Here is a 55455-nt window from a genome sequence, read left to right on the forward strand (position 1 = left end):
GCGCCGCGCGGCGATGGCGTCGCGCACCTTGGCGATGTCGGACGGGTCGGTGTCCGGCCCCTGCAGGAAGCGGCAGTTGCGGCCGATCAGCTCCTCGGCCGAGTAGCCGCACAGGACCTGGAACGCCCGGTTGGCGAACACGATCGGGTTGTCCGGCAGGTTCGGGTCGGTGACGATCTGCGGCATGCGGGTCTTCTCCGCCGCCGTGAACAGCAGGTCGACGTCCGCCCCGGAGGTGCGCTGGCCCTCCTGCGGCAGGCGCACATGCGCGGCGTTGCGCTCGCGCAGGCGCGCGACTTCGGCCTCGAGTCTCCGGTTCTCGCTGCGCAGGCGCTCGATCTCGTCGTCCATGCCGTCCATTTCCAGGGACATGTTCCGGGAGGCTCGCCGCCCCGGAACACCCGTTCGCGAACGGTCCGCGGCGACGGCGGAGCGCCCGTCCGGACGCCCGTGATGCCGCCGGCCTTCATGCGTCAGGCGATCGCCTCCGGTCAACGCGGGGGGCGCAGGGGGCATCGCGGACGGTCGCCGCAGGCCGATCCCGAGCGGTCGGAAACCGATGCCCGGCCTCCACGCCGGACCATCCGAGAAGGAGCAGGAACTCCTGGCACCCGGCGTCGGATTTCCATCGCCGGACGCTGCGACGCAGCGAACGATCATCCCCTGTTGGAACGCGATCGGGCCGAAGGTGTTTTAGGTCCCATACGCATCACGACAGGAGAACTCGAATGCGCAAGCTCGCACTCGCTTCCACCGCGCTGCTCGGCCTCGGCCTGCTGGCGTCGGCGCCCGCCGAGGCCCGCGGCTGGGGTTACGGCGGCGGCTACGGTCACGGCGGCTACGGCTATCGCGGCGTCGGCTTCCGCGGCGGCTACGGCGGATACCGTGGCTACGGCGGATACGGACGCGGCTACGGCTACCGCCGCGGCATCGGCCCGGGCGCGGCCATCGGCCTCGGCATCGCCGGCCTCGCAGCCGGCGCGATCGTCGCGAATTCCTACGGCGGCTATGGTGGTTACGGCGGCTATGGTGGTTACGGCGGATACGGCTACGGCCGCCCGGTCGGCTATTACGGCGGCTACGGCTACGCGCCGGCCTACGGTTACGCCCCGGCCTACGGCTACGGCTACCCGGCCTACGGCTACTGACGAACGGACGCGCGGGCGGGCATCGCCCGTCCGCACAGGTTCATCGTTCGAGGGCGCCCGACGCGAGTCGGGCGCCCTCCTTCGTGTTCGGTCGCGAGGTGAGCGCGGCGCGGCCGCCGGCCCGTCACCGGGCCGGGACCACCATCCGGAAATGCAGCCCGGCGGCGTCGATGGTGCGCTCGAAGCGGCCGGCGAGGCTCCGCTCGATCGTCTGCTTGAGAAGGCGCGAGCCGAACCCGGTGCCGTCGGCCTTGGTGATCCCGGACGCCGCGCCGGCCTCGGTCCAGTCCAGCGTCAGCACGTCGTCGGCGACCCGCGCCACGAGGTCGAGGGTGCCGCCGCCCGCCAGCGCGCCGTACTTGGCGGAGTTGGTGGCGAGCTCGTGGAAGATCATCGCGTAGTCGTTGACCTTGTCGCGCGGCGCCACGACCGCGTCCGCCACGTCCACGGTGATGTCGGCGCCGCGCAGGTACGGCGCCAGGATGCGCTCGGCGAGGTCGCGCAGGCGCACGTCGCCCTGGTCGGCCCCACTGGCGCGCATCGCCAGGGCGGTCGCCTCGTGCAGCACGCCGAAGCGCTGCGACAGGTCCTCGGCGAAGTTCGGCGTCGAGGTCGCCTCCCTTGCGACGATGGCGGTGAGCGCGCGGGCGACCGTGAACATGTTCGAGACGCGGTGGGCGAGCTCGGCGGTCAGCAGCCGCTCGGCCTCCTCGGCCCGCTTGCGGTCGGTGATGTCGAGGAAGATGGCCTGGACCCATTCGCCGACCCGGCCGGCCTCGCCGCCGACGCCGCGCGCCGAGATCCAGCGCGCGTCGGCGCCCTCGCCGATGCGGAAGTCGAAGCTGTAGGCGTGCGGGTCGACGGCGCTCGCCGCCCAGTCCCGCATCATCGCGGGGCGGTCCTCGGCGTTCACCCGCGCGAAGAGGGCGTCGATGCCGACCACCGGCTCCGTCGTCTCCCAGAACGCGCGGCAGAGTTCGTCGAGCTGGGCGAGGCGCCGCTCCGGCGACCACGCCCAGAGGCCGACGCCGCCCCGATGGATCGCCGCGGTGAAGCTCGCGAGCGTCCACGCTTCGCCGGTGAGATCCGTGCCCTGCGCCATGCGTCCTTCCGAATCGAGCTGTTCGCATCCTGCCGGAATTCGGCCCGGATGCAGGCGCGGCGCCGTCTCGACGGAAGGGAACTCGGATCTGGCGCCTTTGCTCCGGTCGCGATGTCGCGATGCGGCACCCGCACGAGACCGTCACGCGCGAGGGATGCAGTCGGGCGTCAGCCTTCGGCCCGCTCCACGAAGCGCCGGCATCCGAACACCTCGCTGTCGCGCGATCGCTGGAGGATTCCTTCGCGCGCAGCTACGCGCCCCCTGATCCCGAGGGGCTTGTGGCCGGACACCCAGTCCCTGTCGGACGCCCGACCTCAGTGGTGCCCGGCCATGTGGCGGCCGATCGTGGCCACCTCGGCGGTGGCGGCCGGCGTCTCGTAGACGAGGCGGCCCTCCGACATCACCACGATGCGGTCGGACAGCTCCAGGATCTCGTCGAGGTCTTCGCTGATCAGCAGCACCGCGGCGCCGGCGTTGCGCGCGGCCACGATCCGGTTGCGGATCTCCGAGACGGCGGAGAAATCGAGGCCGAAGCACGGGTTGACCACGATCAGCAGGTCGACCGGGTCGGTCAGCTCGCGGGCGAGCACCGCCCGCTGCACGTTGCCGCCGGACAGGGTGGCGATCGGCGCCTCCGAGGAGGCGGTCTTCACCTTGAACCGCTCGATCAGGTCGCGTCCGCGCCGGGCCATCGCCCCCCGGTCGAGCCAGAAGGTCGGCTTGGCCGTGGGGTCGTCGCCGCGCCGGTCGAAGGCGCGAAAGCCCAGGTTCTCGACCACCGACATCCGCGGCGCGCAGGCGTTGCGCAGCGGCTCCTCCGGGATGAACCGGACTTTTCGCGCGCGGCTCTCGGCGCGGGTGCCGGCATAGGGCGCGCCGGCCACCACCACCCGGCCGCCGGTGGCGCGGACCTGCCCGCCGAGCACGTCGGCCAGCTCCTTCTGGCCGTTGCCCGAGACGCCGGCGATGCCGACGACCTCGCGGGCGCGAACACTGAGCGCGTCGATCGCGATGTGGCGCAGGCCCGAGGCGTCGGTGGCGGTGACGCCCGCGATGCGCAGGACCTCGCGGGCTTCGTCGGGCGCGCCGACGCGGGCGGCCGGCACGCGCACCTTGCGCTCGCCCATCATCATCGCCGCCATGTCGTCGCGGGAGAGTTCGCCGACCGCGCCGCCGCCCACGAGCTTCCCGCGCCGGAGCACGCTCAGGCTCCGGGCGAAGGTCTCGACCTCGCGGAACTTGTGGCTGATCATCAGCACGGTGAGGTCGCCGCGATCGGTCATCGCGCGGAGCAGCCCCAGCACCTCCTCGGCCTCGGCCGGCGTCAAGACCGAGGTCGGCTCGTCGAGGATCAGGAAGCGGGCTTCGAGATAGAGCTGCTTGACGATCTCGAGCTTCTGCTTCTCGCCCGCCGCCAGCTCCGCCACCGGCCGGTCGAGGTTCAGCCGGAACGGCATGCCGGCCATGAAGGCGGAGAGCCGCGCGCGCTCGCGGCCCCAGGCGATCACGGAGGGCGCGTCGGCGCGGCTGATGACGAGGTTCTCGGCTCCCGTGAGCGAGGGCACCAGCGTGAAGTGCTGGTAGACCATGCCGAGTCCGCGCCCCTGCGCGCCCTTCGGGTTGGTGATCTCGGCCTCGCGGCCGTCGACCAGCACCGTGCCGGCACTCGGGGCGTAGAAGCCCATCACGCACTTCACCAAGGTCGACTTGCCGGCGCCGTTCTCGCCGAGCAGCGCGTGGAAGCCGCCGGCCGCGATCTTCATCGACACGTCGTCGAGGGCGGCGAAGGCGCCGAAGCGCTTCGTCATGCCGACGGTCTCGACGCCGATGGCGCGCGGCGGGACGGGCATCGGGACCGGGGCTGGCGACGTCATGGGCGGCCTCTCACGGCGCGTGGGCGATGATCGCGACGGGGCCGCCGCCATCCGGTCCCTGATGCTCGGCGCCGCCCGAGACGTAGAGTTCGGCGTGGCCGACGAGGCCGGCGAGCACCCCGCCGACGAAGCCGCGGGCGTGGCGGGTCGCGGCGAGGTCGGAATCGGTGAGCATGGTGGTGCGACGCCCGCGCAGGCGCCCGTCCGACGGGGCCTCGGCCTTGGCCAGCAGCGCCACGAGCCGTTCGCGCTGCGCCGGCGCCAGCTGTCCGGCCGCGCCGAGGCCGAGCCGGGCCAGCGCGGCCCGCACCGGCTCGACGTCGAGGGCGTCCGCCATGGTGGCGTGGTCGATCCGCAGCGGGCCGGACCAGCCGGCGCCGCGCCCGAGCACGACGATCTCGTGGCCCATCAGCTCGACGCCGGCCGACGCCGAGGCGCGCGAGGAAGCGAGCGCAAAATCCCGGCCGATCGCGCCCTCCTCCAGCGCGCCGACCTCGCCCAACGCCGTGGCGATGCCCAGCGAGGCGGCGGCGCGCGACAGGCCCATGGATTTCAGCGTGTCGGCGGTGGCGCAATCCGCGCCCCGGCCGCGCGCTGCGGCGATCCGCTCCGAGGTGAGGAGCGGGCACTTCACCTGGACGAACTGCACGTCGGCCGGGTCGGCGATGCCGGCGTCGCGCATCGCCGCGCGCACGCCCTCGGCCACCGACTCGACCTGGGCCAGGCGCCCGACCTCTTCGGGCGCCAGGTCGGCGGTGTGGGCGTGGCCGATGGCGAGGGCGCCGGGCTCGGCGGGTTCGTCCGCCTCGCGCACCTCGAAGACCGTCAGGTGCGGGGACAGACCGCCCTCGGTGCCGCCGGACATCACCAAGCAGACCCGCTCGGCGGCCGCCTCGCCGGCATGCCGTCGGAGCAGGTCGCGGAGCGCGCGGGCGGCGAGCCCACGGGTCCAGTCGTTGACCAGGCCGTTGCCCTCGGTCTTGCCGAAGATGGCGACGACGGCGCCCGGCACGATCCGGCCCTCCGCGATCGCGCGTTCCAGGCCGGAGACGTCGTCGGGGGCGGCGACGGCGATGCGGTGGACGACGGCGCGGCGCGTGCTCATGCGGCCGCCTGCGCGGTCACGGCCGCGATCACGGCGTCGGTGTCGGAGACCGCGCCGAACACGCCGCCCTGCATCGTCACCATGCGGAGCGCCGCCATGTGGTTCTGCGGATCGGTGGCGCCGCAGGCGTCGCCCAGCACCACGCATTCGAAGCCGCGGTCGTTGGCCTCCCGCATGGTGGTGGAGACGCAGACGTCGGTGGTGATGCCGGTGAGCACGAGGTTGCGGATGCCGCGGGTGCGCAGGACCAGCTCGAGGTCGGTGGCGCAGAACGCGCCCTTGCCGGGCTTGTCGATCACCACCTCGCCGGACAGCGGCGCGAGTTCGGGGATGATCTCCCACCCGGGTTCGCCGCGCACCAGGATCTTGCCGCAGGGCCCGGGGTCGCCGATGCCGGCGCCGATCCGGCGCGAGCGCCAGCGCTTGTTCTCCGGCAGGTCGGAGAGGTCGGGCCGATGGCCCTCGCGGGTGTGGACGACCAGGTAGTCGCGGCTGCGCATCGCGGCGAGCAGGCGGGCGATCGGCGCGATCGGCGCCCGGGTCAGCGACAGGTCGTAGCCCATCGCGTCGACGTAGCCGCCCGCCCCGCAGAAATCCGTCTGCATGTCGATGATGACCAGCGCCGTATTCGACGGCCGCAGGTCGCCGTCGTAGGGCCAGGGGTAGGGCTCGGCGGGGATGGTGGTGCCGGGCCGTGCGTCGGCGGAAGGAGGACGATCGAAGCTCATGACGATGCCTCAGGGCACTGGCTTGCCGAACCGCTTTGTCGTGACAATTTCGACGTGACGACGCGCTTCGAATGGGATCCCGACAAGGCCGCGTCCAAGCTGCGCAGGCATGGGGTGCGGTTCGAGACGGCAGCGCGCGTCTTCACGGACCCGTTCGCGATCACCTCGGCGGATCGGATCGAAGATCGGGAGCTGCGGTGGCGGATCGTCGGGATGGCGGACGCGATCCGGGTGCTCGTCGTCGTCCACACGATCCGTGAGGCGACCGAAGCCGGCGAGGAGATCGAGGTCGTCCGCATCATCTCCGCCCGCAAGGCCGATCGTTCGGAAAGGCGAAGCTATGAAGACGAAGCTTGTTAGCTACGAGATCGACCTCGCCAACCCGCCGCCCCTCACCGAGACGCAGAAGACGGAGCTTAAGGCACGCGCGGCGATGCCGGACGAGGCGATCGACGACGGCGACATCCCGCCCCTGACCGAGGCGTTCTGGGCGAACGCCGTGCGCAACCCGTTCTACCGGCCGGTGAAGACCTCCACGACGGTGCGGATCGATGCCGACGTGCTGGCGTGGCTGCGCGCGCCCGGGCGGGGCTACCAGACGCGCATCAACGCGATCCTGCGCCGCGAGATGATGGCGGCGCTGAAGAAGGGCTGAGGCCCTCACTCGGCCGCCTCCCGCGCGGCGGATGCGTTCGGGCTCGTCTGCCCGGCGCCGTAGGAGCGGGTCGGCGCGGGGAAGCCGCAGGCGGTGCCGTCCACGGTCCGGACCTGGTCCTCCCAGGGCACCCTGTACCGGCCGGCCGCGAGGTCGTGCATGTAGGTGTAGGGGCAATCCTGCGCGCCGCCCTTCACCGCCGTGTAGCCGCGGTGGCCGAGCTGGTAGATGTTGTTCTCGACGCCCCAGTGGATGCGGGCCTCGCGCACGAGGTCGGGCCGGACCTCCGCGGTGATGATCTCGTCGACGCGGCCGGTGGTGCCGTGGGCGAGGATCGCCCCGTCGAAGTTGCAGACCATGCCCTCGCCCATCGAGTCGAAGGTGCCGTCCGAGCCGCACAGGCAGACGTTGGCGGTGACCATCAGGTTGCAGAAGGCGTTCGACTGGTTGGTGAAGCGCCAGGATTCGCGGATCGGCGCGGTGTAGCCGGCCGTGCGGATCATGATCTCGGCGCCCTTGTAGGCGCATTCGCGCGCCATCTCCGGGAACATGCCGTCGTGGCAGATGATCAGCGCGAGCTTGGCGCCCTTCGGACCGTCGATCACCGGGATGCCGAGGTCGCCCGGCTCCCACGGCTCCACCGGCACCCAGGGGTGCATCTTGCGGTAGTACAGCTTCACCGCGCCGGTATCGTCGACGACCAGGCCGGTGTTGTAGGGCGCGCCGTGCGGGTTGAACTCCATGATGGAGAAGCAACCCCAGATCCGGTTGTCGACGCAGGCCTTGCGGAAGGCTGCCACCTCCGGCCCGTCCATCCGGCACATCAGCTCGGGCCGCGTGTCCATCGAGAGGCCGTGGAGTGCGTATTCGGGGAACACCACGAGGTCCATCGTCGCGAGGTTCGCCCGCGCCTTGGCCACCATCGCGACGATCCGGTCGGTCTGCGCCGCCAGGTCGGCCGGCGTCTCGATCCGCGGCAGCTTGAGCTGCACCAGGCCGAGGACGACGCCGTTCGGGGATTTGTTCAGGCCGCCGAGACCATTCATGAGAAACCCTATTTCGAGAGGGAGAGCTCGCCCGGCGCGCCGGTCAGCGCCCGGTCGGGCGACGAGGTGGCGATCAGCAGGGCGAGCGTGAGGACGTAGGGGGCTGCGTAGTACAGGTAGTAGCCCTGCGTGACGCCGACCGATTGCAGCGCCGGGCCGAGCGCCCCGGCGCCGCCGAACAGCAGGGCGGCGGCGAAGCACGCGAGCGGGTTCCAGCGGGCGAAGATGACGAGCGCCACCGCCATCAGCCCCTGGCCCGACGAGATCCCCTCGTTCCACGAGCCCGGATAGTACAACGACAGGTAGGCGCCGCCGATCCCGGCGAGCACGCCGCCGGCGGCCGTCGCGTAGAGGCGCACGCGGTCGACGTCGTAGCCCATGGCGCGCGCCGCGTCGGCGCTGTCGCCGACGACGCGCACGATCAGCCCGGCCTTGGTGTTGCGGAACGCCCACCACAGGAACACGGAGAGCGCGGCGCCCGCCAGGAACAGCACGTTGACGCGCAACGCCGCCTGGATCTGCGGCACGTCCGACCAGAACCCGAACGGGATCGCCGGCAGCGGCGGGGCGGAGGGCTGGATGAAGGCCTTGCCGAAGAAGAAGGCCAGCCCGGTGCCGAACAGCATCAGCGCGATGCCGACCGCCACGTCGTTGACCCGCGGTAGGCGGCAGACGAACCCGTGCAGCAGCCCGAAGGCGCCGCCGGCCAGGCCGGCCACCGCGACGCCGGCCCAGGGCGAGCCGGTGAGCACGGCGGTGGCGTAGGCCGACATGGCGCCGAACACGAGGGTGCCTTCAAGCCCGAGGTTGATCCGCCCCGAGCGCTCGGTGATGGTCTCGCCGAGGCTGACGAACAGGAACGGCGTCGAGACGCGGATCGCGCCGCCGACCACCGCGATCAGGACGCTCCAGAGCCCGAGGTCGCCGTTCATCGCATGCTCCCCGCCGTGGTCATGCCGGCGCCCCCGCCGGCAGGGCGGCGACCGCGCGCTTGGTCGCCCACAGGTGCGGGCTGAACAGGTGCAGGCGCCCGTAGAGCGTCTCGCTGGCCAGCACCACGAGGAACAGCAGCCCTTCGAGCACCAGCACGGTGGCGTCGGGCAGCTGCATCCGGCGCTGGATCAGCCCGCTCGACGCCTCGATCCCACCGAGCAGGAACGCGACCGGCATGATCGCGATCGGGTTCTGGCGGGCGAGGAACGCGACGAGGATGCCGGTGTAGCCGTAGCCGGCCGCCAGCGTCCCGTTGGCGGTCCCCTGCACCGCGACCACCTCGAAGAACCCGGCCAACGCCGCGAAGGCGCCACCGAGCGCGGTGAAGCCGACGATCAGGCGCCCGACCGGCAGGCCCTGGATCTGGGCCGCGCGCACGTTCCCGCCGGCGATCCGCGCGGCGAAGCCCAGCGTCGTGCGGTCCATCAGCACGTAGGCGACGAGGCAGGACAGGACGCCGACCCCGAGGCCCCAATGCACCCCGATCCCCGGCATCGGCGCCAGCATGAAGGCGTCGCCGACGGGCAACGTCGAGGGCTTGTTGAGGCTCGCCGGATCGCGCAGCCAGCCTTCGATCAGGTGGTTGGACAGCGCGATGGCGATATAGGACAGGAGCAGGCTCGCGATGGTGGCGTTGACGCCGCGATAGGCCTGAAGGAAGCCGACGGCCCCGATCCAGACCGCGCCGACGAGGGCGGCGGCGAGCGCCATCAGCGGAATCGCGAGCGCGGGCGGCAACGCGGCCAGCGGCTGGGCCGCCGCCGCCGCGCCGAGGCCGCCGAGCACGATCGCCCCCTCCCCGCCGATCACCACGAGCCCGAGGCGGGCGGGCAGCGCGACGCAGAGCGCGGCGAACAGCAGGGGCGCGGCGCGCTGCAGGCTGTTGCCGAGGGCGAAGGGCGAGCCGAAGCCGCCGCGATAGACGATGTCGACGAACTGGAGCGGCGACTTGCCGAGCGCCGCCAGGAACAGGCCGAACAGCACGAAGCCGGCGAGCGCCGCGCCGACCGGGATCAGGAACGCCTCCGAGCGCCGCGCCAGCCAGGCGCGGACCTGGAGGCCCCGGGAAGGGCCCTCGATCACCTCGACCGGTGCCACAGCGGCGTCCGCGACCATCCCGCACCGTCCTTCGGTTCCACGATCCCGCAAACCCTGCGGCAGGAAGCGTGCCAGCTTCTCCGACCCCGTCGGATCGAAGGCCGTCCGCTTCCTCTCACGCAGGGGCTACCCACCTCGCCGATTTCGTCACGGCATCGGATCACGCGCGGGTCCCCCCCTCTCCCCGCGGGCGGGAAGAGGCCCGGCGGCACCCCGTCGTGCAGCCGGGGAGCGAAAGGCGAAGCCGAAGCGGAGGTGAGGGGGGTGCCGACGGAGGAGCCTCCTTCGGCTCGGCCCCCTCACCGTCGGCTGCCGCCTCGCTTTTCCGACGACGAGGTCGGCAAAGCCCTCTCCCCGCGCGGGAAAGGGGATGCGCGCAAAGCGAACCGCCAGACGCGGCGAGGTGTGAATCGTGTCGCCTCCGCGGGCGCGGGAAACGATCCCTCAGACCGAGCCCTTCACGCCCGCGACGAGGTAGTTCGTACTTTCCAGCTCGGGCGCCTTCTCGGGGTAGCCCTGGCCGGCGGCGAGGATCTCCTTGCCGGCATTGTCCTTGAGCGGGCCTTTGATGATCTGGTAGCCGCCCTTCATCATCTCGGCCTTGACCGCGTCCGCGTTCTTTCGCGCCGCATCGCTCACGCCGGGGCCGTAGGGGCTCATCTTGACGTAGCCGTCGGCGAGGCCGCCGCGGACGAAGTTCTCCGGCACCTTCCCGGCCTGCATCGCCTCGACGAAGCCCTTGTAGATCGGCAGCCAGTTCCACTCGGCCCCGGTGAGGTACTTCTGCGGCGCCAGCGGCGACTGGTCGACGTGGTAGCCGCAGACGAAGGCGCCCCGGCGCGCGGCGGTCTCCACCGTCACCTTCGGGCTGTCGACGTGGCAGGTGATGACGTCGGCGCCGCCGTCGATCAGCGCGTTGGTGGCCTCGGCCTCCTTGACCGCGAGCGACCACTCGCCGGTGAAGATCACCTGGCAGGTGATCGAAGGGTCGACGCTCTGCGCACCGAGCAGGAAGGCGTTGATGTTGTTCAGGACCTGCGGGATCGGCTTGGCGGCGACGAAGCCGACCTTCTTCGACTTGGTGGCGTGGCCGGCCACGATCCCGTTGAGATACTGCCCCTGCGCGATGTAGCCGAAGTAGGAGCCGGCGTTCTTCGGGTCCTTGTCGGTCCACAGCCCGCCGCAATGGCGGAACTGGATTTTGGGGTTCTTCTTCGCCTCGGCGACCATGTAGGGGCTGTAATAGCCGAACGAGGTCGGGAGCAGGAGGCTCGCCCCGTCGAGGGCGATCATGCTCTCCATGGTCTTCTCGACGGCGTTGGTCTCGGGGACGCGCTCCTCCTCCGTGACCTCGAGCCCGGGCATGCCCTTCAAGGCCTTGGCGGCGAGAGCGTGGGCCTGGTTGTAGCCGTAATCGTCCTTCGGCCCGACATAGATGAAGCCGGCGGTGAGCGTGCCGGCCGCGCGAGCCCGGGACAGCGGCGCCAGCGCGAGGGCGGCGGCGCCCCCGAGGAGATGCCTGCGCGAAAGCGAATGGTCTGCCGCGTGATCTGCCAAGGCCGCCTGCTCCGTCCCGATTGCGGGGCGAAGTCTAGGCTTGGCCGCAACACCGGCGAAGCCGAGATTTTCGGCATCGCCGCCGTCGCGGCGGCTGAGCGCGACCCGCGATCGGATCGGCCTCGTCGCTCAAAATCAGTCCTGCCGCTGCGACTCTTTTCGGCAAAGGTCGCGGCGGCGTTCGAGGCCGACCTTAGCGGCCGCGATAGGCCCGCGCGTCGCGGGCGTCGCGCAGCGATCCGGTGACGAGGCCGTCGTCGGCGCCGTAGACGTCGCGCCCGTAGCCGCGCGGGGCGTGGCCGGCGGCGTCGAGAGCGTTCGGGACGGCGGCACGGCCTTCGAGGCCGCCGGGCGCGAGGGCGGCCGGGATGCCGGCGGGGGCGGTGAAGCTCTGCGCGAAGGCGGTGGTGGAGAGGGCGAGGCCGAGGGCGGTGCCGAGGATCAGGCGTGCGGTCATGGGAGGCGTCCGAGGTTCGAGTCCGGTCGGCCGCCCACGGCGGCCGATCTTATCGATCCTAGATTTTCACCAGAGCTGCCTTTGGAAAGGGCTGCGAATGCTGAAGTTTTGGTCGTATTTTTCGCCAATACCGCGGGCGGGCGCCTCGCGGTGGGTCGGCGGCAACGAAGATAGCCGAAAAATCCGTTCCCAATCAGGGTCTTAACCGATGATGCAGTGCCGCATGCCCGCAGATTCGGCACTTGGCACGCCTCTTTCCCAGAGCGTGCGGTTCGGCACCCGACGCGCGGAATTCTACCCTCGGGCGATCGTCGCCACGATCTGTCCGTGCGGCTCGTCGGTGGGCAGGAACACCGCGTTGGCGTTCTCCAGGCCGAACGGCGCGAGGTTGATCGGGATGTAATGCTTGTTCGGCATCGCGAAGCCGATCTCGGCGATCTCCGGGATCGCGGCCAGGGCCGCCTCGCCCATCCGGTACATGCTGTCCTGCACGCCGAAGCTGTAGGTGGTGCCGAACACCGCGAGCAGCCGCGCGAGGATTTCGGCGTTGGCGGTGGCGTAGTCGGCCGGCGCCCGCGTCCAGGTCCAGGTCGCGTCCATGGCGGTGGCGGCGATGCGGTCGGTGGTGTCGGGCAGGGTGCGGTAGCCGTCGTCGACGAAGTCGGACCAGCCCGATTGCGTGGTCTTCATGAAGGTGAAGTCGCGCAGGCCCGATTGCAGCACCCTCGCACCGCGGCTCGCCACGAGCCGGACGAATCCGGTGCCGTTGCCGTCGAGCGTGAAGGTGTGGCCGTGCGGCTCGGGCCCGATGGCGTGCCGGAGCCAGCGCGTCTCCTGCCCCTCGATCGTGACCTCCTCGATCTGCGGGTAGGTCTCGAGGAACACGGCGGCGACCGCCTCGACGAAGCCCTCCTTGTCGAGGGACAGGTTCTTGGCCGCGGTGACGTTGACGATGTTCTTGACGCTGTCGGTGGCGACGCAGGCGCGGTTGTCGCCCGCCGTCCAGGCGGCGTCGAAGGCGCCCTTCATCAGCACGGTGAGGGTGAGCTCGCGCGGGGTGTGGTGGTCGCCCGCGCGGGTCAACCGCATGACCCGGACGCGGCCCTTGCCGTAGGTCGAGGCGGTGAGCGGCATGGTGGTCTCCGGTTCGGGTCTGGACGCGTCAGTGCTCGGCGGCGGCGGCCTGGCGCAGGGCGGCGTCGCGGGCGTCGGCGGTGCTGCCGAGCCCGTTGAAGAACAGGTTCAGCGCCACCGCGGCGATCGCGCAGAGCAGGATGCCGGATTCGAGCAGCGGGTGCAGCGCGTGCGGCATCTGCTTGAAGAAGTTCGGCGCCACCAGGGGGATCATCCCGAAGCCGACCGAGACGGCGACGATGAACAGGTTGTTGCGGTTGCGCGCGAAGTCGACCGCGCCGAGGATGCGCGCGCCGGTGGCGCCGACCATGCCGAACATCACGAGGCCGGCGCCGCCGAGCACGCATTGCGGCACCGCCTCGACCAGGGCCGCGAGCTTCGGGATCAACCCGAGCCCGAGCATGATGACGCCGCCGACCACCGCGACGTAGCGGGTGCGCACGCCGGTGACGCCGACGAGGCCGATGTTCTGCGAGAACGACGTGTAGGGGAAGGTGTTGAACACCCCGCCGATCATCGTGCCGAGCCCGTCGGCGCGCAGGCCCTTGGTCAGGCGCGCCTCGTCGACCGGGTCGGCGCAGATCTCGGCGAGCGCCAGGAACATGCCGGTCGACTCGATCATCACCACGACCATGACGATGCACAACGTCACCACCGAGACCGGATCGAAGGTCGGCCACCCGAAGGCGAAGGGCCGCACCACGTCGAACCAGCCGGCGGTCGCCACGTGCGAGAGGTCGACCAGCCCGAAGGCGCCCGCCACCAGCGTGCCGACGACGATGCCGACCAGTACCGACGCGGAGGCGACGAAGCCGGTGCCGTAGCGGGTGATCGCCAGGATCACGCACAGCACGAAGGCGCTGATGCCGAGGAAGACCGGCGCGCCGTAGTTCGGGTTGCCGACGCCGCCCGCCGCCCAGTTCACGCCCACCCGCATCAGCGAGATGCCGATGACGAGGATGATCGTGCCGGTGACCACCGGCGGGAACAGCGGCAGCAGCCGCCCGACGAGCGGCGCCACCAGGAACGCGAACAGCCCGGCGGCGATCACCGCGCCGTAGATGCCGGTGAGCCCGATCTCGGGGCTCGCGCCCATGGCGATCATCGGCGTCACGGCGGCGAAGGTGACGCCCATCATCACCGGCATGCGGATGCCGACACCGGGCAGGCCCCAGCTCTGCACCAGCGTGGCGAGGCCGCCCGCGAACAGGTCGGCGCTCACCAGCATCGCCACCTGCTCCGGCGCCAGCTTGAGGGCGCGCCCGACGATCAACGGCACGGCGACGGCGCCGGCATACATCACCAGCACGTGCTGGAGGCCCAGCAGCGCGAGCGCCAGGGCGCCGACCCGGGCGACCGGCGCGACGGCGGGCGCGAGCGGCACCGGTCCGCTCGCGGGCAGGACATCCGGGTGGGCGGTGCTCGACATCGGCGAACGCTCCGGGGGCCGCCGGATCGGTCCGGCCGCAGGACTTTTTCCCGCGCAAGCCATGTGCCAGGGCCGAGCCAGCGCCTCTGCGGCCGCCGATCGCACCGCGTGGCCCGTTGCCTGCTACCGTCGGCCCGGAAGACCCGATGCGCGCGAGGCCCGATGACGATCCCCCTGGCCGACCTGAACACGATGCAAGAGGCCGACTTCGTGGCGGCCCTCGGCGGGGTGTTCGAGCACGCATCCTGGGTGGCGCGAGAGGCGGCCGGCGCGCGGCCTTTCGCCAGCGTCGCGGCGTTGCATGCCGCCATGCGCGGCGCCGTGGAGACGGCCTCCGACACGACCCGCCTCGCGCTGCTGGCGGGCCATCCCGAGCTCGCCGGACGGGCCGCGCGGGACGGCACCATGGCCCCCGATTCGGTGGCCGAGCAGGCCGCGGCCGGCCTCGACCGGATGTCGGATGCGGAAGTCGCGCGCTTCGCGGCGCTCAACGCGGCCTACCAGGACAAATTCGGGCTGCCCTTCATCCTGTGCGTCAGGCGGCACGGTCGGGCCTCGCTGCTCTCCGCCTTCGCCGCGCGCCTCGAATCCGACGCCGCGACGGAGCGGCGGACGGCGGAAGCCGAAGTGTTCCGCATCGCCGCGATCCGCCTGAACGCGCTGGTCTCCGGCGACGGACCGCTCAGGACCACGGGCCGGATCTCGACGCACGTGCTCGACACCGTCAGCGGGCGGCCGGCGGAAGGCGTCGCGGTGAGCCTGCACGAGGTGGTGTCGGAGACCGAGACGGCCCTGGTGGCGCGGGCGGTGACGAACGCCGACGGACGCACCGACGCGCCGCTCGTGGCCGGGCGCCCGGTGCCGATCGCGGTCTACGAGCTGCGCTTCGCGCTCGGCGATCACCACCGGCGCCAGGGCCTCGCGCTCGCCGAGCCGCCCTTCCTCGACGTCGTGCCGCTGCGCTTCGGCGTCTCGGACCCGGAGGGGCACTATCACGTGCCGCTGGTGGCGACGCCGTGGAGCTACCAGACCTATCGCGGCAGCTGACGGGTCTACCAAATTCGTCCTCCCGGCTGCGCACCGGCGCGGCCCTCGCGCGTTGACGGCGCAGACAGACGAGGAATTCTCCCATGCTGCGTTCGACCCGCGTCCTGATCCTCTCGCTCTGCCTCGGCTGCGGGCTCGCGGGCGCCGCGTCCGCGCAGTCCGTCGGCGCCCCGGCCGGGCGCGAGGCCGCGACGGCGCCCGGCGGCGCGATCGGTCGGGCCGGGCCGGCCAACCGGATGGAGGCGATCCGCAGCGGCGACGCCTACGGCCGGCGCCGGATGCGCCGCCATCGCCATCGACGCTGAGCCGCCGTCCACTTCCCTTCGACCACGGAGACCCCCGACGATGCGCCGCGTCCTGCTCACCGCCCTGACCCTCGCCGCCTTCAGTGGACCCGCCTTCGCCCAATCGACGGGCGCCCCGGCGGGGAGCGACCCGGCGACGGCGCCGGGCGGCACCGAAGGACTCGCCGGCCCCCGCAACGAAATGAACGCCGTCCGCGACGGCGACGCGGTGCCCGTGCCGCCGCGCACGGGCGGGATCGAGGGCGACACGCCGTCGTCAGGCGAACGGATGCCGCCACCGCCGCGCTATTGAGGCGCGTAACGCCGCCGATGAGGACCGCCGGCCTCAAGGCATGACCCACATCTCCCCCCCCCCGGAGAGGGGGGAGGGAAGAGCCGCCGCCTATTGCGGCAGCTTGTCGTCGACGCCCTTCACGTACCAGTTCATGCCCAAAATCATCGTGTCGGGCGCGCTCTCGCCCGCCTTCACGGCCACCGTGCCGTCCTGCTTCGTCACCGGGCCGGCGAAGGGGTGGAGCTTGCCCGATGCGATGTCGGCCTTGGTCGCCTCGGCCATCGCCTTCACGCTGTCGGGCATGTTGGCGAAGGGCGCGAGCACGACCATGCCGTCCTTGATGCCGCCCCAGGTGTCGTGGCTCTTCCAGCTCCCGTCGAGCACCGCCTTGGCCTCGCTGATCACGTAGCCGTCCCAGTCGTCGGTGATGGCGGTCAGCTGCGCCTTCGGGGCGAAGCGGGCCTGGTCGGAGGATTGGCCGAAGGCGAGCTTGCCGGCCTTCTCGGCCTCCTGCAGCGGGGCCGCGGAATCGGTGTGCTGGGTCAGGATGTCGGCCCCTTGCGCCAGCAGGGCCTTGGCCGCCTCCGCCTCCTTGCCCGGATCGAACCAGGTGTTCACCCAGACGATCTTGAGCTTGATGTTCGGGTTCACCGATTGCGCGCCGAGCATGAAGGCGTTGATGCCGCTCACCACCTCGGGGATCGGGAACGAGGCGATGTAGCCGACGGTGCCGGACTTCGAGAGCGTTCCGGCGATCTTCCCGCAGACGTAGCGACCCTCGTAGAAGCGGGCCGAGTAGGTCGAGACGTTGGCGCTGCGCTTGTAGCCGGTGGCGTGCTCGAACTTCACGTTCGGGAACTTCTTGGCGACCTTCAGGGTCGGCTCCATGAAGCCGAACGAGGTGGTGAAGATCAGCTTGGCGCCCGAGCGCGCCAGCTTCTCGATCGAGCGCTCGCTGTCGGCCTCCGGCACGCTCTCGAGATAGGTGGTCTCGACCTTACCGGGCATCGCCGCCTCGAGCGCCTTGCGGCTGAGGTCGTGCTGGTAGGAATAGCCGTAATCGGCCACCGGGCCGACGTAGACGAAGCCGACCTTGAGCTTGTCGTCGGCCTGCGCGGCGGGTGCGAGCAGGAGGGCCGCAAGGATGGCGGCAGTGATCGTCCGCGTGATCGTCCGCATGGTCGTCGGTATCCCCAAGGTCGTTACCCCTACGATGGCCCCCGCCTTCAGCGGTGTGGCGTGAATTCGCGGCCCAGGGCGGCGGGCGCCAGCGAGCCGCCCTGGCGCCGCCCGAGGGACAGCAAGACCAGGGCCAGGATCGTCGCGAGGTAGGGCAGCGCCGACAGCGCCTGCCCCGGCAGGCCCAGGCCCGCGGCCTGGGCATGGAGCTGCAGCACCGTCGCGCCGCCGAACAGCAGCGCGCCGGCCGCCACGCGCAAGGGGCGCCACGAGGCGAAGACCACGAGCGCCAGCGCGATCCAGCCGCGCCCGGCGGTCATGCCCGGCGACCAGAACGGCGTGTAGGCCAGCGACAGGTAAGCCCCGGCGAGCCCGGCGCAGGCGCCGCCGAACAGCACGGCCAGCACCCGGACCCGGCGCACCGGCAGCCCGAGCGCGTGCGTCGCGGTGTGGTCGTCGCCGATGGCGCGCAGCACCAGCCCGGCGCGGGTCCGGCCGAGGAACCACCACACCCCGAGCACCAGCAGGATCGCGGCGTAGACGAAGGCGTCCTGCGAGAACAGCAGGTCGCCGACGACCGGCAGGTCGCTCAGGCCCGCCACGTGCAGATGCGGCGCCGGATCGCGCTTCATCCCGACATAGCCGGTGCCGACGAGGCCCGAGAGCCCGAGGCCGAGGATCGTCAGGGCGAGGCCCGACGCCACCTGGTTGGCCGCCAACCCGACCGTGAGCACCGCGAACAGCGCCGACAGCGCGAGCCCGGCGCCGGCCCCGCCGAGGGCGCCGAGAAGCGTCGAGTTCGTCTCGGTGGCCACCGCGAAGCCGGCGGCGGCGCCGAGCACCATCATCCCCTCGGTGCCGAGGTTGAGCACGCCGGAGCGCTCGGCCACCAGCTCGCCGACCGCGGCCAGGATCAGCGGCGTCGCCGCCGTCAGCACGGTGACGAGCACCATCTGGACGATGTCGAGACTCATCGCCGGACTCCTGTTGCCACCGTGCGGGGGTGCGACACGCGTCCCGCTCGGCGCGCCGCCCTCCCCCTGGAGCGGGGGAGGACGATGGCAGACGGCACCGCGCCGTCATTCCGGGGCGCCGCAGGCGAGCCCGGAATGCAGAGCCGCCGACGGTGCCAAGTCCGGCGCGACCTGCGGTTCTGGATCCCGGTCTCCGCTACGCGGCCCCGGGATGACGCGGTGCTGCCGGCGGGTTTCCGAAGGGCACATCGCCCTCTGCGATCGCCCAGCCCGCAGCGGGGGGACGGAAGGCGCAGTGCGGGCACGGGCTTCGAGAGACGGTCCATCACGCGGTCCGCCGCGGACCGCCCGGCACGAGCCGGATGCGGTAGCGGGCGAGCACGTCGGCCCCGAGCACGAAGGCGAGCAGCAGCCCCTGGAACGCGCGGGTGAGGTCGAGCGGCAGCTTCAGGTCGATCTGCGCCGCCTCGCCGCCGATCGTGGTCAGCGCGATCACCCCGGCGGCGACCAGTATGCCCGGCGGCGACAGCCGCCCGAGGAAGGCGACGATGATCGCGGTGAAGCCGTAGCCCGGCGAGATCGTCGGCTGGAGCTGGCCGATCCGGCCCGCGACCTCGACGATGCCGGCGAGCCCCGCCGCCGCGCCGGAGATCGCGAAGGCGGCGAGCGTCAGCCGCGCATCGCTGAAGCCGGCGAACCGCGCGGCCCGCGGCGCCGCGCCGACGACGCGGACCTCGAAGCCGAACAGGGTGCGGGCGAGCACCACGGTCGCGACGACCACGGCCAGCAGCGCGACTAGCACCCCGGCATGCAGCGTGTCGCCCTCCATCAGGTAGGGCAACCGTGCCGCCGGATCGAACGGCACGCTCTGCGGAAAGTTGAAGCCGGCCGGATCGCGCAGGGGGCCGCGGGCCATGTAGTCGAGCAGCAATTCGGCGACGTAGACCAGCATCAGGCTGGTCAGGATCTCCGAGACGCCGAGCCGGACCTTCAGGATCGCCGGGATCATCGCGTAGGCGAGGCCCGCGAGCGTGCCCGCCGCCAGCATCGCCGGCAGGATCCAAAGGGTGAACCCCTCCGCCCCTTGCGTCGCGACGCCGATCCAGCCCCCGGCCAGGCCGCCGACCACGAACTGGCCCTCGGCGCCGATGTTCCATAGGTTCGCCCGGAAGCAGAAGGCGAGCCCGGTGGCGATGAGCGCCAGCGGGGCGGCCTTCAGCGCCACCTCCTGCAGCGACCAGACCTCGCTTAAGGGAGTGACGAAATAGGTCATGAACGCGGCGCCCGGCGCGACGCCGAGCAGCGCCACCGCGACCCCGCCGACGAGCACGGCCCCCGCGAAGGCGATCACCGGCGACAGCGCCGACAGCACGGCCGAGCGCCGGGCGCGCGGGCTCAGATCGAGGCGCATGGCAGGCTCGGGGTGACCGGAAAGAGGCTGGGTCCAGACATCGCCGCCAGGGATTCGGAGTGCACGGTGCGACCCCCCTCGCCCCGCACGCGGGGAGAGGCCCGGCTGCACCGCGTCGTGCGGCCGGGAAGCGCAGGCGAAGCCGAAGCGGCGGTGAGGGGACGGTGCCGGTTGAGGCTCACCCGTCGAAGCCCCCTCACCGTCGGCTGCCGCCTCGCCGCGACGACGACGAGGTCGTCGCGGCCCTCTCCCCGCAGGCGGGGCAAGGGGATGCGCGGCGGCCGGCTCGCATCGACGAGCCAGGCGTCCGAGGATTCTTGCAGGAATTCGGAGTGGGCAGTGCGACCCCCCTCTCCCCGCGGGCGGGGAGAGGCCCGGCTGCACCTTGTCGTGCAGCCGGGAAGCGCAGGCGAAGCCGAAGCGGCGGTGAGGGGGTGGTGCCGGTTGAGGCTTCTCCGTCGAAGCCCCCTCACCGTCGGCTGCCGCCTCGCCGCGACGACGAGGGCGTCGCGGCCCTCTCCCCGCAGGCGGGGCGAGGGGATGCGCGGGTCCCCTCGCCCGTCCGAGAGAGGGCCAGGGTGAGGGGTGCGACCCATCCGGAAAGACCTGAACCCCTCACCCCGACCCTCTCCCGAACGGGAGTGGGGGCCGCGTCGCGCGTCGAACGACTTCGCGGCGACCGCGGATGAGCGAACGGATGCGGCGCTAGACATGCGCGGCCTCCGATCCGCCCATCAGCAGCCCCACCGCCTCGCGGGTGGTCTCGCCGACGGGCACCGGGGCCGAGAGCGTTCCGGCATGCAGCACCGCGACCCGGCTCGCGATCTCGAACAGCTCGTCGAGGTCCTGGCTGATCACCAGGAGCGCGGCGCCGCGGGCGGCGAGGTCGATCAGCGCCTGGCGGATGCGGGCGGCGGCCGAGGCGTCGACGCCCCAGGTCGGCTGGTTGACCACCAGCACGCCGGGCTCCGCCTGGATCTCCCGCCCGACGACGAACTTCTGCAGGTTGCCGCCCGAGAGCGTCCCGGCGGCGGGGTCGGGGCCAGCCTTGCGCACGTCGAAGGCGGCGATCACCGAGGCCGCCAGCGCGCGCGCCGCCCCGCGCCGGAGCAGGCCGAGGCGCGCGAGCGGCGCGGTGGCGTGGCGCGACAGCACCGCGTTCTCCGACAGGCTCATCTCGGGCGCCGCCGCGTGGCCGTTGCGTTCTTCCGGCACGAAGGCCGCGCCGCGGCGCCGCCTGGCGTTGATGCCGAGCCGCCCGACGGCGGCGCCGTCGACGACCACGGTTTCGGGTCGTGCGGCGGTCGTCTCCCCGGAGAGGGCGGCGAAGAACTCCGCCTGCCCGTTGCCGGCGATGCCGGCGACGCCCAGGATCTCGCCGCCGCGGACCGACAGGCGGATGTCGCGCAACGCCGTCCCGTGCAGACCCGGCGCCGGCAGGGACAACCCGTCGAGGACGAGGCGCTCGGGGCCCGGCGCCGTGCCGGCGCGGCCGGTGACCGCGCCGACCTGCGCCCCGACCATCAGGGCGGCGAGCGAGCGGGCGCTCTCGCCTTGCGGGTCGCAGGCGCCGACGACCTTCCCGTGGCGCAGGATGGTGGCGCGGGCGCAGAGCCGGCGCACCTCGTCGAGGCGGTGCGAGATGTAGAGCAGCGCCCGGCCCTCGTCGCGCAGCCGCTCCAGCACGGAGAACAGCAGCTCGGCCTCGCCCGGCGTCAGCACCGAGGTCGGTTCGTCGAGGATGACGAGGCGCGGGTCCTGCAGCAGGCAGCGCACGATCTCGATGCGCTGGCGCTCGCCGGCCGAGAGCGACCAGACCGGCCGGCCGGGATCGAGATGCAACCCGTAGGTGGCGCCGAGCGCCGCGATCCGCTCGGCCAGCGCCTTGCCCGACAGGCCCTTGGGCATCACCAGCGCGATGTTCTCGGCCACCGTCAGGTTCTCGCACAGCGAGAAGTGCTGGAACACCATGCCGATCCCGATGGCGCGGGCCGCCTCGGGGCTCGCCAGCCGCACGATGTCGCCCCGGTGGGTGACGACGCCCTCGGTCGGCTCCAGCAGCCCGTAGAGGATCTTCATCAGGGTCGACTTGCCGGCGCCGTTCTCGCCGAGCAGCGCGTGGATCTCGCCGGCCCGGATCTCGAGGTCGACGCCGTCGTTGGCGGTGAAGTCGCCGAAGCGCTTGACGACGCCGTAGGCCCCGTAGAGCGGCGCGGTGCCGATGCCTGTGTTGGTGCTGGTGGTTGTGCCGGTGTTTGTGGTTGTGCCGCTGTTTATGCTTGTGCTTGTGCCGATGCTGGTGGTCGTGCCGGTGTCGGTGCTCGTACCGATGCCGACGCCGGTCCCGGCGGCGTTCGACGGCACGCCCGCCATCAGGCGTCGCCGAGGAGGCTGAGGGCGAGCCGGCCGTGCTCCTCGCGGAGCTTCCTCGTGTCCATGCCGACGGGGTGGCCGTCGACCACCCGCCACGACCCCGCGACCATCACCCGGTCGGCGCGGTGCGCCCCGCAGAGGACCAGCGCGGCCAGGGGATCGTGCGCGCCGGAGAAGCGCAACTCGTCCAGGGTGAACAGCGCCAGGTCCGCCTCGCGGCCCGGCGCGATCCGGCCGATGTCGTCGCGCCCGAGGCAGCGGGCCGAGCCCTCGGTGGCCCAGCGCAGGGCGTCGAGATGCGTCACCCGCTCGGCGCCATAGGTGAGGCGGTTGATCATCAGGGCGTGGCGCACGCCCTCCATCAGGTTGGAGCTGTCGTTCGAGGCCGAGCCGTCGACGCCGAGGCCCACCGGCGAGCCCGCCGCCTCCAGCTCGCAGGTGCGGCACTGGCCAGACGCCAGGGTCATGTTCGAGGTCGGGCAGTGGCACACGCCGACGCCGGCCTTGCCGAGACGCCGGACCTCGTCGTCGTTGAAGTGGATGCCGTGCGCGAGCCAGGCCCGCGGGCTCATCCAGCCGACCTCCTCGAGGTAGTCGACCGGGCGCTGGCCGAACATCTCGAGGCAGTAGGCGTCCTCGTCCAGCGTCTCGCCGAGATGGGTGTGGAGCTGGCAATCGTAGCGGTCGGCGAGGCCCGCGCTCTCGCGCATCAGCCGCTTGGTGACGTTGAAGGGCGAGCACGGCGCCAGCCCGATCCGCACCATCGCGCCGGGCTTGGGGTCGTGGAACAGGTTCAGCACCCGCTCGCTGTCGGCGAGGATGGTGTCGTCGTCCTGCGTCAGGCACTCGGGCGGCAGGCCGCCGTCCTTCACCGACAGGCTCATCGAGCCGCGGGTGACGAAGGCGCGGATGCCCAGGGCCTGCGCCTCGTCGACCTGCACGTCGACGGAATCCTCCAGGCCCTTCGGGTAGAGGTAGTGGTGGTCCCCCGCCGTGGTGCAGCCGGAGAGCAGGAGCTCGGTGTAGGCGAGCCGCGTGGCGAGGCGGAACGCGTCGGGGGTGATCTTGTCCCAGACCGTGTAGAGCGCCTTCAGCCACGGAAACAGCGGCTTGTTGATCGCCAGCGGGTGGGCCCGCGTCAGCGTCTGGAAGAAATGGTGGTGGGTGTTGATCAACCCCGGGATCACCACATGCCGCGCCGCGTCGAAAGTCTCGTCCACCGGCGCGGCCGGCCTGGCGCCGGCCGCCACGCACTCGACGACGCGGGTGCCCTCGACCACGACGCCCCCGGCCGCCCCCTCCGCGAGGATCGCCAGCGGATCGCGGACCCACAGGCGCCGGAGCTTCGCGTCGGATCCCGTCATGCCGTCTCCCATTCCGTTGCGGTCGCTCGACCGACGATCCAGCCGCGATCAGAAGATGTGGAATGCGACGCCGGCGAGGAAGCTCTTCTCTTCCGTTCCCTTGAACGTCGCCGTCTCGACGTTGCCGAACTTGTTCAGCCAGTACTGGAAGCCGATGAAGGCATCGACCTTGTTGGGCTGGTCGTAGATGAGCTTGCCAACGTCGAGCACCAGGTTGGTGCGCGAGAGGAATTCGAGGCCGCGCTTCGGGTTGAAGGCGAAGTCGGCGGTGTTCTGAACGCCGCGGCCCTTGGGCAGAACGATGTTGTTGAAGCCGGTGAGGCTCAACGGCAGGTTGGTGAAGCCGAGGGGGAAATTGTAGACCAGCTCGAATTCCGGCACGACGTCGAAGCTCTGGTCGCGGTCGGGCTGCAGGTTGAAGCCGTTGCGGTTCCACTCCTTGTAGGCATGGACCGACAGGTTGAGGAAGCCGGCCGGCACGTCGAACGAGAAGTTGAGGCCGCCGACCACGTCGCGCTTCTTCGAGCCGAACGCGTCGTTCTGCGAGTTGGCGTCGAACCCGAAGGCGAGGGACACGTCCTTCACGATGCCGGGCAGCGTGAACGCCTTGGAGTTCGTGATCGCGTTGAGGCTCAGCGTGCCGCGATACAGGCCGTAGGCTTCGGTGTTGCCGTAGTCGGCGAAGAACGGCGCGCCGACGCTGCCGGGCGGGTTCGTGGTGCCGGCCGGGAACTGCGAGCCCGACTTCAGGATGTCGAGCGAGAAGAAGTTCGTGCCGTAGGCCCAGGCGTCGGCATGCGAGATGTTGTAGATCTGCTTGGGCGCCTCGCGGCTGCGGAAGCTCCCGTCGGCCTTCTGGATCTGCACGCCCGGCGACACGGTCGGGAACTGGTAGCGATAGCTGAACTGCGTGTCGGCGAAGAGGAAGAACGGCGCCTCCTTGGCGGGTGCCTCCACCGCGGCCTTCTTCGCGTCGAGGTCGGCCGCCGCGCCGGCCTGGACAAATCCGAGCGACAGGGCCGCTGCAACGAGGGTTCGAGCGATCATGGCTGCCGTCTCCGTGCCGAAAATCCGTCGAGCAGGCAGCAACCGATATGCCAGCGCGTGCCAACCGGGGCAGACGCGCCGGCCGAGTCATAATTCGGCAACAGATTCGCCGGCCTACCTGTGGCGCCCGCTCTCGCGGGTGTCGTGACGGCTTGGCCGGGAGCCAAGGCGGGACGGCCGCGACCGCGGCCCCGACGGGACCGCGCCCGCCACGTTCCGTGGTCGTCGCCCATCGCGGCGGCAGCGCCCGCACACTATTGAAGCAGCGCCGGACAATCTTTGTGGATGCGTTTCCCGCCGTCGGACGACATCGTCGGGGTCGCGCGCCGCCGAGTCGGCCGCACGACGGGAGACCCTTCGCCATGGTGACCGTGGACGCCGAGCCGGCACCGCTGGCGATCGACCTTGCGACGACGGCGCTGGTCATCATCGACATGCAGCGCGACTTCCTGGAGCCCGGCGGGTTCGGCGAAAGCCTCGGCAACGACGTCTCGCTGCTGGCCGTCGCCGTGCCGCCGGCACAGGCGCTGCTCGCGGCGGCACGGCAGGCCGGACTCCTCGTGGTCCACACCCGCGAGGGGCACCGTCCCGACCTGTCGGACGCGCCAGCTGCCAAGATCGAGCGCGGCGCGCCCTCGGCCCGCATCGGCGCGCCCGGGCCGATGGGCCGCATCCTGATCCGTGGCGAACCCGGACACGACATCGTCGCCGCCCTCGCTCCCCTGCCGGGCGAGCCCGTGATCGACAAGCCGGGCAAGGGCGCGTTCTACGCCACCGACCTCGCGGAGATCCTGACTGCGCGCGCCATCGCCACGCTGATCGTCTGCGGCGTCACCACCGAGGTCTGCGTCCACACCACGGTGCGCGAGGCCAACGACCGCGGCTACCGCTGCCTTGTGGTGTCGGATGCCTGCGGCTCGTATATTCCGGCCTTCCACGCGGCAGGCCTCGCGATGATCGTGGCGCAGGGCGGCATCTTCGGATGGGTCTCGGATTCGGGCCGCGTCGTCGCCGCGCTGGCCGCGGGCGCCCCCTGAACGATCGGCATCGACCCCCGGCCAAGCTTGGCCCGGTTATTGCCCCGCCGGCGCGATCGGCAATCAGGAGTTCGTCGCATGCGTACAGTCTTGGCAAGCAGCTTGGTTCTCGCACTGCTGACGACGGCAGGTCTCGCCCAATCCTACACCGCGCCTGCGCCGACGGACGTGCCGTCGAGCGGCACGAAGAGCCTGAACAAGGCGGACCGCAAGATCGCCTGCACCCAGGAAGCCGACCGCCGGAACCTGCGCGGCCTGCGCCGGCAGCAATATCGCGCCGCCTGCCGCAACCGCCCGATCCCGCGGGGCTGAGCAGCCACGCCTTGCCGAAGCGGCGGCCGGGTTTTATCCGCGGCGGGCCGCGACCCCGGTCACGCCCGCAGCGAGTGGCCCCGTGGACGCCCCGACCCGCTACGCGCTCTACGTGACGCCCGAACCCGGCTCAGCGCTGGCCGCCTTCGGCGACGCGATCCTGGGCGACACGCCCCCGCCGGACTGGGATCCGGCCGACCGCGCAGCGCTCGCCGCCGTCACCGCGGCGCCGCGGGTCTACGGCTTCCACGCGACGCTGAAGGCCCCGATGCGCCTCGCCCCCGGCCGAAGCGAGGACGACCTGGTCGCGGCCTGCACCGACCTGGTGCAGGCCCGTTCTCTCCTGCCGATCGGGCCGCTCGCGGTCGTCCTGCTGGGGGACTTCGTCGCCCTGGTGCCCACCGCGCCGCCGCCGGAACTTGGCCTGTTCGCAGCCGAATGCGTCGCCGCCCTCGACCCGTTCCGGGCGCCTCTGACCCCGACCGAGCGGGCGCGGCGCCGCCCCAAGGACCTCGACCCGCGCCGCCGTGCGCTCTTCGATCGCTGGGGCTATGCGCACGTCTTCGAGGCGTTCCGTTTCCACATGACCCTGACCGGCCGCCTCGCGGACGACGCCCGCGAGGCCTGGCGCGCCCGCTTGGCGGCAAGCTGCCCGCCGCTCTCCCTGACGATCGACGCGATCACGCTGCTGCGCCAGCACGGCGCGGCGCCGTTCCGCATCGTGCGGCGGTTTCCGTTCGAACTGTAGACGGGCGCCGAGACACGGCCACGCGCCTACGGACGCGTGAGGCAGGTCTCCCGGCGCGTCGCTTGCGGCGGGCGGGACGCATGCTCATCGTCGAGGATCTGATGCACCGCTACGGATTGCGGCTTCCGGCGAACCGCTTCGCGATGCCGTCGAACGTCGGCTCCCGCTGATCGGCAGGAAGGTGCGGAGCGGCCCGGTACGTTCTTCCCTCCCCCCTCTGCGCGGGAGGGAAACGCGTGTGCGGTGTACCGCCGCCTTACAGGAAGCGCCGGGGATCGAACGGCGCCAGCGGGATCTCCGGGGCCTCTCCGCCGACGAGCTGCGCGACGAGGCGCCCGGTGCGTGCCGAGCCGACGAGGCCGACATGCCCGTGGCCGAAGGCGTAGACCACGTCCGCGGTCCGCCGGGCGCGGCCGATACAGGGCCGCCCGTCCGGCATGCTCGGGCGATGGCCGAGCCACATCCGGATGCGCTTGGCCGGCACGGTCTCGGGCAGGTCCGGGAACATGCTGGTCAGGTGGTCGCGCAGGATCTCGGCGCGCTTCCAGTTCGGTGCCGCGTCGAGCCCGGCGAACTCGACCTGCCCCGCCGCGCGTAGGCCGCCCGCCATGGCGTTGACCACCATCTTGGCGTCCGAGGCCATCACCGGGGTGCGCGGCCCGGCCTCGGCGTCGGCGATCATCACGTGGTAGCCGCGCTCGCTCTCCAGCGGCAGCCGGTCGCCGAGGGATGCGGTTAGCGCGCCCGACCGGGCGCCAGCGGCGACCACCGCCCGGTCGCACGGGATCGCGCCGGCTTCGGTCTCAACGGCCACGAGCCGGCCCTCGTCGAGGCGGAACCCAGTGGCGCGGGTGCGGGCGTGGGTGGCGCCGCGGGCACGCGCGAGGTCGGCAAGCCCCGCGACGTAGCTGCCCGGATCGCGGCAATGGCCCGCCTCCTCGACCATGACTCCGAAGGTGTAGCGGCGGTGCAGGGTCGGCTCGCGCTGGCGCAGCTCGTCGGCCGAAAGCTCGAGCCACCGCACGCCGACCGCATGGCGGATCGCCCAGGCGGCCGCGTCGGCCGCAAAGGCGGCGCGGTCGGGGTAGACGTGGAGCAGGCCGCGCCGCTCGATCAGGTGGCCGAGGCCGGCCTCCTCGGCGAGGCCGGCATGGAGGCGCGGCGCGTCCACGAGCAGAGTGCGCAACGCCCGCGCCGTGTCCGCGATCTGGCGTCCGCTCCGCGCCGCCCAGATGTAGCGCACCAGCCAGGGCAGCACCCGCGGCAGGTAGCGCCAGCGGATCGCCAGCGGTCCGAGCGGGTCGGCGAGGTAGGACGGGACGCGCTTCCAGATGCCAGGCTCCGCCGGCGGGATCACCGAGTGCGACGAGAGCCAGCCGGCGTTGCCGTAGCTCGACGCCTGCTCCCCGCCGGGCTCGCCCGGATCGACCACCGTGACCCGGTGGCCGGCGCGCAGGCATTCGAGCGCGCTCACGCTCCCGACCGCGCCGGCACCGATGATCACCACGTGGCGGGCCGAGGGTGCCGTCATCCGTCCGGTCTCCTGTCTCAGGCGCTCGCAGCCCGCGCCGAGGGTCCGTAGCGAGCGCGGGGCGCCGCAGGCAATGCCGCCGGGCGACGGGATTCGTTCCCGGGACACGAAGACCGACGTCTATGCCATGTTCGAGCGAACGCTCGACAACGGCCACCCCCCCGACGATCAGGCGACGCCGCTCGCGGAGGGCTAGGTCCTGTTCTACCAAGTGCTGATCCCGGAGACATGCACAAGGCGGCGGCGACGCGGATCGTGGACGTAGCGGGTTTTCGCGCGGCGGTGAAATAAACAGGCGCGATATCAGCGGAGACGGCGGAGCGATGGCGGACCGAGTCGAAATCCTCGAAAACGCGCATCTTGTCCTGCCCGATCGGGTGGTCGCCGGCTGGCTCGCGATGGCCGGCGGACGCATCGCCGAGTTCGGCGAGGGCCGGGCACCCGGGCGCGGCGTCGATCTCTCCGGCGACCACCTCGTCCCCGGCCTGGTCGAGTTGCACACCGATCACCTGGAAAGCCACTACGCGCCGCGCCCCCGCGTGCGCTGGCACCAGCTGGGCGCCGTGCTCGCCTACGATGCGCAGATCGCGGCGTCCGGCATCACCACCGTGTTCGATTCGCTGCGCGCCGGCACCGACCCGGACGGCGGCGGCCTCGGCTCCGAGTTCGACACCCTGGCGCAGGCCATCGCCGACGCCCGCGCCGCCGGCCTGTTCCGGGCCGAGCACCTGACGCCCCTACGCTGCGAGATTCCTTCCGCCGATGTGATCGACACCGTGCGCGATTTCGTCGCCCGCCACCCCGTCGGCCTGATCTCGCTGATGGACCACACGCCGGGCCAGCGGCAGTTCCGCGACATGGCGAAGTACGACCAGTATGCCGGACGCGGCGGCCGGCCGATCGAGGCGATCCGGGCCGGCACCGCGGGCAAGATCCGCGACGGCGCCGCCCGGAACGCCCGGAACCGCCCGATCCTTCTGGCGCTGGCGCGCGCGCACGGCATTCCGCTGGCGAGCCACGACGACACGACGCTCGCCGACGTGGCGATGTCGAAGGCCGAGTCGGTGGCGCTCGCCGAGTTCCCGACCACCCGCGCGGCGGCCGAGGCCTCGCACGCGGCCGGCATCACTGTGATGATGGGGGCGCCCAACCTGATCCGCGGCGGCTCCCATTCCGGCAACGTGGCGGCGCAGGAACTGGCCGAGGCCGGCCTACTCGGCATCCTGTCCTCCGACTACGTGCCGGCGAGCCTGCTGATGGCGGCGTTCCAGCTGCCCGGGCGCGTGCCCGGCATCGACCTGGCCGCCGCCATCGCCACGGTGACGGCCAACCCGGCCCGCGCCACCGGCCTCGACGACCGCGGCCGGATCGCCCCGGGCCTGCGCGCCGACCTCGTCCGCATGCGGATGGCGCAAGGGGTGCCCGTCGTCCGCGAGGTCTGGCGCGCCGGCACACGGGTTATGTGATGGCAGAGCGTCCGATCGGCGGCTTCGTCCTCGTGGTCGGCCCGAGCGGGGCCGGCAAGGATACGGTGATCGCCGCCGCCCGCGCGCGGCTGGCCGGCGACCCGCCCTTCGTGTTCCCGCGCCGCCTCGTGACCCGGCCGCCCTCCGCCCACGAGGACAACGCCGAGATCGCCGAAGCAGATTTTTCGCGTGCCGCCGCGGCCGGCGCGTTCCCCCTGCATTGGCGCGTCCACGGCCTCGGCTACGCGATCCCGCCCGAAGCGCTGGAAGAAGCCGCGCGCGGGCGCATTGTGGTGTGCAACATCTCGCGCCGGGTGATCGAGGCGGCGCGCCGCATGCTCCCCGGCGTCCACGTCGTCGCGATCACGGCAGCCCCTGAGACCCTGGCCGCACGGCTCGCCGCCCGCGACCGCCCCGAGGACGGCGATCTCGGCGCGCGGCTGGCACGCGCGGTGCCGGCGGAGGCCGACGCCACCGTCGTCAACGACAGCGAGCGCAGCATCGCGACGGCCAACTTCGTCGCGATCCTTCTCGATCGCGCCGGACGGCGCTGACCGATGGCTGCGAACGCGCGCAGGCTTACGGCACGACCGCCGTGTACGTCTTTCCAGGCGGAGGCAACCAAGGCGGCGATCGGCCTGTTGTTCGGGCCACCGACCGAATTGGGCAGAAAGCCAAAGCCATGTCGAACCGTCTCCCGCTTACCGCCGGCCTGATCGCAGCGGGCCTCCTCGCAACCCCGCTCGGCCTGACGGCAGCCTTGGCCCAGGCGCCCGCCGCGAATGCCCAGTCCGAAATGAAGGAGTTCCAGATCGCTAAGACCAGCAAGGTCGGCCTCGCCCAGGCGCTGACTACGGCCGAGGCCCAAGGCGAGAAAGGCCGCGCGATCGACGCGGACTTCGAGAAGGCGGACGGCAAGAACCCGACCCATTACAGCATCAAGGTCGTCTACCCGGACGGCAAGCTCGTCGAGTACGGTATCGATGCCGAGACCGGCGCGCTCTACAAGACCGAGAACCAGCCGATCGAGCGGTACTTCACCCGGCTCAAGCCCGCCGACTTCCAGAACGCCACCACCTCGCTGAAGGACGCCCTCGCCATCGCCGAGCGCAAGGCCGGCGGCGGCAAGGCCTACGAGGCGGAGGTCGAGCGCGAGGGCAAGTCGGTGCAGTACGAGATCAAGGTGGCGCTGGCCGACCACGAGCAGACCGTGAAGGTCGGCCCGGACGGCAAGGTCGTCGGCGACTGATCGAACGGGTGTGCGACGCGGCATCGATCGGGTGCCGCGTCGCCCCGTCGATCGTGGTACGGGGTCCGCCGGAAACGGAGTCGGGACCCCGAAGTGCGAGCCCTGTTGCCATGAACCCGACTGCCGTCGCCGTCATGCTGGCCATCGCCACCGGCGCGATCTCGCTGTTCCTGTTCGCCCTCGTCGAGGGCTATCCGCTGCTGCTGGCGAGCATGGTCGCCGTCTTCGTCGCGATGTTCGTGCGCTGGGGCTGAAGCGCCCCGTCGACGCAGCGGACGACTCCGAAAGCCGTCGATCCACGCGGGCTGTGGGTGCGGCGCGGGCCGCGACAGGGCGGAGCTTCACAAGGCTGTCACGCTGCTATTAGACTAAGCCCCAATGGAGAGGGCCTTTTCGTCATTTCGCGAAGGGCTGGGATCGACCGGGTTGGCATCCGGACCCCGCCGCGAGCCGGATGTATCCGCCCCAGCCGGTCGCCGATCGCGCCCGGCAAGCCACGCGTTTTCCATGCGCCCGGCCGAGACGGCGCCGCCCGCCGGGCCCCGCCTTCGACGCAGCGGCACACGATCTCCCCATCACCCCCTCGACCTTGTCCTCGGGACGGCGCGCAAACCCGAACTCGCGCGTTGTCCCGTATGGCTTTCGTTCGAAGAGTCGCGCCGATGATGGATCTCCAGACCCTCGTCCTCAACGCGGATTACAGGCCGCTCTCCTACAACCCGCTGTCGTTGTGGAACTGGAAGGACGCCTTCACCGCCCTGTTCCTCGACCGCGTGACCCTGGTCGCGAGCTACGACGTCGAGGCGCGCAGCCCGAGCCGGGCGCTTCGGGTGCCGAGCGTGGTGGCCCTGAAGAATTACGTGACACTGGCCCGCAGCCCGGCCTTCACCCGCTACAACATCTACCTGCGCGACAGCTTCTCCTGCCAATATTGCGGCCTGCGCCTGCCTTCGGGCGGCCTGACCTTCGACCACGTCAACCCGCGCTCCCGCGGCGGGCTCTCCACCTGGGAGAACGTCGTCGCGGCCTGCAGCCCGTGCAACCTGCGCAAGGCCAACCGCACACCCTACGAGGCGGAGATGCCGCTGCTCACCGAGCCGCGCCGCCCGACCCGCTACGAGCTGCACCACCGACAACCCGAATTCGACCACCGCGACTACCACCACACCTGGCTCGACTACCTGTACTGGGACAGCGAGCTGGAGAGCTGAGCGGCCGCGAGTTGGCTTCCGATTTGGGAATTCCCCGTCTCGGGGTGTCGCCTTGATGACCGAGAGTTCGGGATCATCAATCCCGATGGTGGGCGGTGAGGGACTCGAACCCCCGACCCTCTCCGTGTAAAGGAGACGCTCTACCAACTGAGCTAACCGCCCGCGCCCGCGTGGTACGGCATGCTGCGGCTTCGAGGCAAGCGCAGGTTCTTTTAGCATGCGCCTATGGGCCGGCGAGCAGGCGTGCAAGAGCAGGGGATAGGCCGGTGGCGTCGGTCAGCGGGTGGCGGCTCGGCGTGGGTCTCGGTAGAGCTGCCGCCGCCAGCACCGCGCGGGTACCGGCCTCCACCGAGCACAGCACGGGAACGGGGACGTCCGGCTGGATCCGTTCGGCGAGGCCCGCGAGGCCGGCACCGCCGAGGATCACCGTCTGGGCGCCGTCCGCCTCCGCGCAGGCGCGGCAGGCGGCGACGAGGTCGGCGAGCGCCGCGTCCGGATCGTGGTGGATCTCGCCGCCGGTGGCGTTCGTCGCGCGGATGCCGGCGAGCCGGTCAGAGAGGCCGAGGAGCGTGACGAACTCGCTCAGCATCGGCCGCCACGCCGTCCCGCCGGTGACGATCGAGAAGCGCCCCGCGGCCGCCGCCTCGCGGCAGGCGGCTTCGGCCATGCCGACCACCGGCACGGGTGCGATCTCGCGGAGCGCCAGCAGACCGGGATCGCCGAAGCAGGCGAGGTAGACCGCGTCGCACTCCGCGCCGAACGCCGCATAGGCGTCGAGGGCGGCGTGAGCGGCGATCGCCGCCGAGGCCCGGCTGGCGATGTAGCGCGCGCCGAAGCGGCCGGTAGCCGGCACGATCGTCGCCGATGGAGCGATGCGGCGGACATGCTCGACGACCCGTTCGGTCACCGCTTCCGTCGTGTTGGGATTGATCACCAAGATGCGCATGGAGGCCCTTTCGACAAGCGGACCATGCAAGCGAAAGGCCCCGGAGCAGCGCTCCGGGGCCTCGTCGTCCTTGCTCGGGCTTTAGTGGGCGACGAAGGCGGCGCCGTCCTCGGTCGTCTTCTTGACCGGGATGACCTCTTCCCATTCGATCGCTACCGGCTGGCGCACGAGGGCGTGCTTCAGCACTTGGTCCATCATCGCGACGGGGATGATCTCCATCCCGTTCTTCACACTGTCGGGCACCTCGGCGATGTCCTTGGCGTTCTCCTCGGGGATCAACACCGTTTTGATGCCGCCGCGGAGTGCGGCGAGCAGCTTCTCCTTCAGACCGCCGATCGGCAGCACTCGACCGCGGAGCGTGACTTCGCCGGTCATGGCGATGTCGCGGCGCACCGGGATCCCGGTGAAGGTCGAGACGATGGCGGTCGCCATGGCGATGCCGGCCGACGGCCCGTCCTTCGGGGTCGCCCCCTCCGGAACGTGGACGTGGATGTCCCGGCGCTCGAACAGCGGCGGCTCGATGCCGAAATCGAGGGCCCGGGAGCGAACGTAGCTCGCCGCCGCCGAGATCGACTCCTTCATCACGTCCTTCAGGTTGCCCGTGACCGTCATCTTGCCCTTGCCCGGCATCATGACGCCCTCGATTGTCAGCAGCTCGCCGCCGACCTCGGTCCAGGCCAAGCCGGTGACGACGCCGACCTGATCGTCCGCATCGATCTCGCCGTAGCGGAACTTCGGCGGGCCGAGGAAGACCTGCAGGCGCTCCACGTCGACCTCGACGCTCTTTACCTTCGTGATCAGGATCTCCTTGACCGCCTTGCGGATCAGGTTCGACAGCTCGCGCTCGAGGTTGCGGACGCCCGCCTCCCGCGTGTAGCGGCGAACCAGCATCAGCAGGGCCTCATCGTCGATCGACCATTCCTTGCTGTCCAAGCCATGCTTCTTCAGCGCATTCTGGATCAGGTGCTTGCGTGCGATCTCGACCTTCTCCTCCTCGGTGTACCCGGCGATGCGGATCACTTCCATGCGGTCCATCAGCGGGCCGGGGATATTGAGGGTGTTGGCCGTGGTCACGAACATCACGTTCGACAGGTCGTAATCGACTTCGAGATAGTGGTCGTTGAAAGTCGAGTTCTGCTCGGGATCCAGCACCTCGAGGAGCGCCGCGGAGGGATCGCCGCGGAAGTCCATGCCCATCTTGTCGATCTCGTCGAGCAGGATGAGCGGGTTCGAGGTCTTGGCCTTACGCATCGACTGAACGATCTTGCCCGGCATCGAGCCGATATAGGTCCGGCGGTGACCGCGGATCTCGGCCTCGTCACGCACGCCACCGAGCGACATCCGCACGAACTCGCGGCCAGTCGCCTTGGCGATCGACTTGCCGAGCGAGGTCTTGCCGACGCCGGGAGGCCCGACGAGGCACAGGATCGGCCCGGTGAGCTTGTTCGCCCGCTGCTGCACGGCGAGGTACTCGACGATCCGCTCCTTGACCTTCTCCAGGCCGAAATGGTCGCCGTCGAGGAGGACCTGGGCGCCGAGGAGATCCTTCTTGATCTTCGAGCGCTTGTTCCACGGGATGCCGAGCATCCAATCGAGGTAATTGCGCACCACCGTCGCCTCGGCCGACATCGGCGACATCTGGCGCAGCTTCTTCAGCTCCGCCGAGGCCTTCTCGCGGGCTTCCTTGGTGAACTTGGTCTTCTCGATCTTGTCCTCGAGCTCGGCCAGCTCGTCGCGGCCATCCTCGTCGCCGAGCTCCTTCTGGATCGCCTTCATCTGCTCGTTGAGGTAGTACTCGCGCTGGGTCTTCTCCATCTGCCGCTTCACGCGGGTCCGGATGCGCTTCTCCACCTGCAGCACGGAGATCTCGCTCTCCATCAGCGACAGCACGCGCTCGAGGCGGGCGGCCACGGTCGGCGTCTCCAGAATCGCCTGCTTGTCGGCGATCTTGACGAGGAGGTGCGAGCCGATCGTGTCAGCGAGCTTCGAGGGCTCCTCGATCTGCGTGACCGCCGAGACGACTTCGGGCGAAATCTTCTTGTTGAGCTTGACGTAGTTCTCGAACTCCGAGAGCACCGAGCGGGCCAGCGCCTCGGCCTCGACTTTGTCGCCGAGCTCATCGACCAGGGCCTCAGCCTCGGCCTCATAATACTCGTCCGAGCGGGTGAAGCCGGTGATCTTGGCACGGCCACCGCCTTCGACCAGCACCTTCACGGTGCCGTCGGGCAGCTTCAGCAACTGCAGCACGGAGGCGAGCGTGCCGATCGTGTAGATCGCGTCGGTGGCCGGGTCGTCGTCGCCGGCGTTGATCTGTGTGGCGAGCAGGATGTGGCGGTCGGTCCGCACCGCTTCTTCGAGCGCGCGGATCGACTTCTCGCGCCCGACGAACAGCGGCACGATCATGTGCGGGAAGACGACGATGTCGCGCAACGGCAAGACGGCGTAGGCGCCGGTCGAGCCCGGGACGACCGGCTGGCGGGATTTCGATTGGGTCATCGTTGACTTCCTCATGAGGGACGCCCGACGGTCGCTCCTCCGAATTGGAGCAAGCTTCCTGCCAGGGGCCGACCGGGCCGCGAGGGTCGGAAAGGTCTCTGGAGACTTTGCGGCTGGTGGCGCGGCACCGCCCCTCGAAGGAGGCAGCGGCCACTGCGCTGAGCCTCAGATGGCTCCCCCCGCACCTCGTTTCAAGGTGACCACCCGTCGCGGGTCGACCGAGGATCGACCCGCGACATCAAGGACTTAGCGCGCGTGCGCCGGCGCACGTCAGGCGCTGACGCTGGCCGGCGCTTCCTTGTTACGGTCGCCGTGGATGAAGAGCGGGCGCGACTTGCCCTCGACCACCTCCGGCCCGATCACGACCTGCTCGACCGAGTCGAGACCCGGCAGGTCGTACATCGTGTCTAGCAGGATCGTCTCCAGGATGGAGCGCAGGCCGCGGGCGCCGGTCTTGCGCTCGATCGCCTTGCGGGCGACGAGCGACAGCGCCTCGTCCTGGAACGTCAGGTCGACGTTCTCCATCTCGAACAGCCGCTGGTACTGCTTCACTAGGGCGTTCTTCGGCTCCTGCAGGATCTTCTTGAGGGCGTCCTCGTCGAGATCCTCCAGCGTCGCCAGCACGGGCAGGCGGCCGACGAACTCGGGGATGAGGCCGAACTTCAGGAGGTCCTCAGGCTCGACCGAGCGGAACACCTCGCCGGTGCGCCGGTCGTCGGGAGCCTGCACGGTCGCGCCGAAGCCGATCGAGGTGCCCTTGCCGCGCGCCGAAATGATCCGCTCCAGCCCGGCGAAGGCGCCGCCGCAGATGAACAGGATGTTGGTCGTGTCGACCTGCAGGAACTCCTGCTGCGGGTGCTTGCGTCCGCCCTGCGGAGGCACGGAGGCGACGGTGCCTTCCATGATCTTCAGAAGCGCCTGCTGCACGCCCTCGCCCGAGACGTCGCGGGTGATGGACGGGTTGTCGGACTTGCGGGAGATCTTGTCGATCTCGTCGATGTAGACGATGCCGCGCTGCGCCCGCTCGACGTTGTAGTCGGAGGCCTGGAGCAGCTTGAGGATGATGTTCTCGACGTCCTCGCCGACGTAGCCGGCTTCCGTCAGGGTGGTCGCGTCCGCCATGGTGAACGGCACGTCGAGGATGCGGGCGAGCGTCTGCGCGAGCAGAGTCTTGCCCGAGCCCGTCGGCCCGATCAGCATGATGTTGGACTTGGCCAGCTCGACGTCGTTGTGCTTCGTCGCGTGGGCGAGGCGCTTGTAGTGGTTGTGCACCGCGACCGAGAGGACCTTCTTGGCGAAGTCCTGGCCGATGACGTAGTCGTCGAGGACGCGCCGGATCTCCTTCGGCGTGGGGACGCCGTCGCGGCTCTTCACCAGCGAGGACTTCGATTCCTCGCGAATGATGTCCATGCACAGCTCGACGCACTCGTCGCAGATGAACACCGTCGGGCCCGCGATCAGCTTGCGGACCTCGTGCTGGCTCTTACCGCAAAACGAGCAGTACAGCGTGCTCTTGGAGTCGGTGCCGCCAGTCTTGCTCATATCGGTCTCCGATTCGTGCGTGCGCTGCCAGCCGGGGCACACGCGCATCGTTCACAGTTAAGGGGATCCGCTTAAAGAAAAAGTCACCTGCGCGTCTTTGCCTTGGGGTCCGGCCCGAACCAGTCGTTGCGAACCCCGATGCAAACACGCGGCCGCGGCCGGATCAAGGCCGCGATCGCCACACCCCTCCCGCGGCGGCGCGGTGCCGCCGGGGACGGGTGCGGGGTTCCTCAGGCGGCGGCCGGCTCGGGCCGCTTCTGGATGACCTCGTCGATCAGGCCGAACTCGCGCGCCGCGTCGGCGGTCATGAAGTTGTCGCGCTCCAGCGCCTGGACGATGGAATCGTAGTCGCGCCCGGTATGCTTCACGTAGATCTCGTTGAGGCGCTTCTTGAGAGCCTCAATCTCGCGGGCGTGGATCAGGATGTCGGTGGCCTGGCCCTGGAACCCGCCGGACGGCTGGTGGACCATGATGCGGGCGTTCGGCAGGGCGAAGCGGTGGCCCGGCTCGCCGGCGGTGAGGAGCAGGGAGCCCATTGAGGCGGCCTGGCCGACGCAGAGCGTCGTCACCGGGCAACGGATGAACTGCATCGTGTCGTAGATCGACAGGCCCGAGGTCACCACGCCGCCGGGCGAGTTGATGTAGAAGGAAATTTCCTTCTTCGGGTTCTCGGCCTCGAGGAACAGGAGCTGCGCGACGATCAGCGACGCGCCGTAATCCTCCACCGGTCCGGTGAGGAAGATGATCCGCTCGCGCAGCAGCCGCGAGTAGATGTCGAACGCCCGCTCGCCGCGGCTCGACTGCTCGACCACCATCGGCACGAGCGCGCTGTTATAATAGTCGACCGGATCTCTCATCATGGCCTTTAGGGCTCCAAGGGGCCCGGCCCTCCGCGAATCACGGAGAGGCCGGGCGCGTCAGCGAACGACGGCATTCCTTAACGCCGCCTAACCATAAGCCCGCCGCCTCGAGACGAGCGCGGGCTCAGTCGGCCTTCGAGCCGGCCGACGCGGCCTCCGTGGACTCGGCGTCGGCCGATTTGGCGTCGGCCTTCTCGTTCCCGGCGTCGTCGGCTTCCTCGTCGGCGAAGAGCGTCTCCTTCGAGACGGGCTCCTCCACCAGCTTGACCTGACCGAGGACGTGGTCGACGACCTTTTCCTCGAACAGCGGCGCGCGAAGCTCGGCGAGCGCCTGTGCATTCTTCCGGTAGAAATCCCAGACCTGCTGCTCCTGGCCCGGGAACTGCCGGACCCGGGCGATGAGGGCCTGGTTCACCTCTTCGTCGGAGACCTTGATATCGGCGCTCTCGCCGACCTGCGCAAGCACCAAGCCGAGGCGCACGCGACGCTCGGCGATCTTGCGGTACTCGGCCTGCGCCTTCTCCTCGGTGGTGTCCTCGTCCTCGAAGGTCTTGCCGCGGGACTTCAGGTCCTGCTCGACCTGCGCCCAGACGCTGGCGAATTCCTGCGCCACGAGCGAGGGCGGCAGGTCGAAGGCGTAGCGGCCGTCGAGCGCATCGAGGAGGTCCTTCTTGAGCTTGCGGCGCGAGGCCGCCTCGAAGTCGGTGCCGATCGCCTTGGCCACGGCCTCCTTGAGCGCGTCGAGGGAGTCGAGGCCCATGCCCTTGGCGAATTCGTCGTCGATCTTGGCCTCGCCCGGGGCCTGGATCTTGGTGACGGTCACGTCGAACTCGGCGTCCTTGCCGGCGAGCTGCTCGGCGCCGTAGGCCTCCGGGAAGGTCGCCTTGACCAGGCGCTGCTCGCCAACTTTGGCGCCGACGAGAGCCTCCTCGAAGCCGGGGATGAAGGAATTCGAGCCGAGCTCCAGGTCGATGCCCTCGCCCTTGCCGCCCTCGAACTCTGTGCCGTCGATGCGGCCGACGAAGTCGATGGTGAGGCGGTCGCCGGTCTCGGCCGCCGCGCCTTCGTCACGCTCCGCGAACGGACGGCTCTGGCCGGCCATGCGCTCCAGCGCCTCGGTCACCTCCGTGTCCGAGGGTGTGGCGACCTGCTTGGTCAGGCTGACGTCGGAAAGGTCGGCGAGTTCGAAGCTCGGCAGGACCTCGAGGGCGACCTTGAACGAGAGGTCGGCCTTGGCGTCGAGCGCCTTCTCGACGATCGACTGGTCGGAGGGGAACTCGATCTGCGGCTCGAGGGCGAGCTTGAGGCCGTTGTCGGCGACGATCTTCTGGTTCGCCTCGTTGACGGCGTTCTGCACCACGTCGGCCATCACCGAGCGGCCGTAGACCTTGCGCAGGTGCGCCACTGGCACCTTGCCCGGACGGAAGCCCTTTAGCTGGACCTTGTCCTTCATGCCCGACAGCTCGGTGTTCAGGCGATCCTCGAGCTCGCTCGCGGCGAGGGACACCTGAAACGTGCGCTTCAGCCCCTCGGAGTGTGTCTCGGTCACCTGCATCGTCGTCGCTCTCAAAGTCCGTGTGATCGTGTGCGCGAGAATCCGGGCGCGGCCTCATCGGAGGCCTGACGGAGCCGCGGGTTTGGTACGGGGAAGCGGGACCCGCGCGCAAGGCGAACGGCATCCGCTGGAGGAGCCGGCCGACCGCGTCCGCGCAGGGATCGGCCGTTACCGTTTCCGAAGGCGGTGCTGGTGCGGGCGGAGGGGCTCGAACCCCCACGTCTTGCGACACTGGTACCTAAAACCAGCGCGTCTACCAGTTCCGCCACGCCCGCGAGCGCCGATGCCCGGCGCGTGTCCGGCCACCGGAGGGCGGGTCTATAGCATGCGGGGCACAGGCCGCAGCAAAAAACTTGCGGGCCCGAAACGGTGGCGCCGCGCGAGGGCGGCGGCTACAACCGGCGGCCCTGAATTCCCGCGTGGATGCCGCGCGATCGCCCCGTCGTCACGAGGTTCCATGCCGCCAGCCCGATCCGCGCCGCCGACCGAATTGCGATCCGGCGCGTCGCGTCGAGCGCTCTTTCTGGGAAGTGCCGCGTTCCTTCTGCTTCCCCGGTCCGTTCGGGCGCAGGGCAAGCCTGCCCCCGCCGCGCCGGCGCCCGCCCCGCCGTTGCCGGAACCCCGCGTGCTGACGGCGGCGCCCGGCAAGACGCGCTTCAAGCCGGAACCCGCCCCCGAGACCCCGATCTGGTCGTTCGACGGCACGTCGGCGCCCCCGGCCCTGCGCGTGAAGCTCGGCGAGGCCGTTCGCGTGCGCGTCGAGAACAAGACCGACAAGCCGCTCTCCCTGCACTGGCATGGGGTGCGCAACAAGAATTCCATGGACGGCGTCGGCGGGGTGACGCAGACGCCGATCGCGCCCGGCGCCGACTTCACCTACGATTTCGTGCCGCCGGACGCCGGCACCTTCCTGGTCCGCCCGCTGGTGGTCGGCGGATCGAGCGAGCCGTCCGGGCGGGGCCTCGCCGGCTTCCTCGTGGTGGAGGAGAAGGCGCCGCCCGCCGTCGAGGCCGACGTGTCGCTGCTGATGCAGGACTGGCGCCTGCAGGACGACGGCACGCTGCTGCCCTTCGGCCAAACCGCGTTCGCGGCGAGCAACGGGCGGCTCGGCAACCTCGTGACCATCAACGGCGCCAACGTGCCGGCGACCTTCGAGGCGCGGCCGGGCAGCCGCATCCGGGTGCGGCTCGGCAACGCCTGCAACGCGCGGGCGACCCGCATCCGCTTCGAGGGCCTGAAGGTCTACGTCGCGGCCGTCGACGGCCAGCCGACCGACACCTTCGAGCCCCTGCGCGCGACGCTGCCGTTCCCGCCCGGCACCCGCTACGACCTGCTGATCGACCTGCCGGCCGAGGCCGACGCCAAGGGCGCCATCACCGCGCTCGTCGGCCAGGGCCTGCAGCTCGCCACCGTCGTCACCAAGGGTGCGCCGGTCACCGAGAAGCGACCGCCGATCGGGCCGATCGGCGAGAACCCTCTGCTGCCGCGCGAGGTCAAGCTCCAGAACGCGTTGCGGCGCGACGTGGTGATCACCGGGGGCGCCACCCTTCAGAAGGACAAGCCGGAGGCCGAGCCGGTCTATTCTGGCGACGCCAAGCGGATCTGGTCGGTCAACGGCACCAGCGCGACCGCGGGCCTCGCGCCGATCTTCACGGTGAAGCGCGGCCAGGTGGTGGTGCTGGCGTTGCGAAACGAGACCGCCTTCCCGCAGGCGCTGCACCTGCATGGCCACGTCTTCCGCCTGCTCCACCCCCTCGACGACGGCTGGGAGCCCTACTGGCTCGACACCTTCCAGCTGCTCGAAGGCCGCACCGCGCGCATCGCCTTCCAGGCCGACAACCCTGGCCGCTGGTTGATCAGCGCGACGGTGCTGGAGCGGTTCGACACAGGGCTGTGGACCTGCTTCGAGGTGACGTGAGGGACGCGTTCCTACCTCCTCCTGCGGGAGGGAAAGAGACCGTCGTCAGCCTCTGAGCCGTTCCAAAACATCCGCCAGCACCGCGGGCATCAGTTCCGGAATGTCCTCGGCGATCAGCCCGGGGCCGTGGCGCAGGCCGGCGTCGCCGTGGAGCCAGGCCGCGGCGCAGGCGGCCTCGAACGGTGGCATGCCCTGCGCCAGGAGGCCGGCGATCAGGCCGGCGAGCACGTCGCCGGAGCCCGCGGTGCCGAGCCAGGGCGTGGCATGCTCGTTGATCGCGGCGCGGCCGTCGGGGGCGGCCACCACCGTGTCGGGGCCCTTGAACACCACCACGGCGCCGGATTGCGCGGCGGCGCGGCGGGCCTGCTCCAGCTTGCCGACTTCGGCGACGGCGTCGGTGTCTGCGAACAGCTTGGCGAACTCGCCCGCATGCGGCGTCAACACCGCCTTCGCGTCGCCGTCGGCGATGTGGGCCGCGAGGAGGGCCGCCTGCTTGGAAAAGCTCGTCAGCGCGTCGGCGTCGAGCACGAGGCCGCGGCCGGCGGCGGCCGCCACCGCGACGAGGTCGCGGGTCGCCTCGCCGACGCCGAGGCCGGGACCGGCCAGGATCGCGTTGATGCGCTCGTCGGTGAGCAGGTCGTCGAGGTCGTCGGCGGAGTCGCAACCGCGCAGCATGATCGCGGTGAGGTGGGCGGCGTTCTCGGCCAGCGCCCGCTCCGGCGAGGCGACCGTGACGAGCCCGGCCCCGATCCGCAGCGCGCCGCGGGCGGCAAGGCGCGCCGCGCCGGTGCGGGTGGCAGGACCCGACAGCACGAGGGCGTGGCCGCGGGTGTACTTGTGGCTCGCCTCGGTGAGTCGTGGGAAGAACGCATTCCAGAGTGCAGGACCGTTGCGGAAGGCGGGCGAGTCCAGCGCGAGCCCGGCCGCGAACGCCGCCGGGCCGGTGCCGATGTCGGCGACGTGCACGCATCCGCAAAGGCCACGGCCGGGCTGTAGCAGGTGGCCGGGCTTCTCCGCGACGAAGGTCACGGTTTCGACGGCGGGAAGCGCGAAGCCCCGCACCATGCCGGTGTCGCCGTCGATCCCGCTCGGCACGTCGACCGCAAGCACCGGCCGCCCGGAATCCCGGACCCCTTCGAGGGCGAGGCGGGCGGGCCCGTCGAGGTCGCGCGACAGGCCGGCGCCGAACAGCGCGTCGATCACGAGGTCGGCCCGCGTCGGGTCAGCTTCGGCGAGGCCGAGCACCGCCCCGGCCCACTCCACGGCGGCGAGCGCCGCATCGCCGGACAGGGCCTCGCGCGGGCCGAGGAGGGCGAGGTCGACGCCGTACCCGGCTTCAGCGAGGAGGCGCGCGGCGACGAACCCGTCACCGCCGTTGTTGCCGGGTCCGCACAGGACGAGCACGCGTCCGCCCATGGGAAGGTGTGTGCGGGCGCGCTCGGCCACCGCGGCGCCGGCCGCACGCATCAGCGCGATGCCCGGGGTGCCGCCGGCGATGGCCGCCGCGTCCACGGCCGCCATCGCCGCGACCGTCATCAGCCGTGCCCCATCCATCGTATCGATCCCCAAAAGTTCGAACGTTTGCTGCCCGCGCGCCACCCAGACACTGCTCAAACAATCGGCCGCCAGTCGAAAAATGCACAAACGATTTGCAGTTCATGCAAGTCGAAGAGGCAGTTTCGACCGATGCCGGTTGAAAACGGCGTGGCGGCCGGACCGGGGGAGTGGTAGAAATTCAGCATCGTCAAGCGCAGGTTGGGCCGTCCGGCATGAAGAAGATCGAAGCGATCATCAAGCCCTTCAAGCTCGACGAGGTGAAGGAGGCCCTCCAGGAGGTCGGCCTCCAGGGCATCACCGTGATCGAGGCGAAGGGCTTCGGCCGCCAGAAGGGCCACACCGAGCTGTATCGCGGCGCGGAATACGTCGTCGACTTCCTGCCCAAGGTGAAGCTCGAGATCGTGCTCTCCGACGCGCTCGTGGAGGGTGCCGTCGAGGCGATCCGCAAGTCGGCCCAGACCGGCCGCATTGGCGACGGCAAGATCTTCGTCTCGACCATTGAGGAGGCGATCCGAATCCGCACCGGCGAGACCGGCCCGGACGCGATCTGACGGCGGCCCCGGCGAGCGAGCGTGAGCCTCGCCCCGCACCTGCGCAGCGTGGTCGAGGAGATCGCCTACGAGATGCGGCAGCGCTCTGACCGGGGCACGGTCGCGCGCTACATCCCCGAGCTCGCCCGCGTCGACCCGCAGGGCTTCGGCCTGGTGGTGATCGATGCCGACGGCACCATCGCGGCGGCCGGCGACAGCGAGACGCCGTTCTCGATCCAGAGCGTGTCGAAGGTCTTCACCCTGACGCTGGCGCTCGGCATGGTCGGCGACGCCCTGTGGAAGCGGGTCGGGCGCGAGCCATCCGGCAGCCCGTTCAACTCCATCGTCCAGCTCGAACGCGAGCAGGGTGTGCCCCGCAACCCCTTCATCAACGCCGGCGCCATCGCGGTGACCGACGTGATCCTCTCCGGCCACCAGCCGCGCGAAGCCCTGGGCGAAATCCTGCGCTTCATGCAGGCGCTTGCCAACGACCCGACCATCGCCATCGACGAGGCGGTGGCGGCCTCCGAGAAGCGCACCGGCTTCCGAAACGTGGCGCTCGCCAACTACATGAAGTCGTTCGGCGTGGTCGAGAACCCGGTCGACTACACCCTCGGCGTCTACTTCCATCACTGCGCGATCAGCATGTCGTGCCGGCAGCTCGCCACCGCCGGGCGGTTCCTCGCCCATTCCGGGCGGAACCCCGCCACCGGCCTGTCCGTGATCCCACCGGAGCGCGCCCGCCGCATCAACGCGGTGATGCTGACCTGCGGCCACTACGATGGCTCGGGCGAGTTCGCCTACCGGGTCGGCCTGCCGGGCAAGAGCGGCGTCGGCGGCGGCATCCTGGCGATCGCCCCGGGGCGCGCCTCGATCGCGGTCTGGTCGCCGGGCCTCGATGAATCCGGCAACTCCCATCTCGGCCGCATCGCCCTGGAGAGCCTGACCAAGCGCATGGGCTGGTCGATCTTCGGAGCCTGATCCCCTTCCTTCCCCCCCTTTGAGGGAGAGGGTGGGAAGGACAAGAAACAAAAAAACGGCGCGGACCCGAAGGTCCGCGCCGCTGACGATCCGAAATCCTCGCGATGCCGATCAGGTGGTCGGAACCGACTCGACCGTCTTCAGGATCTGCGAGGCGATCTGGTAGGGGTCCCCCTGGCTGTTGGGGCGGCGGTCTTCCAGGTAACCCTTGTAGTCGTTGTTCACGAAGGAGTGCGGCACGCGGATCGAGGCGCCGCGGTCGGCCACGCCGTAGGAGAACTTGTTCCAGGGCGCCGTCTCATGCTTGCCGGTGAGGCGCAGGTGGTTGTCGGGACCGTAGACCGCGATGTGATCCTCGATCGCGCCGCCGAACGCCGCCATCAGCTTCTCGAAGTAGTCCTTGCCGCCGGTCTCCCGGAGGTAGGTGGTCGAGAAGTTGGCGTGCATGCCCGAGCCGTTCCAGTCGGTGTCGCCGAGCGGCTTGCAATGGTACTCGACGTCGATGCCGTAGGTCTCGCACAGGCGCTCGAGCAGGTAGCGGGCGACCCACATCTCGTCGGCGGCCTTCTTCGAGCCCTTCCCGAAAATCTGGAACTCCCACTGGCCCTTGGCCACCTCGGCGTTGATGCCCTCGTGGTTGATGCCGGCATCGAGGCAGAGGTCGAGATGCTCGTCGACGATCTTGCGCGCGACGTCGCCGACCGCCGAATAGCCGGCGCCGCAATAGTACGGGCCCTGGGGCGCCGGGTAGCCGGCGGCGGGGAAGCCGAGCGGGCGGCCGTCCTTGTAGAAGAAGTATTCCTGCTCGAAGCCGAACCAGGCGCCCGGGTCGTCGTGGATGGTGGCGCGCTTGTTCGACGGGTGCGGGGTCTTGCCGTCCGGCATCATCACTTCGCACATCACCAGCACGCCGTTCTTGCGCGTGGAATCGGGGAAGTGGCGCACGGGCTTGAGCATGCAGTCGGACGAGCCGCCCTCAGCCTGCATGGTCGACGAGCCATCGAAGCCCCAGAGCGGAAGCTGCTCGAGGGTCGGGAAGCCGTCGAAGTCCTTGACCTGGGTCTTGCCGCGAAGGTTCGGGACCGGCGTGTACCCGTCGAGCCACAAATACTCGAGTTTGTATTTCGTCATTCCGAGTCTCTCGTCCGTTTAACGATGCGAAGTCCGGGGAAACGCAGCCGCTCCGTGGCCTCCGACGACCGAGACCCCGCTAGCAGGGACCGTGCCAGCGAAATGCCACTTCACCGCCGGTTCCCGCTCACGCGCTACCCTGGCGATCAACTCCGTGTGAACATCCCTTTCCAGGGGAACCGAACCGCTCGGTCCGATGACGCACGAGGCGCTGATGGCGCCCAGTCGACCAGGAACGCGCAGGCCGGCGCGCGGAGAAGATTTCCGGTCGCTTCGGTTGGCACGGGCGCGTCCCGGGCTGTATGCAGCGCACGTCCGGCGCGCGGCTCAAGTGCGGCGGCCCACGAATCTGAGGAGGACGCCCAAGATGACGACAGCGGCCGAGGTGCTGAAGACCATCCGGGACAACGACGTGAAGTACGTGGACTTCCGGTTCACGGACCCGCGCGGCAAGTGGCAGCACGTCACCTTCGACGTCAGCCTGATCGACGACGAGATCTTCGAGGAAGGCACGATGTTCGACGGCTCGTCGATCGCCGGCTGGAAGGCGATCAACGAGTCCGACATGCTGCTGATGCCGGACCCCTCGACCGCCACGATGGACCCGTTCTTCTCGGCGGCGACCATGGTCATCGTCTGCGACGTGCTCGAGCCCTCGACCGGCGCGCCCTACGCCCGCGACCCGCGCGGCACCGCCAAGCTCGCCGAGGCCTACCTCAAGTCCACCGGCATCGGCGACACGATCTACGTCGGCCCCGAAGCCGAGTTCTTCGTGTTCGACGACGTGAAGTTCGGCGCCGACCCGTACCACACCGGCTTCCAGCTCGATTCGACCGAGTTGCCGACCAACGGTTTCACCGACTACGAGGGCGGCAACCTCGGCCACCGCGTCGCCACCAAGGGCGGCTACTTCCCGGTGCCGCCGCAGGATTCGGCCCAGGACATGCGCGGCGAGATGCTGGCTGCGATGCAGGGCATGGGCGTGAAGGTGGAGAAGCACCACCACGAGGTGGCGAGCGCCCAGCACGAGCTCGGCATGAAGTTCGATACGCTGACGTTGTTGGCCGACCACATGCAGATCTACAAGTACTGCATCCACAACGTGGCGCAGAGCTTCGGCAAGACCGCGACGTTCATGCCAAAACCCGTCTTCGGCGACAACGGCTCGGGCATGCACGTGCACCAGTCGATCTGGAAGGACGGCAAGCCGGTCTTCGCCGGCGACAAGTACGCGGGCCTCAGCCAGGAATGCCTCTGGTACATCGGCGGCATCATCAAGCACGCGAAGGCCTTGAACGCCTTCACCAACCCGTCCACCAACTCCTACAAGCGTCTGGTGCCGGGCTACGAGGCCCCCGTGCTGCTCGCCTACTCGGCGCGCAACCGCTCGGCCTCCTGCCGCATCCCGTGGACGAAGAGCCCGAAGGCCAAGCGCGTCGAGGTCCGCTTCCCCGACCCGATGGCCAACCCCTACCTCGCCTTCTCGGCGCTGCTGATGGCGGGGCTCGACGGCATCCTCAACAAGATCGATCCGGGCGCGGCGATGGACAAGGACCTCTACGACCTGCCGCCGCGCGAGCTGAAGAAGATCCCCACCGTCTGCGGCTCCTTGCGCGAGGCGCTGCAGAACCTCGACCGCGACCGCGCCTTCCTCAAGGCCGGCGACGTCTTCACCGACGACCAGATCGATTCGTTCATCGCGCTGAAGATGGAGGAGGTCATGCGCTACGAGATGACCCCGCACCCGGTCGAGTTCACGATGTACTACTCGCTCTGAGGCCGGGGCGGGCGCGACGCCCGCTCCCCCGACGACCCACCACCCAGCGCCGGAGCCTCGCCGAGGTTCCGGCGCTTCGCGTTTGAAGGCCGCGATGACACCCTTGTTTTACGGATAAAATTCCTTTATAGGACTGTAGGCAGATCCGAGGGGTGCATTCCATGGCGTCAGGCGCGACGGGCCTTTTGCGGGCGAGGTGGCTGATCGCCTCGTACCGCGTGGAGGTCGCCTTCCTGCGGTTGCGTCTGTCGCTGCGTGCGTATCACGCCGACCAACCCCGCGTGCCGGCCGGGAACCCGAACGGCGGCCAATGGACGGATGGCGATGCCGGCAACGGGCATGGTTCCGACGACGATGCGCGGATCGTCCATGTCTCGGATGATGCCGACCGCCGGTACACGGTCGTGCTCTCCGAAGAAGAGGCGCGCGGCGGACATACGCTTCGCGAGCATGTCGGCAAGACGGATGCGGAGATGATGGGTCGCGTCCTGGCCAGCAGAAGGACGTTCCCGGTCGTCGACTATGGCATGCGCCGAGATGGCTCGTTCGAATCCGTGGAGTCTGCGAACGATTACGTCAATCGGACCCTGGAACAGAATGCTGCGGAGGTCGATGATGTCGCATCCGGTTAAAAGAGCCGTGCATTCCTGACCTCTCGCTTCGGATACAGAACCGGGCGGGAAGCCTACACGGCGGGGCAAATCGAGCCGTATCTGCGCACGACCTACGGTGTCGGAATGTATATCGTCCACGATCCGGGCAGTTCCCGTGGGTATCGCATCCATACCGCCTATCCACGCAATGACGGAGATTGACATGCAGGCGTCCCCGGAATTCCTCACCTTTGCCCGTTGGTACATCCAGGACATCGATCGCATCGCGCCGACGCTCGACGAGATGTACGATTTCGGTCTCAGAGATTTTCGTGGTGAGGAGCGCGTCCGGTTGCGGCAGTTCCTCGACCGCGCCCTCCGCGAGGCGTCGGACGCGTCGCTGGAGCGGCTGTGGAAGGAGACGGACGCCGACATCTACTTCTTCACCGCGCAGGGCCTGCGCGCGTTCCTGGCCGGCGCACGCGACCGGATCTGACGGATCGGGGGCGGACGCCGCAAACGGTAAGGGGGGAGACGCCATGGCGAAACCGCGCCTCGAACCGACGCCCGAATTCTACCAGTTCGGCCTGGGTTTCCACCAGGACCTCGACGTGAGGGGTAAGACGGAGGACGAGATCTGGGCCATCGTGCTCGATCCGTTCACCGGCCAGGACCGGATCCGCCTGCGCGAGTTCCTCGACAGGATCACGCGCGACGACGTCTCCGACGCCGAACTGCTGCGCCTGTGGAACGCGACGCCGACCGATGACTGGTTTTCCGATGGCGGCCTGCGCATCATCCTGAAGCAGGCGCGCAACCGGCTGCTTCAGCCGCGGAGCCGGCCGTCCTGGCGCGGGCACGACCGGTCCGGTCGGCGCAGAGGCTGACCGGGCGACGACGCCGCGCCGACGGGACGGTCGCACGCGCCACGCATCCGACGCGAAGGCGGGGCGGCTGTTGACGCAGGCGGATGCCGACATCGACCTCCCCATCGCGCAGGATCGGTTTTCGCCGACCGAGGCTTCCGTCGCCGATCGCAGTTCGCGTGCATTCCGGGCCGGCGCCGGCGGCCGACTCTGAACGTCGCCACCGATGATGGTATTTTTAACCCACGATTGCTTTTCAACCCGACGGTTCAACCGACCAACGGACGAGTCCCTTGGCTGATTATCCAATCTTTAGCATTTGTTGATGTCTATCTCCGTTGCAGATGCAACAGAACCGAGCCACGGCGCTGGCGATGACAGTCTCAAACAGCGTGCGCCGGCTCTTCAGGGTCCCCGACGACGAGCCGAACGTGCTCGTCGCGCAGGCGCGGGCCCTGTCGCGCCAGGTGCCGATCCTGCATACGATCCTGAGCCTGGACGCCATGGGGGTGGCCTACACCCATTACGGCGTGGCGCCGGACGGGCTGACGATCCTGCCGCTGGCGGTCCTGCTGTCGGTCTGCGCCGGCCGCGTCCTGATCTGGAGCCGCACGAACCATCACGCCATCGGCCCCGAGGAGGCGTTGCGCCGTCTCAGGGGCACCAACCGGCTCGCGGCGATCCTCGGCTCCGGGTTTGCGATCTGGGCCATCCTGCTGACCCGGTACGGCGACGCCGCCACCAACCTGCACGTGCTGTACTTCCTCAGCATCACGATGATCGCGTGCATCTCCTGCCTGACGCACCTGCGCACGGCGACGCTGATCGTCTCGGCGCTCGCGGTGCCGGCTTCGGCGTACTTCCTGGTGATCGGCGCGCCCGTGGTCCGGGCGGCCGCGCTCAACTACGTCGGCGTCGTCGTGGTGTTGCTGTTCATGCAGTCGGTCTACTACCGCGACTTCCGCCGCCTCACCCGGCTGACCGGGGAGAACCACGCGCTCGCCCACACCGACCCGCTGACCGGCCTGCCGAACCGGCGCTCCTTCTTCGCCGAGCTCGAGCAGGCCATCGCGGCCGCCGGCACGGCGGAGACGCGCTTCGCGATCGGCCTGATCGACCTCGACGGGTTCAAGCCGGTCAACGACACCCTCGGCCACCTAGCCGGCGACGCGGTGCTGTGCGAGGTCGGCCGCCGGCTCCAGGACGCCGTCGGCGCGGCGGGCGTGGTGGCGCGCCTCGGCGGCGACGAGTTCGGCCTGATCCTGCACGGCTGGCCGGACCTCGACACCCTCGGCCGGACCCTGTGCACGATCCTGAAGCAGCCCTATGCCCTGCGCGACACCACCGCGCGGATCGGCGCCTCGATCGGCTTCGCGTGCTTCCCCGAAACCGCGCGGACCGCGGAGATGCTCGTCGAGCGGGCCGACCACACGCTCTACCATGCCAAGACCCACGCGCCGGGCACCGCGGCCTGCTTCGCGTTCGAGCACGAGAACCGGATGCACCGGCAGGCTCAGGTCGAGCAGGCGCTGCGCCGGGCCGACCTCGCGGCCGAGTTCCACCTGCTGTTCCAGCCGATCGTCGACGTCGTCGCCGGGCGGGTCCAGGCCTACGAGGCGCTGGCGCGCTGGAACAGCCCGACCCTCGGCTCGGTGTCGCCGGTCGACTTCATCGTGGTGGCCGAGCGCACCGGGCTGATCCACGACCTCAGCCTGGCGCTGCTCCGCAAGGCGCTTGCGGCGATGGCGTCCTGGCCCGAGCACGTGGCCCTGTCCTTCAACCTCTCGGCCTACGACCTCGCCGCCGCCGAGGGCATCGCGACGATCACCGCCCTGATCGCGGAAAGCGGCATCGTGCCCGAGCGCATCGTGTTCGAGGTCACCGAGACCGGCCTGATGCGCGACCTCGTCGACGCCGGCCGCTCGCTCGGCGCCCTGCGGGCGCTCGGCGTCGGCATCGCGCTCGACGATTTCGGCACCGGCTATTCCAGCCTCGGCTACGTCCACCGCCTGCCGATCAGCGAATTGAAGATCGACCGCAGCTTCGTCACCGACATCTGCAGCGACGCCGCCTCGCGCAACATCATCCACTCGATCCTCGACCTCGCGCGCAACCTCCGCCTGCTCTGCGTGGTCGAGGGCGTCGAGACCGAGGCGCAGATGCTCCATCTGCGCGCCGCCGGCTGCCGCTACATGCAGGGCTACCTGTTCCAGAAGCCGATGCCGGCGGCCGCGATCGCCGCGTTCGAGGCCGGCTTTGCGCTGCCGCAGCCGCAAGGCGAAGACCGGATCGCCGCAGCCGCCTGAGCGCCGCCGGGCCCGAGGAGGGGCCGTGCTCGCGTTCGACCACAGGGCGATCGTCGCGCCGATCCTCGCGGAGGGCGTCGCCCCTGTCCGCGCCCTCCTCGAAGCCGGAGGCGTCTTGATGGACGACCGGATCGATTCGGTCATCGCGTCGACGACGGCCGAGGTGCTGCGCGACGGGATGCCCCCGCACCCGGTCGCGTTCGGGCACGACGAATCGCCGGGACGTGGGCGGGGCCGGGCACGGCGCCCGGCCGCGCGTGGTGGGAAGCGAAGGGAAACGCTTGTCGCCCGGGCTTGACTGCGCCACGAACAAATCAAGAACATTCCTGACATATTAAGACTATTAGCCTATTACGCCCCGTCCACGAGCGGAGTGATCCATGGTCGCGCATGAGATCGTCGTCACGCGGTCGCGGTGGCTTTTGGCGGCTTTGCGCGTCGAGGCGAAGCTGCTTCGGCTCGGCCTCGTTCTTCACGCCTACAACCCGGGCCAATTGCGGGTGCCGGCCGGCCGACCGGACGGTGGCCGGTGGACGCGTGAGGACGGCGCCGAAGGCTTTACGACGGGTGACGATGCACGTCTCATCCTCGTCGGCAGCGAAGATGATCAACGGTACAAAGGCGATCTCAGAGCGGAGGAGGGGCGCGGCGGCCACACGCTTGGCAGGCATATCGGCAAGTCCGATGACGAATTGTTCGAGCGCGTGCGAAAATCTCAGTGGCGCTCATTGCTCGCAAACGGAGGGATGAGGCGAGACGGGAGCTTCGAGTCGATCGAATCCGCAAATAATTTTGTCAATCAAACAATAGAATCAAATAAGGAAGCCGTCGATCGCGTCGCTTCCGGTATCGACGATCGCAAGTTCATAGAAAAATCATTCGATCGCAACACTGGGAGAGAGGCCTATAGCACAAACGAGGGCGTCGTTTATATGCGCGACACGCGTAGCGTCGGCGTTGAGTTGAGACATGACCCTACTTCCCCTCGCGGATTTCGTATCCGGACAGCATACCTTTTAACAGAAGGTGATTGAAATGAAATTATCTGCGGAATTTCGTGAGCTTATCCTGCAATTCTATCAGGATATTCTTGATGACGTATCGAGCCAAGAGGAATTAATCAGTACTGTTTTATCGCCCTTGAAAGATGAGGCAAAACGCGCAAGGCTGAGAGATTATCTCAGTCTGGTTACCTCAGATAATTTTTCAAATGATGAACTAAAGAATTTATGGTGGTCTTCGTCCGCCGATATTGTATTTTACGACGGTGCCGAGCTGAGAATTTTTCTCAAACGGGTGCGGGATAGGCTGTAACCCCTACTTTGGAACCCGCCAGAGCGGTCGGGAGTCAGCGAACGCTGAGGCTTATAGCAACAGATGAGGCTCTGTTTATGTCAGGCATAATTGAAGCTCTGGTTTTTATATAATTCACACCCCAAATTCGGCGCGTGGATTCCGCGTCCGAACATCACATTCACGAAGTGATGGAGATTGACATACAACAACCCCCTGAATTTAAAAAATTCTCACTTCAGTTTTACTCTGGCATATTAGATGATGTTGAAACGGAAGAAGAATTAATTGACTCGGTCTTGTCCCCATTTTCAGACACGCAACAACGCGCATGCTTGCGTTCGTATCTCGATGCGATCACGCAGGATCATGTCGACGACAAGGAGCTACAGAAAATCTGGTGGTCGTCTTCCGCAGACACTGTGTTTCATGATAGCGCAGGGCTACGCGAGTTACTGAGAAGAGCGCGCGATCGGCTCTGATTTTGGCTCAGCTTTTATCATATGCAAGCCGCTCGAAATGAAATTCCCATTAGAATTCCTTGAATTCAGCCTACAGTTCTATCAATATCTTCTTGATGACGTATCGAGCGAAGATGAACTGATCAGAACCGTCTTATCGCCCTTCAAAGACAAGGAAAAACGCGCAAGACTGAAGGAGCAGCTCGAATTTTTTATCGGGAATGAATTTTCAGATGAAGAACTGAGAAAACTATGGTGGTCTTCGTCCGCCGATTTTGTGTTTTATGACGGCGCCGAGCTGAGAGCTTTCCTCAAACGGGTGCGGGACAGACTGTGACGCCCGGCTCGGGAACCGACAGGGCCGTTCGGAACCAGCGAACGCCGTTGGTGATAGGGATCGATCCATGCTCACCCTCGACCACCTTGCCATCGTCGCACCGGATCTCGCCGCGGGCGTGGCGTATGTTCGCGACGGCCTCGGGATCGACATGCCGGAGGGCGGGCGCCACCGCGAGATGGGCACCCGAAACCACCTCCTGCGGCTCGGCGAGGCCCTGTTCCTGGAAGTGATCGCCATCGATCCCGAGGCGGCGGCCCCGCCCCACGCCCGCTGGTTCGGCCTGAGCGACCCGGGGCGGGTGCGAGCGGACTGGGAGTCCGGCCGGCGGCTGCGCGGCTTCGTCGCCCGCACGGACGATCTCGATCGCCTGCTCGGCGCCCACGGCGAACGGTTCGGGAAGGCCGCCAGGATGACCCGTTGCGCCCTGACCTGGCGCTTCGCCGTCCGCCCCGACGGCGCCTGGCCCGAGGACGGCGCCCTGCCCTGCCCGATGACGTGGGGCGACGGGCCGCACCCGGCCGCCGCGATGCCCGACCTCGGCTGCCGGCTCGCCGGCCTGACGCTCACGCACCCCGACCCCGACCGGATCGCCGCGCTGTACCGGACGCTCGACCTCGCGGACGCGCCGGCGGTCCGGGCCGGGGCCTTCGGCTACCGCGCCGAGATCGCGACGCCCGGCGGCCTGCGCGTGCTATCCTGAGGCTTCGGCGGCGGCTGCTAGCCGGCGCATCCAGCAGGAGACCGTCCCGATGGCCCTCGTCTGCCCCGTGATCCTCGGCTCGGTCCGCTCCGACCGGCAGGGCCTTCGCGTCGCGCGCTTCCTGATCGTGCAGCTGGAGGCGCGCGGCTGGGAGGCGCCACTGGTCGACCCCGCCGCGCTGCAGCTGCCGCTGCTCGACCGGATGTACAAGGAGCACCCGAAGGGCGAGGCGCCGCCGAAGCTCGAGGCGCTGGCGGAGCTCTACCGCCGTGCCGACGCCTTCGTGGTGGTCTCGGCCGAGTACAACCATTCGGTGCCGCCGGCCCTGTCGAACACCCTCGACCACTTCCTGGAGGAGTATTTCTGGCGGCCCTCGGCGATCTGCTGCTACTCGGCCGGGCAGTACGGCGGCGTCCGCGCGGCGATGCAGCTCCGGGCGATGCTGGCCGAGCTCGGCATGCCGAGCATCCCCTCGCTGCTGCCGGTGCCGCGGGTCGGCAAGGCGCTCGACGAGGCCGGCACGGCCGCCGAGCCCTGGCTCCCCAAGGCCGCGGGCCGGTTCCTCGACGAGCTGACCTGGTACGCCGAGGCGCTGAAGGCCCAGCGGCAGAAGGGCACGCCGTACTGAGCCCCGGCTGGCACCGCGATTGCCATGGCTCCAGCCGAGTGGCGGTCGCGAGGTGGGCAAAGGCATGAACGAGAGCGTGGAGCGGGTCCGGGACGCCCTGGCCGAGCTGATCAAGGCGGCGCTGATCTCCGACGACCGCACGAGCCTCGCCTGCCGCGACGCGGCGCGGGCCAAGCTCGCGGCGCTGGCGGCCGACCCGCCCGACGCCGCCTCGGTGCGCGTGGACGGCGCCTGGACGCTGGCGATCCAGGCGGCCGAGGCGCCGGAGTTCCGCGACGCCGAGGGCCAGGTCAACCTGACCCTGCCGCGCGCCGCGCCGTTCGCCCTCGACGACCTCACCGCCCCCGGCTTCGACGTGGATTCCGCCGTCGAGACGATCCGCAAGTCGGCCTCGACCGGCTGAGGGCCGGCGTCGGCGGCCGACGCCTGTTGAGGGCGGGCCGCGCCGATGTTGCTCCGGATCGGGCGCAGCACCATGTTGGGGATGACAAGCGCGGTCCTCGATCGCGATCCCCGAACAGAACCGTCGCCGCGCGCGGCGCGAGCGAGCCCAAAGCCTTTGGCCAGACGCATCGACACCCAGGCGGGTGAACCCTCCCTGCCCTCGCGCGAGCAGATCGTCGCGTTCATCGCGCAGGCGACGGACACGGTCGGCAAACGCGAGATCGCGCAGGCCTTCGGCATCAAGGGCGCCGACAAGATCGGGCTGAAGCGCATCCTCAAGGAGATCGAGGAGGACGGCGACATCGCCCGCGGGCGCGGCGGCCTGTCGAAGGCCGGGCGCCTGCCGCCGGTGGTGCTGGCCGACATCCGCTCGCGCGACCGCAACGGCGACTTCCTGGCCTTCCCCGCCGAGTGGGATGCGGGCAAGGGCAAGCCGCCGACCATCGTGCTCCACGCCCCGCGCGGCGGCCGCAAGCCGAGGGGGCTGACCGCCGGCATCGGCGACCGCGCCCTGCTGAAGGTCGAGCCGGACGGCGCCGACGGGCGCTACACCGGCCGCGTCGTCAAGGTGATCGGCAAGAACAAGGCCGAGATCATCGGCGTGTTCCGCGAGGGCGCCCAGGGCGGCCGCATCGTGCCCGTGGAGAAGCGCGCGCAGGGGCGCGAGATCCTGATCC

The 55455-nt window shown here is 69.8% G+C and carries 56 protein-coding genes and 2 tRNA genes (2 of these 58 running past the window's edge); 30 read left to right on the forward strand and 28 right to left on the reverse strand.

All coding sequences use genetic code 11. The features are described 5' to 3' along the window. Positions 1-351 carry the start of a PAS domain S-box protein gene (locus MFF13_RS17735; RefSeq protein ID WP_147763534.1) on the reverse strand. 2070 nt of this gene lie to the left of the window's left edge, so the window shows 351 of its 2421 coding nt (coding positions 1-351); the start codon lies at positions 349-351; its stop codon lies off the left edge, out of view. Between the two features lie 377 nt (positions 352-728). Here MFF13_RS17735 and MFF13_RS17740 point away from each other — a divergent pair, with 377 nt between their 5' ends. Next, on the forward strand, positions 729-1148 hold the full coding sequence (locus MFF13_RS17740) for a hypothetical protein (protein ID WP_238272638.1): 420 nt from the start codon (positions 729-731) through the stop codon (positions 1146-1148). A 124-nt stretch (positions 1149-1272) separates the two neighbouring features. Here MFF13_RS17740 and MFF13_RS17745 read toward each other — a convergent pair whose 3' ends face one another. From MFF13_RS17745 to biuH, 4 genes are all read right to left on the reverse strand, one after another. Then, positions 1273-2250 (reverse strand): sensor histidine kinase, encoded by a 978-nt coding sequence (locus MFF13_RS17745; protein ID WP_147763529.1) that lies wholly within the window; start codon positions 2248-2250, stop codon positions 1273-1275. A 314-nt stretch (positions 2251-2564) separates the two neighbouring features. Further along, the gene (locus tag MFF13_RS17750; RefSeq protein ID WP_147763528.1) at positions 2565-4124 is read right to left on the reverse strand and encodes an ABC transporter ATP-binding protein; all 1560 of its coding nucleotides are present in this window, start codon (positions 4122-4124) and stop codon (positions 2565-2567) included. A 10-nt stretch (positions 4125-4134) separates the two neighbouring features. Next, positions 4135-5229 (reverse strand): cyanuric acid amidohydrolase, encoded by a 1095-nt coding sequence (atzD, locus tag MFF13_RS17755; RefSeq protein ID WP_147763527.1) that lies wholly within the window; start codon positions 5227-5229, stop codon positions 4135-4137. Beyond that, complete coding sequence (biuH, locus tag MFF13_RS17760; protein WP_147830393.1) at positions 5226-5957, reverse strand: biuret amidohydrolase; 732 nt, start codon at positions 5955-5957, stop codon at positions 5226-5228. The genes atzD and biuH overlap by 4 nt, the downstream gene beginning before the upstream one ends. Before the next feature lie 54 nt (positions 5958-6011). Here biuH and MFF13_RS17765 point away from each other — a divergent pair, with 54 nt between their 5' ends. Beyond that, positions 6012-6317 (forward strand): BrnT family toxin, encoded by a 306-nt coding sequence (locus tag MFF13_RS17765; protein WP_147763525.1) that lies wholly within the window; start codon positions 6012-6014, stop codon positions 6315-6317. Continuing rightward, complete coding sequence (locus MFF13_RS17770) at positions 6298-6612, forward strand: BrnA antitoxin family protein (RefSeq protein WP_147763524.1); 315 nt, start codon at positions 6298-6300, stop codon at positions 6610-6612. The genes MFF13_RS17765 and MFF13_RS17770 overlap by 20 nt, the downstream gene beginning before the upstream one ends. 5 nt (positions 6613-6617) lie before the next feature. On the opposite strand, the gene MFF13_RS17775 is transcribed toward MFF13_RS17770, so the two are convergent. The 7 genes from MFF13_RS17775 to MFF13_RS17805 all read right to left on the reverse strand — a co-directional run bounded on the left by MFF13_RS17775 (position 6618) and on the right by MFF13_RS17805 (position 14326). Further along, positions 6618-7658 carry a formamidase gene (locus tag MFF13_RS17775; protein WP_147763523.1) on the reverse strand — a complete coding sequence of 347 codons (1041 nt, stop codon included), beginning with the start codon at positions 7656-7658 and terminating at the stop codon, positions 6618-6620. An 8-nt stretch (positions 7659-7666) separates the two neighbouring features. Continuing rightward, a complete protein-coding gene (locus MFF13_RS17780; RefSeq protein WP_147763522.1) occupies positions 7667-8590 on the reverse strand; it encodes an ABC transporter permease in 924 nt (307 codons plus the stop codon). A gap of 19 nt (positions 8591-8609) precedes the next feature. Then, the gene (locus tag MFF13_RS17785) at positions 8610-9767 is read right to left on the reverse strand and encodes an ABC transporter permease (RefSeq protein WP_147763521.1); all 1158 of its coding nucleotides are present in this window, start codon (positions 9765-9767) and stop codon (positions 8610-8612) included. A 426-nt stretch (positions 9768-10193) separates the two neighbouring features. After that, complete coding sequence (locus MFF13_RS17790; protein WP_147763520.1) at positions 10194-11306, reverse strand: BMP family ABC transporter substrate-binding protein; 1113 nt, start codon at positions 11304-11306, stop codon at positions 10194-10196. A 193-nt stretch (positions 11307-11499) separates the two neighbouring features. Continuing rightward, positions 11500-11763, reverse strand: coding sequence for a hypothetical protein (locus MFF13_RS17795; RefSeq protein WP_187275275.1), 264 nt, complete (start codon positions 11761-11763; stop codon positions 11500-11502). Between the two features lie 294 nt (positions 11764-12057). Then, a complete protein-coding gene (gene pucL, locus MFF13_RS17800; RefSeq protein ID WP_147763519.1) occupies positions 12058-12897 on the reverse strand; it encodes a factor-independent urate hydroxylase in 840 nt (279 codons plus the stop codon). A gap of 28 nt (positions 12898-12925) precedes the next feature. Next, entirely contained in the window at positions 12926-14326 is a 1401-nt protein-coding gene (locus MFF13_RS17805) for a nucleobase:cation symporter-2 family protein (RefSeq protein ID WP_147763518.1), read from the reverse strand. Positions 14327-14488: 162 nt separating this feature from the next. Here MFF13_RS17805 and uraD point away from each other — a divergent pair, with 162 nt between their 5' ends. From uraD to MFF13_RS17820, 3 genes are all read left to right on the forward strand, one after another. After that, complete coding sequence (uraD, locus tag MFF13_RS17810; RefSeq protein WP_147763517.1) at positions 14489-15373, forward strand: 2-oxo-4-hydroxy-4-carboxy-5-ureidoimidazoline decarboxylase; 885 nt, start codon at positions 14489-14491, stop codon at positions 15371-15373. Between the two features lie 83 nt (positions 15374-15456). Next, positions 15457-15678: a hypothetical protein gene (locus tag MFF13_RS17815; RefSeq protein ID WP_147763516.1), complete on the forward strand. Its 222-nt coding sequence runs from the start codon at positions 15457-15459 to the stop codon at positions 15676-15678. A 40-nt stretch (positions 15679-15718) separates the two neighbouring features. Continuing rightward, a complete protein-coding gene (locus tag MFF13_RS17820) occupies positions 15719-15970 on the forward strand; it encodes a hypothetical protein (RefSeq protein ID WP_147763515.1) in 252 nt (83 codons plus the stop codon). 90 nt (positions 15971-16060) lie between these two features. On the opposite strand, the gene MFF13_RS17825 is transcribed toward MFF13_RS17820, so the two are convergent. The 6 genes from MFF13_RS17825 to MFF13_RS17850 form a co-directional block, all read right to left on the reverse strand. Then, positions 16061-17131 carry a BMP family ABC transporter substrate-binding protein gene (locus MFF13_RS17825; RefSeq protein ID WP_147763514.1) on the reverse strand — a complete coding sequence of 357 codons (1071 nt, stop codon included), beginning with the start codon at positions 17129-17131 and terminating at the stop codon, positions 16061-16063. Positions 17132-17178: 47 nt separating this feature from the next. After that, complete coding sequence (locus MFF13_RS17830) at positions 17179-18105, reverse strand: ABC transporter permease (RefSeq protein WP_147815570.1); 927 nt, start codon at positions 18103-18105, stop codon at positions 17179-17181. 325 nt (positions 18106-18430) lie between these two features. After that, positions 18431-19516, reverse strand: coding sequence for an ABC transporter permease (locus MFF13_RS17835; protein WP_147763512.1), 1086 nt, complete (start codon positions 19514-19516; stop codon positions 18431-18433). A gap of 705 nt (positions 19517-20221) precedes the next feature. Further along, the gene (locus tag MFF13_RS17840; protein WP_187273706.1) at positions 20222-21889 is read right to left on the reverse strand and encodes an ABC transporter ATP-binding protein; all 1668 of its coding nucleotides are present in this window, start codon (positions 21887-21889) and stop codon (positions 20222-20224) included. Beyond that, positions 21889-23253 (reverse strand): 8-oxoguanine deaminase, encoded by a 1365-nt coding sequence (locus MFF13_RS17845; RefSeq protein ID WP_147763510.1) that lies wholly within the window; start codon positions 23251-23253, stop codon positions 21889-21891. The genes MFF13_RS17840 and MFF13_RS17845 overlap by 1 nt, the downstream gene beginning before the upstream one ends. 48 nt (positions 23254-23301) lie before the next feature. Continuing rightward, positions 23302-24300 (reverse strand): hypothetical protein, encoded by a 999-nt coding sequence (locus MFF13_RS17850; RefSeq protein ID WP_147763509.1) that lies wholly within the window; start codon positions 24298-24300, stop codon positions 23302-23304. 362 nt (positions 24301-24662) lie between these two features. Here MFF13_RS17850 and MFF13_RS17855 point away from each other — a divergent pair, with 362 nt between their 5' ends. The 3 genes from MFF13_RS17855 to MFF13_RS17865 all read left to right on the forward strand — a co-directional run bounded on the left by MFF13_RS17855 (position 24663) and on the right by MFF13_RS17865 (position 26397). Beyond that, positions 24663-25337 (forward strand): cysteine hydrolase family protein, encoded by a 675-nt coding sequence (locus MFF13_RS17855; RefSeq protein WP_147763508.1) that lies wholly within the window; start codon positions 24663-24665, stop codon positions 25335-25337. A gap of 78 nt (positions 25338-25415) precedes the next feature. Then, positions 25416-25649 carry a hypothetical protein gene (locus MFF13_RS17860; RefSeq protein ID WP_147752645.1) on the forward strand — a complete coding sequence of 78 codons (234 nt, stop codon included), beginning with the start codon at positions 25416-25418 and terminating at the stop codon, positions 25647-25649. Between the two features lie 82 nt (positions 25650-25731). After that, positions 25732-26397, forward strand: a complete 666-nt coding sequence (locus MFF13_RS17865) for a DUF1045 domain-containing protein (RefSeq protein ID WP_147763507.1) — start codon at positions 25732-25734, stop codon at positions 26395-26397. Positions 26398-26653: 256 nt separating this feature from the next. On the opposite strand, the gene MFF13_RS17870 is transcribed toward MFF13_RS17865, so the two are convergent. Then, positions 26654-27928, reverse strand: a complete 1275-nt coding sequence (locus MFF13_RS17870; protein WP_147830401.1) for an NAD(P)/FAD-dependent oxidoreductase — start codon at positions 27926-27928, stop codon at positions 26654-26656. 323 nt (positions 27929-28251) lie between these two features. Between MFF13_RS17870 and MFF13_RS17875 the strand changes: the two genes are divergently transcribed. The 5 genes from MFF13_RS17875 to MFF13_RS17895 all read left to right on the forward strand — a co-directional run bounded on the left by MFF13_RS17875 (position 28252) and on the right by MFF13_RS17895 (position 31854). Continuing rightward, a complete protein-coding gene (locus tag MFF13_RS17875) occupies positions 28252-29394 on the forward strand; it encodes an alpha-D-ribose 1-methylphosphonate 5-triphosphate diphosphatase (RefSeq protein WP_147830403.1) in 1143 nt (380 codons plus the stop codon). Then, positions 29394-29948, forward strand: a complete 555-nt coding sequence (gene phnN / locus MFF13_RS17880; protein ID WP_238272639.1) for a phosphonate metabolism protein/1,5-bisphosphokinase (PRPP-forming) PhnN — start codon at positions 29394-29396, stop codon at positions 29946-29948. The genes MFF13_RS17875 and phnN overlap by 1 nt, the downstream gene beginning before the upstream one ends. A 128-nt stretch (positions 29949-30076) precedes the next feature. Beyond that, complete coding sequence (locus MFF13_RS17885) at positions 30077-30643, forward strand: PepSY domain-containing protein (RefSeq protein ID WP_147763503.1); 567 nt, start codon at positions 30077-30079, stop codon at positions 30641-30643. 110 nt (positions 30644-30753) lie between these two features. Then, on the forward strand, positions 30754-30897 hold the full coding sequence (locus MFF13_RS17890; RefSeq protein ID WP_187273707.1) for a hypothetical protein: 144 nt from the start codon (positions 30754-30756) through the stop codon (positions 30895-30897). Between the two features lie 408 nt (positions 30898-31305). Further along, positions 31306-31854: an HNH endonuclease gene (locus MFF13_RS17895; RefSeq protein WP_147763502.1), complete on the forward strand. Its 549-nt coding sequence runs from the start codon at positions 31306-31308 to the stop codon at positions 31852-31854. Between the two features lie 86 nt (positions 31855-31940). Here the strand turns inward: MFF13_RS17895 and MFF13_RS17900 are convergent. The 7 genes from MFF13_RS17900 to MFF13_RS17930 form a co-directional block, all read right to left on the reverse strand. Beyond that, positions 31941-32016, reverse strand: a tRNA-Val gene (locus MFF13_RS17900). Between the two features lie 61 nt (positions 32017-32077). After that, positions 32078-32800 (reverse strand): aspartate/glutamate racemase family protein, encoded by a 723-nt coding sequence (locus tag MFF13_RS17905; protein WP_147763501.1) that lies wholly within the window; start codon positions 32798-32800, stop codon positions 32078-32080. Between the two features lie 81 nt (positions 32801-32881). Beyond that, positions 32882-35296, reverse strand: coding sequence for an endopeptidase La (lon, locus tag MFF13_RS17910; protein ID WP_147763500.1), 2415 nt, complete (start codon positions 35294-35296; stop codon positions 32882-32884). Between the two features lie 270 nt (positions 35297-35566). Next, the gene (gene clpX / locus MFF13_RS17915; RefSeq protein ID WP_147727615.1) at positions 35567-36838 is read right to left on the reverse strand and encodes an ATP-dependent Clp protease ATP-binding subunit ClpX; all 1272 of its coding nucleotides are present in this window, start codon (positions 36836-36838) and stop codon (positions 35567-35569) included. A gap of 230 nt (positions 36839-37068) precedes the next feature. Further along, positions 37069-37695, reverse strand: coding sequence for an ATP-dependent Clp protease proteolytic subunit (locus MFF13_RS17920; RefSeq protein ID WP_147752831.1), 627 nt, complete (start codon positions 37693-37695; stop codon positions 37069-37071). A 127-nt stretch (positions 37696-37822) separates the two neighbouring features. After that, entirely contained in the window at positions 37823-39253 is a 1431-nt protein-coding gene (tig, locus tag MFF13_RS17925) for a trigger factor (protein WP_147831426.1), read from the reverse strand. A 190-nt stretch (positions 39254-39443) separates the two neighbouring features. Beyond that, a tRNA-Leu gene (locus tag MFF13_RS17930) sits at positions 39444-39528 on the reverse strand. Between the two features lie 182 nt (positions 39529-39710). On the opposite strand from MFF13_RS17930, the gene MFF13_RS17935 reads away from it, so the two are divergent. Next, positions 39711-41171 carry a multicopper oxidase family protein gene (locus MFF13_RS17935; RefSeq protein WP_238272640.1) on the forward strand — a complete coding sequence of 487 codons (1461 nt, stop codon included), beginning with the start codon at positions 39711-39713 and terminating at the stop codon, positions 41169-41171. A 45-nt stretch (positions 41172-41216) separates the two neighbouring features. Here the strand turns inward: MFF13_RS17935 and MFF13_RS17940 are convergent, their stop codons facing one another. Beyond that, entirely contained in the window at positions 41217-42725 is a 1509-nt protein-coding gene (locus MFF13_RS17940) for an NAD(P)H-hydrate dehydratase (RefSeq protein ID WP_147764545.1), read from the reverse strand. 215 nt (positions 42726-42940) lie between these two features. Here MFF13_RS17940 and MFF13_RS17945 point away from each other — a divergent pair, with 215 nt between their 5' ends. Then, the gene (locus MFF13_RS17945) at positions 42941-43279 is read left to right on the forward strand and encodes a P-II family nitrogen regulator (RefSeq protein WP_147727910.1); all 339 of its coding nucleotides are present in this window, start codon (positions 42941-42943) and stop codon (positions 43277-43279) included. Between the two features lie 21 nt (positions 43280-43300). Beyond that, complete coding sequence (locus tag MFF13_RS17950) at positions 43301-44239, forward strand: glutaminase (protein ID WP_147751645.1); 939 nt, start codon at positions 43301-43303, stop codon at positions 44237-44239. Positions 44240-44350: 111 nt separating this feature from the next. On the opposite strand, the gene MFF13_RS17955 is transcribed toward MFF13_RS17950, so the two are convergent. Beyond that, a complete protein-coding gene (locus tag MFF13_RS17955) occupies positions 44351-45370 on the reverse strand; it encodes a glutamine synthetase beta-grasp domain-containing protein (RefSeq protein WP_147764546.1) in 1020 nt (339 codons plus the stop codon). Between the two features lie 367 nt (positions 45371-45737). On the opposite strand from MFF13_RS17955, the gene glnA reads away from it, so the two are divergent. From glnA to rnr, 13 genes are all read left to right on the forward strand, one after another. Next, positions 45738-47147 (forward strand): type I glutamate--ammonia ligase, encoded by a 1410-nt coding sequence (glnA, locus tag MFF13_RS17960; protein ID WP_147751643.1) that lies wholly within the window; start codon positions 45738-45740, stop codon positions 47145-47147. Between the two features lie 161 nt (positions 47148-47308). Beyond that, a complete protein-coding gene (locus tag MFF13_RS17965; RefSeq protein WP_238272641.1) occupies positions 47309-47779 on the forward strand; it encodes an RNase A-like domain-containing protein in 471 nt (156 codons plus the stop codon). A 184-nt stretch (positions 47780-47963) separates the two neighbouring features. Continuing rightward, positions 47964-48236 (forward strand): hypothetical protein, encoded by a 273-nt coding sequence (locus tag MFF13_RS17970; protein WP_147751642.1) that lies wholly within the window; start codon positions 47964-47966, stop codon positions 48234-48236. Positions 48237-48279: 43 nt separating this feature from the next. Next, positions 48280-48627: a hypothetical protein gene (locus MFF13_RS17975; protein WP_238272642.1), complete on the forward strand. Its 348-nt coding sequence runs from the start codon at positions 48280-48282 to the stop codon at positions 48625-48627. A gap of 353 nt (positions 48628-48980) precedes the next feature. Continuing rightward, on the forward strand, positions 48981-50912 hold the full coding sequence (locus MFF13_RS17980; RefSeq protein ID WP_187278816.1) for a putative bifunctional diguanylate cyclase/phosphodiesterase: 1932 nt from the start codon (positions 48981-48983) through the stop codon (positions 50910-50912). Between the two features lie 25 nt (positions 50913-50937). Next, positions 50938-51210: a hypothetical protein gene (locus tag MFF13_RS17985; protein ID WP_147751639.1), complete on the forward strand. Its 273-nt coding sequence runs from the start codon at positions 50938-50940 to the stop codon at positions 51208-51210. Between the two features lie 82 nt (positions 51211-51292). Then, positions 51293-51946 (forward strand): RNase A-like domain-containing protein, encoded by a 654-nt coding sequence (locus MFF13_RS17990; protein WP_238272643.1) that lies wholly within the window; start codon positions 51293-51295, stop codon positions 51944-51946. A gap of 1 nt (position 51947) precedes the next feature. Continuing rightward, positions 51948-52226 carry a hypothetical protein gene (locus MFF13_RS17995; protein ID WP_238272644.1) on the forward strand — a complete coding sequence of 93 codons (279 nt, stop codon included), beginning with the start codon at positions 51948-51950 and terminating at the stop codon, positions 52224-52226. A 498-nt stretch (positions 52227-52724) separates the two neighbouring features. Then, positions 52725-53003, forward strand: coding sequence for a hypothetical protein (locus MFF13_RS18000; protein ID WP_147764549.1), 279 nt, complete (start codon positions 52725-52727; stop codon positions 53001-53003). Between the two features lie 67 nt (positions 53004-53070). Beyond that, on the forward strand, positions 53071-53706 hold the full coding sequence (locus tag MFF13_RS18005; protein ID WP_147764550.1) for a VOC family protein: 636 nt from the start codon (positions 53071-53073) through the stop codon (positions 53704-53706). Positions 53707-53755: 49 nt separating this feature from the next. Further along, positions 53756-54334, forward strand: coding sequence for an NADPH-dependent FMN reductase (locus tag MFF13_RS18010; RefSeq protein WP_147764551.1), 579 nt, complete (start codon positions 53756-53758; stop codon positions 54332-54334). Positions 54335-54398: 64 nt separating this feature from the next. Beyond that, complete coding sequence (locus MFF13_RS18015; RefSeq protein ID WP_147764552.1) at positions 54399-54737, forward strand: hypothetical protein; 339 nt, start codon at positions 54399-54401, stop codon at positions 54735-54737. Positions 54738-54893: 156 nt separating this feature from the next. Next, positions 54894-55455 carry the 5' end (the start) of a ribonuclease R gene (gene rnr / locus MFF13_RS18020; RefSeq protein ID WP_147764553.1) on the forward strand. It continues 1751 nt past the right edge of the window, so 562 of the gene's 2313 nt are visible here — the first part of the coding sequence; the start codon lies at positions 54894-54896; the stop codon falls past the right edge of the window.

Origin of the sequence: Methylobacterium cerastii (genome assembly GCF_022179125.1) — a bacterium.
In the GTDB taxonomy this organism is placed as follows: domain Bacteria; phylum Pseudomonadota; class Alphaproteobacteria; order Rhizobiales; family Beijerinckiaceae; genus Methylobacterium; species Methylobacterium cerastii.

Coding starts and splice junctions, on each gene's coding strand:
- MFF13_RS17855 (WP_147763508.1), top strand. CDS start 24,663: ATGGTGACCGTGGACGCCGAGCCGGCACCGCTGGCGATCGACCTTGCG.
- atzD (WP_147763527.1), bottom strand. CDS start 5,229: ATGAGCACGCGCCGCGCCGTCGTCCACCGCATCGCCGTCGCCGCCCCC.
- clpX (WP_147727615.1), bottom strand. CDS start 36,838: ATGAGCAAGACTGGCGGCACCGACTCCAAGAGCACGCTGTACTGCTCG.
- MFF13_RS17940 (WP_147764545.1), bottom strand. CDS start 42,725: ATGGATGGGGCACGGCTGATGACGGTCGCGGCGATGGCGGCCGTGGAC.
- MFF13_RS17835 (WP_147763512.1), bottom strand. CDS start 19,516: ATGCGCCTCGATCTGAGCCCGCGCGCCCGGCGCTCGGCCGTGCTGTCG.
- MFF13_RS17895 (WP_147763502.1), top strand. CDS start 31,306: ATGATGGATCTCCAGACCCTCGTCCTCAACGCGGATTACAGGCCGCTC.
- tig (WP_147831426.1), bottom strand. CDS start 39,253: ATGCAGGTGACCGAGACACACTCCGAGGGGCTGAAGCGCACGTTTCAG.
- MFF13_RS17890 (WP_187273707.1), top strand. CDS start 30,754: ATGAACCCGACTGCCGTCGCCGTCATGCTGGCCATCGCCACCGGCGCG.
- biuH (WP_147830393.1), bottom strand. CDS start 5,957: ATGAGCTTCGATCGTCCTCCTTCCGCCGACGCACGGCCCGGCACCACC.
- MFF13_RS17955 (WP_147764546.1), bottom strand. CDS start 45,370: ATGACGAAATACAAACTCGAGTATTTGTGGCTCGACGGGTACACGCCG.
- MFF13_RS17840 (WP_187273706.1), bottom strand. CDS start 21,889: ATGGCGGGCGTGCCGTCGAACGCCGCCGGGACCGGCGTCGGCATCGGT.
- MFF13_RS17965 (WP_238272641.1), top strand. CDS start 47,309: ATGGCGTCAGGCGCGACGGGCCTTTTGCGGGCGAGGTGGCTGATCGCC.
- MFF13_RS17770 (WP_147763524.1), top strand. CDS start 6,298: ATGAAGACGAAGCTTGTTAGCTACGAGATCGACCTCGCCAACCCGCCG.
- MFF13_RS17740 (WP_238272638.1), top strand. CDS start 729: ATGCGCAAGCTCGCACTCGCTTCCACCGCGCTGCTCGGCCTCGGCCTG.
- MFF13_RS18005 (WP_147764550.1), top strand. CDS start 53,071: ATGCTCACCCTCGACCACCTTGCCATCGTCGCACCGGATCTCGCCGCG.
- MFF13_RS17905 (WP_147763501.1), bottom strand. CDS start 32,800: ATGCGCATCTTGGTGATCAATCCCAACACGACGGAAGCGGTGACCGAA.
- MFF13_RS17945 (WP_147727910.1), top strand. CDS start 42,941: ATGAAGAAGATCGAAGCGATCATCAAGCCCTTCAAGCTCGACGAGGTG.
- MFF13_RS17975 (WP_238272642.1), top strand. CDS start 48,280: ATGGCGAAACCGCGCCTCGAACCGACGCCCGAATTCTACCAGTTCGGC.
- MFF13_RS17805 (WP_147763518.1), bottom strand. CDS start 14,326: ATGTCGAGCACCGCCCACCCGGATGTCCTGCCCGCGAGCGGACCGGTG.
- MFF13_RS17820 (WP_147763515.1), top strand. CDS start 15,719: ATGCGCCGCGTCCTGCTCACCGCCCTGACCCTCGCCGCCTTCAGTGGA.
- MFF13_RS17875 (WP_147830403.1), top strand. CDS start 28,252: ATGGCGGACCGAGTCGAAATCCTCGAAAACGCGCATCTTGTCCTGCCC.
- MFF13_RS17980 (WP_187278816.1), top strand. CDS start 48,981: ATGACAGTCTCAAACAGCGTGCGCCGGCTCTTCAGGGTCCCCGACGAC.
- MFF13_RS18010 (WP_147764551.1), top strand. CDS start 53,756: ATGGCCCTCGTCTGCCCCGTGATCCTCGGCTCGGTCCGCTCCGACCGG.
- uraD (WP_147763517.1), top strand. CDS start 14,489: ATGACGATCCCCCTGGCCGACCTGAACACGATGCAAGAGGCCGACTTC.
- MFF13_RS17870 (WP_147830401.1), bottom strand. CDS start 27,928: ATGACGGCACCCTCGGCCCGCCACGTGGTGATCATCGGTGCCGGCGCG.
- pucL (WP_147763519.1), bottom strand. CDS start 12,897: ATGCCGCTCACCGCCTCGACCTACGGCAAGGGCCGCGTCCGGGTCATG.
- MFF13_RS17795 (WP_187275275.1), bottom strand. CDS start 11,763: ATGACCGCACGCCTGATCCTCGGCACCGCCCTCGGCCTCGCCCTCTCC.
- MFF13_RS17830 (WP_147815570.1), bottom strand. CDS start 18,105: ATGAGTCTCGACATCGTCCAGATGGTGCTCGTCACCGTGCTGACGGCG.
- MFF13_RS17825 (WP_147763514.1), bottom strand. CDS start 17,131: ATGCGGACGATCACGCGGACGATCACTGCCGCCATCCTTGCGGCCCTC.
- MFF13_RS17785 (WP_147763521.1), bottom strand. CDS start 9,767: ATGGTCGCGGACGCCGCTGTGGCACCGGTCGAGGTGATCGAGGGCCCT.
- MFF13_RS17815 (WP_147763516.1), top strand. CDS start 15,457: ATGCTGCGTTCGACCCGCGTCCTGATCCTCTCGCTCTGCCTCGGCTGC.
- MFF13_RS17995 (WP_238272644.1), top strand. CDS start 51,948: ATGAAATTATCTGCGGAATTTCGTGAGCTTATCCTGCAATTCTATCAG.
- MFF13_RS17780 (WP_147763522.1), bottom strand. CDS start 8,590: ATGAACGGCGACCTCGGGCTCTGGAGCGTCCTGATCGCGGTGGTCGGC.
- MFF13_RS17745 (WP_147763529.1), bottom strand. CDS start 2,250: ATGGCGCAGGGCACGGATCTCACCGGCGAAGCGTGGACGCTCGCGAGC.
- MFF13_RS17990 (WP_238272643.1), top strand. CDS start 51,293: ATGGTCGCGCATGAGATCGTCGTCACGCGGTCGCGGTGGCTTTTGGCG.
- MFF13_RS17935 (WP_238272640.1), top strand. CDS start 39,711: ATGCCGCCAGCCCGATCCGCGCCGCCGACCGAATTGCGATCCGGCGCG.
- MFF13_RS17885 (WP_147763503.1), top strand. CDS start 30,077: ATGTCGAACCGTCTCCCGCTTACCGCCGGCCTGATCGCAGCGGGCCTC.
- MFF13_RS17970 (WP_147751642.1), top strand. CDS start 47,964: ATGCAGGCGTCCCCGGAATTCCTCACCTTTGCCCGTTGGTACATCCAG.
- MFF13_RS18000 (WP_147764549.1), top strand. CDS start 52,725: ATGAAATTCCCATTAGAATTCCTTGAATTCAGCCTACAGTTCTATCAA.
- MFF13_RS17775 (WP_147763523.1), bottom strand. CDS start 7,658: ATGAATGGTCTCGGCGGCCTGAACAAATCCCCGAACGGCGTCGTCCTC.
- MFF13_RS18015 (WP_147764552.1), top strand. CDS start 54,399: ATGAACGAGAGCGTGGAGCGGGTCCGGGACGCCCTGGCCGAGCTGATC.
- MFF13_RS17850 (WP_147763509.1), bottom strand. CDS start 24,300: ATGATCGCTCGAACCCTCGTTGCAGCGGCCCTGTCGCTCGGATTTGTC.
- MFF13_RS17845 (WP_147763510.1), bottom strand. CDS start 23,253: ATGACGGGATCCGACGCGAAGCTCCGGCGCCTGTGGGTCCGCGATCCG.
- MFF13_RS17750 (WP_147763528.1), bottom strand. CDS start 4,124: ATGACGTCGCCAGCCCCGGTCCCGATGCCCGTCCCGCCGCGCGCCATC.
- lon (WP_147763500.1), bottom strand. CDS start 35,296: ATGACCCAATCGAAATCCCGCCAGCCGGTCGTCCCGGGCTCGACCGGC.
- glnA (WP_147751643.1), top strand. CDS start 45,738: ATGACGACAGCGGCCGAGGTGCTGAAGACCATCCGGGACAACGACGTG.
- MFF13_RS17920 (WP_147752831.1), bottom strand. CDS start 37,695: ATGAGAGATCCGGTCGACTATTATAACAGCGCGCTCGTGCCGATGGTG.
- phnN (WP_238272639.1), top strand. CDS start 29,394: ATGGCAGAGCGTCCGATCGGCGGCTTCGTCCTCGTGGTCGGCCCGAGC.
- MFF13_RS17860 (WP_147752645.1), top strand. CDS start 25,416: ATGCGTACAGTCTTGGCAAGCAGCTTGGTTCTCGCACTGCTGACGACG.